Source organism: Pseudonocardia sulfidoxydans NBRC 16205 (assembly GCF_007989085.1).
Classification (GTDB): Bacteria; Actinomycetota; Actinomycetes; order Mycobacteriales; family Pseudonocardiaceae; genus Pseudonocardia; species Pseudonocardia sulfidoxydans.
On record NZ_BJVJ01000043.1, the window covers coordinates 1 to 55,040 of the forward strand.

The window sequence follows — 55,040 nt, forward strand, 5'->3', positions numbered from 1 at the left end:
TACCGCCGCCGGGTGGCGTGTTGCTGTTAGGTGCTGTGTTGCTGTTGGGTGGCGTGTTGCTGCTGGGTGGTGTGCTGTCGCTGGGTGCCGCACACTCTGCCGGGGTGCGATGTCCGTGGAGCCGGTGCGTGGCGTGCGGCGTGCAGCACCGTCGGCGCGCGGTTTCTCGGGTCGCTGCCCCTCCTCCGGGTCAAGCGCTCCCCACGGAACGCGCGCGACGGCCCACGAGCCCGCGGCACCGGCGAGACCTGCACCCACTGCGCCGGCGTCGCACCCTCTCTGCAGGAGGTGCAACGCGCGGGTTGCCGCGCGCGCTGCACCGTCGGCGCGCGGCATTATGGGTCGGCGCCCGGTCCATAGCCCCAGCGCTGTTGGCGGAAGCCGCGCGGCGACAGGGGAACCGACGCCGCGACGAGCTGCCCCCGCTCCGCCGCGCTGCACCTGTCGCAGTGGGTGTGGCAGCTGAACGCCCCGTCGGCCACGGCGTGGACCGTCGGACTGGGGCTGGTGGTGGCGGCGTCGGTGGGTGCGGTGGAGCTGGCCGGCGGCACCCGCAACACCGCGACCCGCGCCCGGTGCGGCGGCGACACGCTGCGGAACCGGTGTGGCGTCTCGGCACGCGCATACTCCGGTCGCCGCGAGGCTTGCCCGGTCGCAGGCAGCCTTGCAGCCTGCGCGTTGCTCGCGAAACCGGCGCGCTGCTCACGAACCCACGCGGTGACTGACGAATCCGTGCGGCAGGGAGTCGCGCGCGGCGGCGGTGCCGGGGGCGGCAGCGGCTGGCTGAGGGGGTGCGGCGCCGCGGCTGTCCTGACGCCCCGTCGACGCGCGGCTTCGACCGTGCTGCGGGCGGGTCCTGTCACGAAACCCGCCCGCCCGCTCGACGCACGCGGAGCGAGGGCCACCCCTGAACGATCGTTAATCCGTGTTGCCCACGATCCGGAGGGCGTAGTCGGCGTACTGGTCGGCGACCTGGCGGGCGGTGTAGGTGCCGGCGGGGCGGAACCAGGCCTTGGCGCTGTTGCCCATCTCGAGGATGAGGTAGCTGGCGGTGCGGGGGTCGGCGACGTGGAAGCGGCCCTCGGCGCAGCCGCGTTCGACGATTCCGCGGATGCGGGCGCCGTAGGCGTCGCGTTTGCCGATGATCGTGGTGCGGTAGGGCTCGACGAGGCTGCGGATCTCGGTGTTGCAGACGGTGACCTCGGCGGGGTTCTCCAGGAAGTCCAGCACGGTGGCGGCGGCTGCGGCGTGGAGCTGCGCGGCGACGTCGGTGACGCCGGTGAGGGCGGCGGCGAGTGCGTCGAGGGCGCGGTCCATGGCGACGTCCATGATCGAGAACAGCAGGTCCTGCTTGGACGGGACGTGGTTGTAGAGGTTGGGCGCGGACACGCCGAGGACGTGCGCGATGTCCTTCATGGACGTGCCGCGGTAGCCCTGGGCGGCGAACAGGTCGCGCGCCGCGTGTTGGACCGTCTGCGACGAGACGGGCGTTGACCGCGTCACGCGGCTCACATTATCGTGGATCCGGTCCTGAATGAACGTTAATTAAGGACGAGCAGCACGAGGCCCTGCGGCGAGGCCAGTCGCCGGGCCCGCGAGGGGCCGCTCCTGCCATGCGACCCCCGCGCCGGTCCCGAACCGAGGACGACGACGACGAAGTCCGCGGCCCGCCCCGACCCGGCGGACCGCGAGGTCCGACGAGGAGACGACATGGCGACGCCTGCAGCACCGAGACCGCCGGGGACGCCGGCGGCAGGGACGTCAGCGGGGAGGCAGCAAGGGCCACCGATGCGCCGGGTCGCGGCGTCGGTGCTCATCGGCACGACGATCGAGTGGTACGACTTCCAGCTCTACGGCGCGGCGGCGGCCCTGGTGTTCGCGCCGCTGTACTTCCCGAACGTCGACCCGCTCGCGGGCACCCTGCTCGCGTTCTCGACGTTCGCGATCGGTTTCGGTGCGCGCCCCTTGGGCGGCATCATCTTCGGGCACTTCGGCGACCGGATCGGCCGCAAGAAGGTGCTGGTCATGTCGTTGACGATGATGGGGCTCGCGACGTTCCTGATCGGCCTGCTCCCGACGTACGCGTCCATCGGCATCTGGGCGCCGATCCTGCTGGTGGTGCTGCGGCTGTTGCAGGGTTTCGGCGTCGGCGGTGAGTGGGGCGGCGCGGTGCTGACGGCGGTGGAGTACTCGTCGAAGGGTAGACGTGGGCTGTACGGGAGCCTGCCGCAGATCGGTGTCCCGGCCGGTCTGCTGTTGTCGACGCTGGTGTTCCTCGCGGTCAGCGGTCTGCCCGACGACCAGTTCATGGCGTGGGGCTGGCGGATCCCGTTCCTGATCAGCATCGTGCTCGTGGGGGTCGGGCTCTTCATCCGGCTCACGCTGACCGAGACGCCGGTGTTCGAGAAGGTCCGCGAGACCCGCACCGAGGCGCGGGTGCCGCTGTGGCTCGCGATCCGGACGTACCCGTTGCAGATCCTGCTGGCCATCGGCTCGATCGTGAGCACGGGCTCGTACTTCTACGTCGTCAACACGTATGCGCTGAGCTACGGGCCGTCGGCGAAGACGTTCTCGCGCAACGAGATGCTGGTGGCGATCCTGATCTCGGCGGCGGTCGCGGCGGCGGCGTTGCCGGTGTTCGGGGCGCTGTCGGAGCGGTTCGGGCGGAAACGGATGATCCTGGCCGGCCTGGCGGCGATGGCGATCTGGATCTATCCGACGATGCTCGCCGTCGACAGCGGGAACCTGGGGTTGCTGGTCGGCGCGTACCTGGTGGGCGCGGTCTTCTTCAGTGTCTCCTACGGCCCGCAGGCCACCTACATCGTCGAGATGTTCGACGCGCGGGTCCGCTTCAGCGCGGCGTCGACGAGTTTCCAGATCGGGGTGCTGCTGGGTGGCGCGTTGGCCCCGATCATCGCCGCGGCGCTGGTGGAGGCGACGGGCTCGGTGATCTCGGTGGCCGTCTACGTGTGCGTGATGTCGCTGATCTCGCTGGTGTGCGTGTGGGCGATCAGCGCGACGACCATCGCCCGCGGCAGCGCGGACCTCGACGACCCGTCGGTCGCCGTGACCGACCTCGAGAAACAGCAGGGATGAGCAGCACGTGATCACGACCTACCTGGACGACATCCGCGTCGGCGACACCTCGGTGTCGCGGGCCAGGACGATCACCGAGACCGATCTCGTGCAGTTCGCGATGATCACCGGTGACTGGCACCCGATCCACACCGACAAGGAGTACGCCGCCGCGGATCCGCGGTTCGGGCAGCGCATCGCGCACGGGGCGCTGGTGATCTCGTTCGGGCTGGGGCTGGTCGAGTTCTGGCCGCCGGCGATGAAGGCCTTCTACGGGCTGGACACGCTGCGGTTCGTGGCGCCGACCGTCATCGGGGACACCGTCCGAGTCGAGACCGAGGTGCTCGACGTGGCGGCGCGCCCCGATGGCGACGGCGTCGTCACGTACCGGTTCGTGGTGCTCAACCATCGCGACGAGCCGCGGTGCGTCGCCGACCTGAAGGCCCTGGTGGCCCGGAAGCCGGAGGGCTGAGCGGGATGCACGTCTACCCACGCGAGGAACGCACGATCGGGCAGGTGCTGGCGGAGAAGGCGTGGCGCGTCGGTGACCGTCCGTTCCTGCGGGTCCGCGGCGACGGCGGCGAGTGGGCCGACATCAGCTACGCCGACATGCACCGCCTCACCGACGACTACGCGCGCGGGTTCGCAGGCCTGGGCGTCGGCAAGGGGACGACGGTGGCGGTGATGCTCGGCAACTGTCCGGAGTTCCTGTACACGTGCTGGGGGCTGGGCAAGCTGGGCGCGGTCGCGGTGCCGCTGAACACCGCGGCGAAGGGTGACCAGCTGGAGTACTACCTGCGGCAGTCGGGCTCGGAGTGGGTCGTCGCCGAGGCCGCTTTCCTGCCGACCCTGGCGAACGCACTGACGGCGACGGGCGCCCGGACGATCGTGCAGGGGGACGGGGGAGACCACGCGCTCGCCGACGTCGCCACCACGAAGGGGGAGACGCCGCAGTCGGACGTCAAGCCGTCGGACCCCATGCTGATCATGTACACCTCCGGGACGACGGGCCCGTCGAAGGGCGTGGTCTCGCCGCACTCGCAGGGCCACGCCGTCGGCGAGGTGATGGCCCGGCACTGCGAGTACGGCCCCGACGACGTGCTCTACACGTGTCTGCCGCTCTTCCACGGCAACGCGATCTGGTACTCGGTGTACGCGGCGCTGTGGGGCGACTCGTGCATCGCGCTGGCGCCGCGGTTCTCGGCGCGCTCGTTCTGGCGCGACATCCGGGAGTCGGGCGCGACGGAGTTCAACGCGTTGGGCGCCATGGCCAACATCATCTGGCAGCTGCCCGAGGACCCGGCCGACCGCGACCACCGGGTCCGCAGCGCGATGGTCGTGCCGACGACGCGCCCGCTCGTCGACGGCTTCAAGGACCGCTACGGCATCACGGTCACCTCGGTGTTCGCGATGACGGAGAACTGCGCGGTGACGGTGCTGGGCCCGCACGACCCGCCGGGGAAGGCGGCGTCGGCGGGGCGGGTGCGCGACCACGTGGCGGTGCAGATCGCCGACGACGACGGGGTGCCGCTGCCCACGGGGGAGGTCGGCGAGATCTGCATCCGCCCGAACGGCCCCGGCATGATCATGCTCGGCTACCACGACATGCCGGAGGCGACGGTCGGCGCGATCCGCGACCTGTGGTTCCTCACCGGCGACCGCGGGTGGCTCGACGACGACGGCTACCTGTACTTCTCGGAGCGCAAGAAGGAGGTCATCCGCCGGCGCGGGGAGAACATCTCCGCCTACGAGCTGGAGACCATCCTGTGCAAGCACCCCGACGTGCACGAGGTCGCCGCGGTCGCGGTGCCGTCGGACCTGTCGGAGGACGACGTCATGGTCTACGTCGTGCCCGCCGACGGCGCCTCGCCCGACTTCGCCGAGCTCGTCGGCTACTGCGTCGAGAACATGGCGTACTTCATGGTGCCCCGGTACTGGCAGCTGATCGACGAGCTGCCCAAGACCCCGAGCCAGAAGGTGGAGAAGTTCAAGTTGAAGGCGGCGGCGGTGGACGGCAGGGACGAGTTGTGGGACCGCGAGAAGGCGGGCATCACGGTGCGGAGGAACGGATGACCCCGCCGGTCGAGGTGGTGATCGACGGTGGTGCGGCCGCGATCACGCTGACCCGGGAGAAGGCGCACAACGCGATGAGCCCGGACCTGCTGGAGGGCCTGCACGCCGCGGTGGAGAAGGTCACCGAGGCAGGCTGCCGGGTCGCGACGGTCCGCGGCCGCGGGAAGGCCCTCTCCGCCGGTGCCGACCTGCCCCACCTGCTCGGGCTGGGCGACGACCGCGACGCCGTCGCCGCCTACATCGCGCAGATCGGCGCCGCGCTCGACGCGATCGAGGCCGCGCCGTTCGTCTCGATCTGTGTCGTCGACGGCTACGGCGTCGCGGGCGGGTGCGAGCTGATGCTGGCGTGCGACCTCGTCGTCGCCTCCACCGAGGCGAAGATCGGCGACCGGCACATGGAGTACGGGATGATCCCGGGCGCGGGCGGCTCGGTGCGGCTGCCGCGGGTGCTCCCGGCGGCGCTGGCGCGGCGGCTGCTGTACACGGGCGAGATCGTCGACGGCGCGACCGCGGCCGCGATGGGGCTCGTCGGCTGGTGTGTCTCCCCGGAGGAGCTGGAGTCGACGGTTCACGCGATCACACGAAGGCTGTTGCGGCACAGCCCCTCCGCGCTCGCGGGCGTCAAGCGCATGTACTTCGACGGCCTGGCGATGCCCTACCGCGACGCGCTCGTGGCCGAGCAGCGCACCGTCGTCGAGCACCTGACCGGCAACCCCGACGCCCGTGAGGGTCTCGCGGCGTTCGCCGGGAAGCGTGCACCGAACTTCCAGGGAGTCTGAGAAGTGGTTTTCCAGCAGAAGCGCGACGCCGAGGGCCGCGTCGTGTCCGGCCTGTGGTTCGAGGAGCTCACCGAGGGCCTCGTCGTCGAGCACGCGATCCGGCGCACCGTCACCGAGACCGACAACGTCATGTTCACGACGATGACGATGAACCCGGCCGCCGCCCACCTCGACGCCGACTACGCCAAGGGCACCGAGTTCGGCCAGGTGCTGGTCAACAGCATGTTCACCGTCGCGCTGGTCGTCGGGCTGTCGGTGCCCGAGCTGACGCACGGCACGATCCTCGCCCAGCTCGGCATGGACGACGTCACGTTCCCGAAGCCGGTGTTCGTCGGCGACACGATCCGCGTCGAGTCGGAGGTGGTCTCGGCGAGGGCGTCGAAGTCCCGGCCGACGCAGGGGATCGTGGTGTTCGAGCACCGCGCCCACAACCAGCGCGACGAGCTGGTGTGCCAGGCCCGTCGAACGGGCCTGATCCGCCGAGCCCCTTCGCAGGGGGCCTCGTGACCGCCGTGAAAGACGACGTCACCGTCGCCAAGGAGACCGCGCTCGCCGGGCTCGACACCTCCCGCTGGCCCGCGAAGCTGCCCGTCCGCGACCGGCTGACGCTACTGTTTGACCCCGGCACGTTCGTCGAGGACGGGCTGCTCGCCAACGCGCGCAGCGAGGGCCTGCCCGCCGACGGCGTCGTCACGGGGGTGGGCCGGATCGAGGGGCGGCTCGTCGCCGTCATCGCGCACGACTTCACCGTGAAGGCCGGGTCGTGGGGCGAGCTGGGCTGCGAGAAGCAGATCCGCATCCTCGAACGCGCCGACCGCGACCTGCTGCCCGTCGTCTATCTCGTCGACTCTGCGGGCGGGCGGCTCAACGACCAGATGGGCTTCTTCCCCAACCGCCGCGGTGCGTCGCGCATCTTCCACCTGCAGGTCAGGCTTTCCGGCCGGGTGCCGCAGGTCTGCTGCCTGCTCGGGCCGTCGGCGGCGGGCGGGGCGTACATGCCGGCGTTCACCGACTGGGTCGGGATGGTCGAGGGCAACGCGTCGATGTACCTGGCGTCACCGCGGGTGGCGGAGAAGGTCACGGGCGAGATCACGACGTTGGAGGAGATGGGTGGCGCGCGCATGCACGCCACCGTGTCCGGCTGCGGCGACGAGGTGTTCGGCAGCGACGGCGAGGCGATCGCGGCGGCCCGGCTGTTGCTGACCTACCTGCCGTCGTCGTTCGCGCAGCGGCCCCCGGTCACCGAGGCGCGCCCGCCCGCGACCGGTCACTGGCCCGACGACCTCGTCCCCACCGACCCCAACCGCCCCTACGACGTCAACGACGTCATCGACCGCATCGTCGACGCCGGTTCGTTCTTCGAGATCAAGTCGGGCTGGGCGACGGAGATGGTGTGCGGGCTGGGGCGCCTCGACGGGAAGGTCGTCGGGATCGTCGCCAACCAGCCGTCGGTGCGCAGCGGCGCGATCTTCGTCGACTCCGCCGACAAGGCCGCCCGGTTCATCTCGCTGTGCGACGCGTTCAACGTGCCGATCGTGTTCCTGCAGGACGTTCCGGGCTTCATGGTCGGGGTGGCCGTCGAGCGGCAGGGCATCATCCGGCACGGCGCGAAGATGCTGGTGGCCATGGCGTCGGCGGAGGTGCCGCGGTTCACCGTGGTGCTGCGCAAGGCCTACGCGGCGGGCTACTACGCGATGTGCGCGCCCGGCTTCGAGCCCCGCGCCACGCTCGCGCTGCCGACGGCGACGATCGGCACGATGGCCCCCGAGGCGTCGGCGAACGCCATGTACGCCAACAGGATCGCCCAGATTGAGGACGAGGGGGAACGGGCCGCGTTCGTCGCGCGGCGCGTCGCGGAGCAGGAGGCGGAGGTGAACCTGCTGCGGATGGGCAGCGACCTGGTCGTCGACGCCGTCGTCGAACCGGGCGACCTGCGGGCCGAGCTGATCGCGCGGGTCGCGGCGGCCGACGGCTGGGAACGGTCTTGTGGGAAGCGTCATCACGTGGTGAGCCCGGTATGAGGAGCCTGCTGTTCGTCCCGGCCGACAAGCTGGAGCTGCTGGCCAAGGTCCCGCGCTGGCAGCCCGACGCCGTCGCGGTCGACCTGGAGGACGCGGTCGCCGTGGCGGGAAAGTCCACCGCCCGCGCTGGTCTGGTGAACCAGCCGCTCGATGCCGGCGGAGCCACCGTCCTCGTCCGCGTCAACGCCCCCGGAACCCCGTGGTTCGACGACGACCTCGACGCCGCCCTGAGCAGCGGCGCGGCCGGCGTCATCGTCCCCAAGGCGGAGGACCCGGTGGTGCTCGCGCAGGTCCGGGAACGCACCGCGGGCCGGATCCTGATGGCGGGCATCGAGTCCGCGCTCGGCGTCGTCAACGCCCGCGAGCTGTTCGCCCACGCCGACACCGGGTTCTTCGGCGCCGAGGACTACATCGCCGACATCGGCGGCCGCCGCAGCCCCGGCAGCCTCGAGGTCCTCTACGCGCGCAGCCAGACCGTGCTCGCGGGGCGGCTGGCGGGGATCCCGCTGCTCGACCAGGTCGTCACCGCGATCGGCGACGCCGAGGCGTTCCGCGCCGACGCCTCCGACGGCCGCGACCTCGGCTACGCCGGGAAGATCTGCATCCATCCGTCGCAGGTGGCGTTGGCGCACGAGGTGTTCACACCGTCGGTCCCGGAGATCGAACGCGCGCGGCGGGTGCTGGAGGCCGAGTCGGCCGGGGTCGCGGTCGTCGACGGGGAGATGGTCGACGCCGTGCACCTGAAGCTGGCGCGTCAGGTACTGGCGCGAGCGGGGGAGAACGCATGAGGACCGTGCTCGTCGCCAACCGCGGGGAGATCGCCGTCCGCATCGTGCGGGCGTGCCACGACGCCGGGCTGCGCGCCGTCGCCGTGCACTCGTCGCAGGACGCGGGCGCGCCACACACCTTGCTGGCCGACGAGGCGTTCCCGCTGCCCGACGGCGGGTATCTGGCCGCTGACGCGTTGCTGGACGCGGCGCGGGTGACGGGTGCCGACGCCGTGCACCCCGGCTACGGGTTCCTCTCCGAGGACGCGGGCTTCGCCCAGGCGGTGATCGACGCCGGGCTGACGTGGGTCGGACCGTCGCCCGCGGCGATGCGGGCGTTGGGGGACAAGGTGTCCGCCCGCGCGATCGCCCGGCGCGTCGGCGCCCCGATGGCGCCCGGCACGACCTCGCCGGTGTCCGGGGTCGCCGAGGTCGAGGCTTTCGCCGCGGCGCACGGCTTCCCGATCGCGATCAAGGCGGCGTTCGGGGGTGGGGGCCGGGGCCTGAAGGTGGTGCACACCGAACGCGAGATCGCGGGCGCCTTCGAGTCCGCCGTCCGCGAGGCCACCGCGGCGTTCGGGCGCGGCGAGTGCTTCGTCGAACGCTTCCTGCCGCAGGCCCGCCACGTCGAGGTCCAGGTCCTCGCCGACACCCACGGTGCGGTCTCGGTGCTCGGCACCCGCGACTGCACCGTCCAGCGGCGCAACCAGAAGCTCGTCGAGGAGGCACCCGCACCGTTCCTGTCCGACGCGCTGCGCGCCACCCTCCACGAGGCCGCCACCGCGATCTGCCGCGAGGCCGGCTACACCAGCGCCGGGACCGTCGAGTTCCTCGTCGGCGCCGACGGTACGACCACGTTCCTGGAGGTCAACACCCGGTTGCAGGTCGAGCATCCCGTCACCGAGGAGGTCACGGGTGTCGACGTCGTCGGCGCCCAGTTCCGCGTCGCCGCCGGGGGATCGCTCGACCTGCCCGCCGACGTGCCCGTCCGCGGTCACGCGATCGAGTTCCGGATCAACGCCGAGGACGCCTCCCGCGGCTTCGCCCCCGCGCCCGGCACCGTCACCCGGTTCGAGGTGCCCTCCGGGCCGGGCGTGCGCGTCGACGCCGGCATCGCCGCCGGTGGGCGGGTCGGCGCCGAGTACGACTCGTTGCTGGCCAAGGTGATCGTCAGCGGGGCGACCCGGTCCGAGGCCCTCGCCCGGGCCCGCCGGGTGCTCGCCGAGACCCGGGTCGACGGCGTCCCGACGGTCCTCGACGTGCACCGCGACCTGCTCGCCGACCCCGCCTTCACCTCATCCGAGAACTTCTCCGTCCACACCCGCTGGATCGAGGAGGAGTACCTGCCGCGACGCGGACCGGCCGAGGCCGACCCGACCGTCGGTGTGCTGCGGCTGGGTCGTCGCACGCTGCGGGTGTCGTTGCCCGGCATGGCCGAGCTGACCGGCGCCGCCGCCGACGCGGTCCGGGCCGGACTGCTCGCCGGGGCCGACCGGGGCGCCGGGGCCGCGGCCTCGCCCGACGCGTTGGTCTCGCCGATGCAGGGCACCGTCGTCCAGCTCGCCGTGGAGAAGGGGGCGCAGGTCGCGGCGGGTGACGTGGTCGCCGTCGTCGAGGCCATGAAGATGGAGAACGCCGTGCGCGCCACCGCGTCGGGCATCGTCGTCGAGCTGCCGGTCGCGATCGGCGACAGCGTCGCCCAGGACGCCCTGCTGTGCCGCCTGGAACCGGCCGACTGACAATCCGCGCGCAACCTCAGCGCTGCAGCTCGGCCTGCAGACAGCAGTGAGGTTGCGCGCGGGTCGGGGCCTGGACGCCGCAGACGATCGTCGGGTTGCGCCGTACACTGCGGCTCCGCCGACGCGAGGAGTCCTGTGCAGACGAGTGGCCCGCCACAACGGCATCTCGGGAGCTCGAGTGTCGTCGCGCGGGTCGAGAACGCACTGCGTGACGACCTGGCATACGGCCGGTGGGCCCCCGGCGAGAAGCTACCCGCGGAGCCGGCCCTGGCCCGTGAGCTGGGGGTCGGGCGTTCCTCGCTGCGCGAGGCGATCAAGCTGCTCACCCGCGAGGGACTGCTCGTCGTGCAGCACGGTAACGGCACGTTCGTCGCCGACGCGCTACCGCTCCCGGCCGCCACCGGGCTGACCGCCGACGCCGGGGCCGGTACGTCGCAGCTGCTGCGCCGGGCCCGGATCCTCGAGGTCTACCAGGTGCGACGGGCCCTGGAGGTCGAGGCGGCGCGGATCGCGGCGGAGGTCGCCTCGCCCGACGACATCGACGCCCTCGAAGAGGTCCTGGCCCACCGCCAGTCGCTGGTCGGGGCCGACACCGCTGCGTTCGTGCAGGCCGACACCGCGTTCCATCGCGGGGTGGTGGCGATGGCCGGCAACGGGCTGCTGCTCGACCTGTTCGACCGGTTCCGGGAGTCGCTCGCGCACGCGCTGGCCGCCCTCGTCGACCAGGAGCCGCTGCCCGACACCACGGACGAGCACGCGGCGCTGCTCGACGCGATCCGGGCAGGGGACCCCGCGGCGGCGATCGCGGCGACCGTCGCCAACTTCGACGTGATCTTCGAGATGTTCCGGACGACCTGAGGAACGGCGGCCCGGGGGCGATCAGGCCGGTGGGCCGAGGGGGCCTGCGGCGACGCGTTCGGTCCGGGCCGCGTCGAGGGCGGCACGTACCGCGGCATCGGAGATGATCTCCACCAGCGCCGGGCCGTGCGCGGAACCGACCAGCCGGGCGAGCGGGTCCGCTGCCTCGTCGGTGACCTCGTGACGCAGGACCTGGCCCACCCAGTCGTGGTGCAGCACCTCGTCGGCGGCGCGGGAGTAGACGACCTCGGGGAAGCTGCCCGGCGGGAACACGGAACGGACCAGTCGTTCGAGCAGCGGGCGGTCGCTGGGGGTGCCCATCCCCGGAGCGTAGGCGAGCGGTCAGATGTCTGACAACTGTCGCCGCGGTCACGTCGAACGGAGAACGCGACCCGTCAGAGCGACTTGCGCGACGGCCGGCTGCGCAGCGCGGCGACGTAGTCGTCCGGGGCGCCGGCCAGCTCCGCCGCGTCGGCGATCACACCGAGGTAGCGCGCCGAAGGCATGCCGCCCTCGTAGGCGTCGAGCACGTAGATCCAGGCCAGGACGTCGCCGTCGAGGGTGTGCACCCGCAGCCGCAGCTTCTTGTGCAGCCCGAGCTCCCCGCCCTCCCACCGGTCGAGGGTGGCGGCGTCCTGGTCGGGCACGTCGTAGAGCACGACGAAGACCTGCGACGTCGGATGCTCGACGACCGTTGCGAGCGCACCCTCCCAGGCGAAGTCCTCGCCACCGAAGGTGAGGCGCCAACCCTGCAGCCACCCCGTGCCCGCCATGGGGGAGTACGGGGCGCGCTCCTTCATCTGGGCGGGGTCCATGTTCGACCCGTACGCGGCGTAGAGCGGCACTCGGACAGACTAGTCATGTCCCGTGCGGCACCTCGCCCGTGGGCCACACCCCGTTCACAGGACGGGCGTACTGTCTGCGTCGTCCCGATCGACGCGGAGGAGGGCGAACCGGCGTGACCCGGATCGTGATCATGGGCGGCGGACCCGCCGGCTACGAGGCGGCGCTCGTCGCCGCACAGCACGGGAGCGAGGTCACCGTCGTCGAACGCGACGGCATGGGTGGCGCATGCGTCCTCGACGACTGCGTGCCGTCCAAGACCTTCATCTCCAGCGCCGCCGTGCGCGTCGACCTGCACCGCGCCGAGGACCTCGGCGTCCTCCTCGACCGCAACACCGCCGGCATCGACCTCCCCAAGGTCCACGGCCGCGTGCTCAGCCTGGCCCGGGCGCAGTCCGCCGACATCCGCGACCGCGTCGCGGGCGAAGGCGTCCGGATCGTCGACGGCACCGCCTGCTTCGGCGAACCCGCCCCCGGCCGCGCACCCCAGGTCGTCGACGTCACCACCGCCGACGGCGCCGAGGAAGAACTCCCCGCCGACATCGTGCTCGTCGCCACCGGAGCCACCCCGCGCATCCTCGACTCCGCACGCCCCGACGGCGAACGCATCCTCACCTGGCGCCAGCTCTACGACCTTCCCGCGCTGCCCGAGCACCTCGTCGTCGTCGGCTCCGGGGTGACGGGCGCGGAGTTCGTCTCCGCCTACGTCGAGCTCGGCTGCCGCGTCACCCTCGTGTCCAGCCGCGACCGGGTGCTCCCCGGCGAGGACGCCGACGCCGCCGCCGTGCTGCAGGAGGTGTTCGCCGAGCGCGGCGTCGAGATCCTGGCCAACGCCCGCGCCGAGTCGGTCACCCGCGAGGGCGACGGCGTCGTCGTGACCCTGACCGACGGCAGCCAGGTCCGCGGCTCCCACGCCCTGATGACGGTCGGGTCCGTCCCCAACACCGCGGGAATCGGGCTGGAGAAGATCGGCGTCCACACCGACGGCGGCGGGTTCGTCACCGTCGACCGCGTCTCCCGCACCTCCGTCCCCGGCGTCTACGCCGCGGGCGACTGCACCGGCGTCCTCATGCTGGCCTCGGTCGCCGCGATGCAGGGCCGGATCGCGATGTGGCACGCGCTCGGCGAGGGCGTCGCCCCGATCAAGCTGCGCACCGTCGCCGCCAACGTGTTCACCAGGCCCGAGATCGCGACGGTCGGCATCAGCCAGCGCGTCATCGACGCCGGCGAGGTCCCCGCCCGCACGGTCATGCTGCCGCTGGCCACCAACCCGCGCGCCAAGATGCGCGGCCTGCGGCGCGGCTTCGTGAAGGTGTTCTGCCGGCCCGCGACGGGCGCCGTCATCGGCGGTGTGGTCGTGGCGCCGGTGGCGAGCGAGCTGATCCTGCCCATCGCGCTGGCCGTGCAGAACGGCCTCACCGTCGACGACCTCGCCCACACCTTCTCCGTCTACCCCTCGCTCTCGGGGTCGATCACCGAGGCCGGCCGCCAGCTCATGCAGCACGACGACCTGGACTGACGGCCTCGACCAACCGGGCGCAACCTGACTGCTGCGAATCGGCCCGCGGGGAGCAGTGAGGTTGCGCGCGGGTGGCAGCTCTCCGCGCAGGGCCGCGCCGGACGAGACGGCCGCGCAGGGCCACGCAGGGCGTGCCGAGCAGGACAGGCCGCGCGCAACCTGAGTGCTGCGAATCGGCCCGCGGGGAGCAGTGAGGTTGCGCGCGGGTGGCAGCTCTCCGCGCAGGGCCGCGCCGGGCGGGACGGCCGTGCCGGGCCGCGCCGGGCGGGACGGCCGCGCAGGGCTGCGCCGAGCGTGCCGAGCAGGACAGGCCGCGCGCAACCTGACTGCTGCGGATCGGCCCGTCGACAGCAGTCAGGTTGCGCCCGGTATTCGGCGCCGGGTCGTCGGCGGATCCCGGGGTCGGGTCCGGGGGAACCCCGATTCCCGGGGGCGTGCGCGGGACGATGCTCGAGGACATGACCACACTGCAGAACGCCACGACCCGGGTGCCGGTCGTCCCCGTCGTGGCCGCGGCCGTCGCGTCGCAGTTCGTCGACGACCTCGCCTACCTCGTGCTGCCGCCCGTCGCGATCATCGCGCCGATCTCGGCCTTCCTCGCGGTCCTGCTGACGGGCGTCGGCGCGCGGCTGGTGACACGGAAGCTGTCGGGGCCGTCGGTGGCCCGCACCGGGCTGGCGGTGGGAGCGGTGTCGGCGGGCATCGGGCTGCTGGTCGGCGGCTTCGGCTGGCTGGGCATGATCCTGGCGACGTTGACACTGGTCGCGGGCGTGGCGGGCGCGGTCGTCGGCCGCAGGAACGAGGCACTCGGCGACTGAGGAACGACGAGACCCCCGCACCGGCGAACCGGGCGGGGGTCTCGGGTTCAGGCGGTGCGGGCGACGCCGTCGCGGCAGCCCGGCAACGGGCAGCCGGTGACGGCGGGCAACGCGTCCCTGACCTGCGGGTCGGTGCTGGTGGCGACGAACGGCCAGTGGCCGGCGAAGCGCTGCACGTACCAGTAGAGGAACACGTGGTCCTGCGCCTCCGGGTCGGCGACGAAGATCGCCGGGCCCGGGAGCGCGTCGACCCAGCGCACGTAGGCGCTGGTCGCCGCGGCCGGCGGGCGGGGTGCCCGCCGGGTGGTGAGCCAGTCGTCGGCCCGGCCGCGCCAGGACCTCAGCGCGATCGGGTGGATCGTGGCCCCGGGCAGCTCTCGCACGTTGACGGTGAACGTCGAGACCAGGGTGCCGTCCGCGCGGTGCGCGGCCGACGCCACGGTGAGCAGCGAGTACGGCCCGGGGATGGGACCTTCGACGTGGATGTGGTTGCTGACGTACACGTTCTCGTGGGGCATGACGGATCCTGGAAGTCCGGAGTGGTGATGGACGCGTTCGTGGCGTGGCTCGGCCGACGCGGTGAACGGGATCCGCGGCGCGGTCACTCCGCGTGGCGGAAGTACCGGGCCCGTGGATGGTCACACGGGTGTGAAGTTGTCAGGCGCGCTGCCGTCCGGCGGGACGCCCGGCCGCCGTCGCCTGGGGCGGCGGTCGGCCTGCGGGTCACCGTAGCCAGCAGTTGATCACCGGGTCAAGGGACGGAGACCAGTGCGTCCGGGGTCGTGACCAGCGCGAAGTCGGTCGGGGGAGAGGTGTTGTCGGCCGACCACCGGACCCGCGTGACGCCGAGGGCGCCCGCGGCGAAGCGCAGCACCGGGGGCAGCGAGTCGGCGACGGCGCCCGGCCAGCCGGCCCGGCTGCGGACCCGCAGCTCGGCGGACGGGCCGGCGAGCGCCCCGACGAGGGCGATCTCGCCGACCATCTCGCCGGTGGTCGGCTCGCAGACGGCCCACGTGCAGGTGGTGTCGCCGATCCAGCCCGCATCGGCGGCGGCGACGCCCCCGTCGATGCCCAGGTCGGCGTAGGCGGGTCCGTCGTCGACGCGGTCGTCGGACCGCGGCGCCCGCAGGTACCAGGCGCCGGCGTTGATCTCGACGGCCTCCAGGGTCAGTCCTTGATCTCGCAGATGACCGAGCCCTGGGTGATCGACGAGCCGGGCTCGGCGGACAGGCCGGTGACGGTGCCGTCCTTGTGGGCGGTGACGGGGTTCTCCATCTTCATCGCCTCGAGGACGACGACGAGGTCGCCCGCGGAGACGGTGTCGCCGTCGGACACCGCGACCTTGATGATTGTGCCCTGCATAGGGGCGGTTACCGAGTCGCCGGAGGCCTTGACGCCGCCGCCACCGGACTTGCCGCGCTTGCGCGGGGCCGCCTTCGCCGCGCCACCACCGCCGGTGCCGATGGCGAGGTCACCGGGCAGCGACACCTCCAGGCGCCGGCCGCCGACCTCGACGACCACCGACTGGCGCGGCGCCTCGTCGGACTCCTCGTCGCCGGCACCGGCGAAGGGCTCGACGGTGTTGTCCCACTCGGTCTCGATCCACCGGGTGTGCACGGTGAACTCGTCCTCGGCGTCGGCGGTGAACGCCGGGTCGGAGACGACGAGCCGGTGGAACGGCAGCACCGTCGCCATGCCCTCGACCTGGAACTCGGCCAGGGCGCGCCGGGACCGCTCGAGGGCCTGGGCGCGGTCGGAGCCGGTGACGATGATCTTGGCCAGCAGCGAGTCGAAGTTGCCGCCGACGACCGAGCCGGCTTCGACGCCCGCGTCGACGCGCACGCCCGGCCCGGCCGGGTAGCTGATCGACGACACGGTGCCGGGTGCGGGGAGGAACCCGCGGCCGGCGTCCTCGCCGTTGATGCGGAACTCGATGGAGTGCCCGCGCGGCGCCGGGTCCTCGTGGAGGTTGAGCTCCTTGCCCTCGGCGATGCGGAACATCTCGCGGACGAGGTCGAGCCCCGAGGTCTCCTCGGAGACGGGGTGCTCGACCTGCAGCCGGGTGTTGACCTCGAGGAACGTGATGAGGCCGTCCTGGCCGATGAGGAACTCGACGGTGCCGGCGCCGTAGTAGCCGGCCTCCTTGCAGATCGCCTTGGAGGCGTCGTAGAGGGTCTTGCGCTGCTCGTCGGTGAGGAACGGCGCGGGGGCCTCCTCGACGAGCTTCTGGAAGCGACGCTGCAGCGAGCAGTCGCGGGTGCCGACGACGACGACGTTGCCGTGCTGGTCGGCGACGACCTGCGTCTCGACGTGGCGCGGCTTGTCGAGGTAGCGCTCGACGAAGCACTCGCCGCGGCCGAACGCCGCGGTGGCCTCGCGGACCGCCGACTCGTAGAGCTCGGCGATCTCCTTCTCCTCGCGGGCGACCTTCATGCCGCGCCCGCCGCCGCCGAACGCCGCCTTGATGGCGACGGGCAGCCCGTGTTCCTTCACGAACTCGAGGACCTCGTCGGCGCCGGACACGGGGTCGGCGGTGCCGGGGACGAGCGGGGCGCCGGCGCGCATGGCGATGTGGCGGGCGGTGACCTTGTCGCCGAGGTCGCGGATCGACTGGGGTGACGGCCCGATCCAGGTGATCCCGGCGTCGATGACGGCCTGGGCGAAGTCGGCGTTCTCCGACAGGAAGCCGTAGCCGGGGTGGATGCCGTCGGCGCCCGCCTGCTTCGCGGCGGCGATGACCTTCTCGATGTCGAGGTAGGTCTCGCCGGCGGTGCTGCCGCCGAGCGCGAAGGCCTCGTCGGCGAGCCGGACGAACGGGGCGTCGCGGTCGGGGTCGGCGTATACGGCCACGGAGGCCAGACCCGCGTCCTTCGCGGCGCGGATCACGCGGACCGCGATCTCCCCCCGGTTGGCGACGAGGACCTTGGTCAGCTCGGGCACGTCCGCTCCTCCGTGGTCGGCCGGCCCGTTGCGCCGGCGCAGTGGTCTCGCGAGTGTATGAGGATCGGCGGCCTCGTCCGGGTGCGGAGTTCTGTGGCGTTTCCGACTTTGCGGAGCGCGTCACGGCCGCTCCCGCCACCTTGATCGTGTCAGCGATGTGGTGCAGGTCGCAATTCGTGGCGGGTCAGCCGAGACGGAGGGTGCGTCCGCCCACCTGGACGAACAGCGCGCCGCCCCCGCGGCGGACCGTCGGCACCCGGCGGCGGGTCGGCGCGGACGTGCCGTCGTAGCGCCACCCGGCCTCTCGCGACGCGAGCTCCTCGGCCGCCGACGGCGGCAGTTGCCCCGCGGCGCGCAGGGCGCGGGCGACGTCGAAACCGTCGCGCAGCGACCCTCCGGGCGCGACCCCGTCGAGGTGCGTGGCGACGACACCCGCCCAGTGCTGCCCGTGCGCGGCGGCGAGCAGCGGCCAGGTCCGCGCGATCTCACCGGACCGCTTGCGCAGCAGCGCCCGCCGGACCGTCGCGAGCCGGACGTCGTCGAACCCCGCGGGCACCGCGGCGCCCGCGACGAGCGAGTCGACGAGCGCGGCCTGCGCGGCGGCGAGCGAGCCGGTCACTGCAGTGCTCCCGTGAGCCGGGCGGTGCGCGCGATCGTCGTGAACTCGGCCGTGAGCTCGGCGGCGGGCGGGTAGTGGCCGTCGCGTTCCAGCATCACCGCGGGCGGGCGCGCCCGGTCGCACAGCTCCCCGAGCAGGGCGAGGACCTCGGCGGGCACCGCATCGGTGTGGGTGTCGTGGTAGACGCCGGGGTCGCCGTGCGCGGCGTCGCCCGCGTGCTCCGACCCGCCCGCGACGTGCACGTACGCGACCCGGTCGAGCGGCAGCGCGTCGAGCACCGCACGCGGGTCGGTGCCGCGGTTGCGGGCGTTGGCGTGGACGTTCGCGACGTCGAGCAGCAGCAGCGCCCCCGTCCGGTCGAGCAGCCGCGTGAGGAACTCGGCCTCGGTGAACTCCGCGCCCGGCCAGTCGAACAGCGCGGCGATCGGCTCCAGCGCCAGCGGCACGTCGAGGACGGCCTGCGTCGCGGTGACGTTGGCGACGAGGACGTCGAGCGCCTCCCGGGTGCGTGGCAACGGGAGCAGGTGCCCGGCGTCGCGGCCCGCGACCCGGGTGAACGAGACGTGCTCGCTGACCAGTGGCGCGCCCAGCGCGACGGCGCACGCCGCGAGGTGCTCGGCGCGGTGCCGGTCGAGGCCGTCGGCGCTGCCGAGTGACAGCCGCACACCGTGCGGGATCACCGCAACCCCGCGATCCCGCAGCTCCACCACCCCTCGAGGTGGAGCTGCGGGATCGACCGACTCTGCGATGACCTCGCAGAAGCCCAGGTCCGGCAGGTCGTCGACCACGCCGGCGATCTCGGGGCGCCAGCCGACGCCCGTTCCGTGCAGTGCGAGGTCAGCCACCGCAGCCGCCTCCACCACCACCCCCACCGCAGCCGCCACAGCCGCCGCCGGCACCCCCGCCGCCGTCGCCGCCGCCGGAGTCGCCCCCACCTGAGGCCGCGGCACGCTGGGCCTCTAGCTCGCTGGCGAACGCCGGGTCGGACGCCCACAGGGCGCTCATCCCGAAGACGCCGACCCCCAGCGCGGCCCCCGCCGCGCCGTAGGTCACCCAGTCCGGGTTGTTGGCCGGGGAGAGCCGGTCGTGCAGGTCCCGCAGCATCGAGACGGTCGAGTTGCCCAGTGGGGTGCGCCCCGGCACGCGCGCGGTGAGCACGATGCCGATCACGCTCACCACCAGGAACGCGGCGACCATGAAACCGACGGGCTTGCCGTTGGCGATGCCCGCGACGATCCGGAGCAGACCGAGCGCGGCCACGGCCAGCATCCAGGCACCCGCGGTACGGACGGCGCGCTGCTCCCCGGCGTCCAGGAGCAGTCCGTCGGCGACGAGGCGCTTCTCGATCCGGCCGAGCGCCGCGACCACCGGCTTGTGGCGCTTCAGCCGCGCACGTGCGACCGGTGACGACGCCGTCCGGTGGATCGCCTTCTCGAGAGGGTCGGCGTCGGCACGCAGGGTGCCGGCGGCGACGACGTTGCCGCGACCGGCCGTCGCCACCGTCTTGTCGACGCGCATCGACGACAGTGCGGCGAACACGGCCAGGTCGGCGCCCCCGTTGAGGAACGCGACGTCGTAGGGCGCGCTGGTCAGGTCGACGGACAGCCGGTCCCCCCGGCGGCGCCCGACGACGGCCCGGCGCGTGCGGACCGCGGCGATCCACACGACGACGGCGAGGAGCAGGTAGAACAAGATGAACGTCTGGCTGCTGATGCCCCAGGTGTCTCCTGCGGCGGCGAGTGGCCTCATGTGAACACCCCCTGTGGTCGTCCTCGTGGGACGACCACAGTGTGTCGGGCGTCATGGACCGGATGGAATGTTCCTCACCAAGACTTGAGGTTCGCGGTCCGTCCGCTCAGGCCGCGGTGAGCGCCCGCACCTGCCGCTTGATCCGCGACAGCATCGCCGCCATCCCGCGCAGCCGCAGGGGGCTCACCGCCTCACCGAGTCCGAGTGCGACGTAGAAGTCGTCGGGCACACCGAGCACGTCGGCCGCGGACTCCCCGTCGAGCCCCGTGTGCATGATCGACGCGAAGCCCCGCGTCGTCGGGGCCTCGGGCGGGGCGGAGAAGAACAGGTGCACCGTCTGTGCGTCGTCGACCTCGACGGCCAGGAACAGTGGCGACTGGCACTCGTGCACCTGCTCCATCGAGTCCGCGGCGTCGCCGTAGCGGGCCGGCAGCTCCGGCAGCTCCTGCGACAGCTCGAGCAGCAGCTGCAGCCGGTCCTTCGGACCGACGGCGGAGAAGTCGTCGACGAGCTCTGCCAGCTGCGGCGGCAGGTCAGCCACGCTCGGGCCCCTGCGCGACCGGCACGCGAACCGCGTTGCCCCACTCGGTCCAGCTGCCGTCGTAGTTGCGGACCGCGCCGAAGCCGAGCAGGTGGGTGAGCACGAACCAGGTGTGGCTGGAGCGCTCCCCGATGCGGCAGTAGGCCACGACCTCGTCGTCGGCCGACAGGCCCTGCTCGGTCAGGTAGATGGCCTCCAGGTCGGCGCGGGACTTGAACGTCGCGTCCTCGGCCGCCGCGCGCGCCCACGGCACGCTCGCCGCGCCGGGGATGTGGCCGCCGCGGACCGCGCCCTCCTGCGGGTAGTCGGGCATGTGCAGCAGCTCGCCGGAGTACTCGCCGGGGGAACGCACGTCGACCAGGGCGCCGCTGCCGGCCTTCACCTTGTCGAGGTGGGCGAGGACGTCGTCCTTGAACGCGCGCAACGTCACGTCGTCACGCTCGACGACCGGGTACTCGACGGCCGTGGGCTTGGGCTGCTCGGTGGTCATCTCGCGGCCCTCGGCCACCCACTTGGCGCGGCCGCCGTCGAGGATGCGCACGTCGGCGTGGCCGAACAGCGCGAACACCCACAGCGCGTAGGTGGCCCACCAGTTGTTGCGGTCGCCGTAGAACACGACGGTGGTGTCGCGGCCGATGCCGCGCTCGCCGCAGATCTCGGCGAACCGGGCGCCGTCGACGTAGTCGCGGGTCACCGGGTCGTTCAGCTCGGTGTGCCAGTCGACCTTCACCGCGCCCGGGATGTGCCCGGTGTCGTAGAGCAGCACGTCCTCGTCGGACTCGACGACGACGAGTCCGTCCGCGCCGAGGTTCGCGGCGAGCCACTCGGTGGTGACGAGGCGCTCCGGGTGGGCGTAGTCGGCGAGCTTCGGGTCGGTGTCAGCGGGCAGAGCCATGCGCCCGACGATAGTCCCCGGCACCGACACCGGCGCCGCGTCACCCGCTGCGATCGGCCCACAGCTGCACCGGCGAGAGACCGACCCCGCCGAGCAGTCGCCGCACCAGGGGCAGGCTGATCCCGATGACGTTGGACGGGTCGCCGTCGATGCCGTCGACGAACCAGGCGCCGAGCCCGTCGAGGGTGAACGCCCCCGCCACGGCGAGCGGCTCGCCCGTCGCCAGGTAGGCGTCGAGCTCGGCGTCGGTGGGCCGGCCGAAGCGCACGGTCGTCGTCGCGCAGCCCTCCGCGACGCGGTCGATGTCGCCGTCGTCGAGGCGCAGCACGGCGTGACCCGTGACGAGCTCGCCGGTGCGCCCGGCCATCGCCTTCCAGCGCGCGCGGGCGGTCTCGACGTCACGCGGCTTGCCGACGAGCTCGTCGTCGAGGAACAGCATCGAGTCGCAGCCGACGACGACCGCGTCCGGGTGGGCGGCCGCGACGCGGCGGGCGACGGTGGTGGCCTTGGCGCCGGCCAGCGCGGTGACCTTCCGGCCGGGGGAGGCGTGCGGGGTCGTGGCGAGCAGGGCGTCCTCGTCGACGTCGGAGACCTCGACGAGCGGGTCGAGCCCGGCGGCGCGCAGGACGGAGAGCCGGGCGGGGGAGGCGGAGGCGAGGACGAGACGCACCCCGCGAGCCTACGGACGCCGAGCGGGGTACATGATCGGTCACTCACAGTTACTAATGATGAATGATTATTCGGTGCGGAATGGCACATTTCACCAGGTCTGGTGCAACCGCGTCACCCGCTGCTAGCGTCGGGCGTACACGGACGTTTGACCCTGCGTGACAGTGGGCTCCCCTCAACCGCACTCCCGCAGCGTCGACTCCCTCACGCTCACCCACGGATCGGGACGACGATGTGGACATCGCTGGCCTCCTGGCTGCCGCGCGGTCGTGACCTACCTGCCCACGAATGGGCCCGACGTCACCGCTTCCTCGTCGCGGTGCTGCTCCTGCACGTCCCCGCGCTCGTGATCGTGGGCCTGGTCGTGCGCGCAGAACCCGGCCCCCTGGCCCTCGGCCTCGCCCCGGTCGTCGCGCTCGCCGGCCTCGGCCGGCTGCTGCACGCCCACCGCCGCCCCGCCGCGATCGCGGTCACCGCGGGCCTCGTCTACTGCTCCGCGGTGCTCGTCGTTCTCACCCACGGGACGATCGAGTCGCACTTCCACTTCTTCATCGTCATCGGGTTCACCGCGCTCTACCAGGACTGGGCGCCGTTCCTGTTCAACATCCTCTTCACGTTCCTGAGCCACGGGATCGGCTCCGCATTCGCCTCGAACCTGATCTTCGACCACGGCTCGGGCGTCCGGAACCCGTGGCTGTGGTCGGCCATCCACGCCGGCGCCGTGCTGCTCGCCTGCGTCGGGGTCCTCGTGTTCTGGCGGCTCACCGAGGACCAGCAGCAGGAGAAGGAAGAGGTCGCCCGCAAGCTCACCGACCTCGAGATCGGGCGCAGCCGGTTCACCTCCGACCTGCTGGTCAACCTCGCGCGCCGCAACCAGAGCATGCTCTACCGGCAGCTGGAGATCATCAACCAGCTCGAGGAGCACGAACACGACCCCGACACCCTCGCCGAGCTGTTCCGGCTCGACCACCTCGCCACCCGCGTCCGGCGCAACGCCGAGAACCTGTTCGTGCTCTCCGGCGAGAAGCCCGCCCGCGTGTGGTCGCAACCGGTCCCGCTGCGCGACGTCGTCCGGGCCGCCATCGCCGAGACCGAGGACCTCGACCGCGTCGTCTTCACCGTCGACGAACGGCCCGCCGTCCTCGGCCACATCGTCACCGACCTGACCCACCTGCTCGCCGAGCTCACCGAGAACGCCGTCCGCTACTCCCCGCCCGACACCGCCGTGACCATCCGCCAGCGGCTCGACCGCAGGCCCGGCGGCGGCCACCTGCTGACCGTCGAGGACTGGGGCGTCGGCATGCCCGCCGCCGAGCTCGAGGCCGCCAACACGATCCTCGCGCTGCCGCCCGAGGTCGACCTGTCGGTCGCCCAACGGCTCGGCCTGCACGTCGTGTCCCGGCTCGCCGCGCGCCACGGCATCTCGGTGTCGCTCGACACGACCCCCGGATCGGGACTCACCGCGGTCGTCTCGCTGCCCGCGGAGCTGTTCGTCGCGCCGACCGGTGCACTGCCGCGCGACACCGTCACCGCCGACGTGGGCGCCGAGGCCGTCGGACGGCTTCCCGGTGGCCGGCCCCACCACGCCGACCAGGCCGGCCCGACGGGCCGGTCACCACTGCCCACACCGCGGTCGCGGATCGAACCCGTCGCCGTCCTCGTGGGGCCGACCGCCAACGGCTCGGCGGCACCCGTCCCGGCACCCGTCCCGGCACGCGCGCCCGGCGCCGGTGGCGACTGGCGGGGCTGGTGGGAGCCCGCGTCCGGGGCGTCGTCGATCGCCGAGCCGACCCCGCTGCTCGGCCTGCCCGCCGTCACCCCGGCCGAGGACACCGATCCCGATACCCCGGCCGTCCCGGCCCAGCGCGGTGGCCTCCCCACCCAGCGCGCCACGTCCGACGGCCGGCCGGCGCTGCGCCGCCGCGTCCCCCAGGCCAGCCTCGCGCCCGAACTGCGGCAGAGCGCCGGACCCACCGCGGGCGCCACCGCCACCCCCGCCGTGCCAGCCGCGTCCGCCGCCCGAGCGCTGTCCCGCTACCAGGCCAGCAGGCGCGCCGCGCAGGCCGAGGCCGCCGCAGAAGCCCCCGACACCGGCAACGACCCCACCGACGCCCACGACGAGGAGACAGGATGAACGGTCTGGACTGGCTGCTCGTCGAGTTCCGGTGAACCGTGCCCGGCGTGCGGCACGCCCTCGTCGTGTCCGGCGACGGCCTGCGCGTCGCCGCCTCCGAAGGCATGTCCGACGCGCTCGGCGACCAGCTCTCCGCCGCCGCGTCCGGGCTGCTCAGCCTCGCCAACGGCGCCGCCCGGCTGCTCGACGACGGCGCCGTCACCCAGACGATCGTCGAGACCGCCGGCGGCTACCTGTTCGTGACGCCCATCAGCGCCGGCGCCACCCTCGCCGTCCACGCCGACCGCAGCTGCGACATCGGCATGGTCGGCTACGAGATGACGATGCTCGCCGCCCGCGCCGGGCACGCCCTCACCCCGCAGGCCCGGGTCGGCGAGGGAACGCGCTGATGACCGCGCCGCCGCCCGGCGGTCCCGGCAGGGTCGTGCCCGTCTACGCCGTCACCGGCGGCCGCACCCGCTCCACCGGCCGGCCCCTGCCGCCGGAGTCGCTCGTCAGCGTCACCGGCCGCGCCGCACACGTCACCGGCCTGCAGGCCGAGTACCGCGCCGTCGTCGCGCTCGCCCACGACCCGGTGTCGATCGTCGAGATCGGGGCCCACCTGGGGGTACCCGTCGGCGTCGCCCGGGTGCTGGTCAGCGACCTCGCCGACGCCGGCTACCTCGTCGTCCACGCGGCCGGCCCGCAGGACGCCGCCGGCCGCCCCACCCCCGAGGTGCTCGAACGACTCCTGGCAGGGCTGCGTGCCCGCTGACACCACCCTCGTCCGCTCAAGGTCCTCGTCGCCGGGGGCTTCGGCGTCGGGAAGACGACGATGGTCACCGCGCTGTCGGAGATCCCGCCGCTGCTCACCGAGCAGGAGATGACCGTCGCGTCGGTCGGGATCGACGACGTCGCCGCCGTCCCCGGCAAACGCACCACCACCGTCGCGCTCGACTTCGGCCGCATCACCGTCGACGACGCGATGGTGCTCTACGTCTTCGGCACGCCCGGACAGTCGCGGTTCTGGTTCATGTGGGACGAGCCGGCCCGCGGCAGCGTCGGCGGGGTGGTGGTGGTCGACCTGCGCCGCGTCGAGGACTGCTTCGCCGCCGTCGACTACTTCGAGGACCGCGCGCTGCCCTTCGTGGTGGCGGTAAACGGGTTCCCGGGTGCCGACGAGTTCCCGGTCGACGACGTCCGCGAGGCCCTGGACCTGCATCCCGGCGTGCCCGTCGTGCGGATGGACGCCCGGGTCGAGCACGCCCTGCTCCGCGCCGGCACCTGATACCGCACGAACGGCACAGTGCTGCAACTGAATTGCGCGACTGTGCCGTTCGTGCAGTACGCGCGCAGCGTCGAGCCCCGTCGGGGCTGCGAACGAGCGGCACAGTGCTGCAACTGAATTGCGCGACTGTGCCGTTCGTGCAATACGCGCGCAGCGTCGGGCGGACGGGGCCTCAGCGGGGCAGGGCGGACGCGCGCCAGGCGCCGGGGCCCGGGCGCAGGGGGCCGCGCATCCGGCGGACCGGGTCGGACCAGCGGTCGCGCCGCGCCGGGGCGGTGCCCGTCCCGGCCGACGAGGCCGCCGCGAGCAGGACCGCCGTCAGCGCGGCGACCTCCTCGTCGGACGGCTCGCCGCGCACCACGCGGAACAGGGCCCGCCGCTCTTCCGGCGTCTGCTCTTCCGAAGGGGAGCTCACAGGGGGATGTTCCCGTGCTTGCGCGTCGGCACCTCTTCGCGCTTGGTCGCGAGCATCCGCAGCGCCCGGCCCACGTAGCCGCGGGTGTGCGAGGGCGGGACGACGGCGTCGATGTACCCGCGGTCGGCGGCGATGTAGGGGTTGGCGAGGGTGTCCTCGTACTCGGTCTGCAGCTCGGCGCGCTTGGCGGCGAGCTCGTCGCCCTCCAGGCCCTTGAGCTGCTTGCGGTACAGGATGCCCACCGCGCCCGACGCCCCGGTGACGGCGATCTGGGCCGTCGGCCAGGCGATGTTGACGTCGGCACCGAGGTGCTTGGAGCCCATGACGTCGTAGGCGCCGCCGTAGGCCTTGCGCGTGATGACCGTGACCTTGGGGACGGTGGCCTCGGCGTAGGCGTAGATCAGCTTGGCGCCGCGGCGGATGATGCCGTTCCACTCCTGCTCGGTGCCGGGCAGGAAGCCGGGGACGTCGACGAACGTCACGACGGGCACGTTGAACGCGTCGCAGGTGCGGACGAAGCGGGCGGCCTTCTCGGAGGCGTGGATGTCGAGGCAGCCCGCGAACTGGGTGGGCTGGTTCGCGACGATGCCGACGCTGTTGCCCTCGATGCGGGCGAAGCCGCACACGATGTTGGGCGCGAACAGCTCCTGGACCTCGAGGAACTCGCCGTCGTCGACGACCCGGGACACGACCTCGCGGATGTCGTAGGGCGTGTTGGGGGAGTCGGGGACGAGGGTGTCGAGCTCGCGGTCGGTGTCGGTGACCGAGTCCTCGACGGACCCGGCGACGGGCTCGGGTGCCGGGAAGCTCGGCGGCTCCGACAGGTTGTTCGACGGCAGGTAGCTGAGCAGGTCCCGCACGTAGGACAGGGCGTCGGCCTCGTCGGAGGCGAGGTAGTGGGCGACGCCGGAGCGGGTGTTGTGGGCCCGGCCGCCGCCGAGCTCCTCCATGTCGACGTTCTCGCCGGTGACGGTCTTGATGACGTCGGGGCCGGTGATGAACATGTGGCTGGTCTCGTCGGCCATGACGACGAAGTCGGTGAGCGCGGGGGAGTACACGGCGCCGCCGGCCGAGGGGCCGAGGATCAGGGAGATCTGCGGGATGACGCCGGAGCTGCGGACGTTGCGCAGGAAGATCTCGCCGTACAGGCCGAGGGCGACGACGCCCTCCTGGATGCGTGCGCCGCCACCGTCGTTGATGCCGATGACGGGGCAGCCGACCTTCGCGGCGACGTCCATGACCTTGACGATCTTCTCGCCGTAGACCTCGCCGAGGGAGCCGCCGAACACGGTGGCGTCCTGGCTGAACACGGCCACGGGCCGGCCGTCGATGGTGCCGGTGCCGGTGACGACGCCGTCGCCGAACGGTCGCTTGTCCTGCAGCCCGAAGTTCGTGGAGCGGTGCCGGACCAGGGCGTCGAGCTCGACGAACGAGCCCGGGTCGAGCAACTGCTCGACGCGTTCCCGGGCCGTCTGGCGGCCCTTCGCGTGCTGGCGCTCGGCGGCCGCCTCGGCACCCGCGTGCACCGCCTCGTCGTAACGTCGGTGCAGGTCGGCAAGCTTGCCGGCCGTGGTGTGGATGTCGATGTGGTGTCCGGGGGCCTCGTCGCCGACCTCGGCGTGCGGCGCAACCCCCGTCGGTTCGCTCGCGGCGCTCATGGGCTCGGACTCTAACCCGGCGATTCCCCCGTCAGGGCGGTGTCGGGGAGCGGTATCCGTCACGCCCGCCGGATGCCGGGCCGGGCGGTGCGTGCGCCGGGCGACGCATCCGCACCGTCCGTCGCGTGCCCGCCCGCAACGGGGTGGCAGGCCGGACAGGAGCGGTTAGCGTCCGGCCATGACAAGGCAGGCCGGGCCGCTGGACATCGACATGCTGCGCCCCGCGCTCGTGGCGCCTGTCGGGCCGTGGACCAGGGTCGACCTGGTGGCCGAGACCGGGTCGACGAACGCCGACCTGCTGGCCGCGGCGGCTGCGGGCGCGCCCGACCGGTCGGTCCTCGTCGCGGAGCGGCAGACGTCGGGGCGCGGCCGGCTGGCCCGCAGCTGGGAGTCCCCACCCGGCGCGGGGCTGACGGTGAGCGTGCTGTGGCGACCCGAAGGCGTCCCGGCCGACAGGTTCGGCTGGCTGCCGATGCTCGCCGGGCTGGCCCTGCTCGACACGGTGAAGGAGGTGTGCGCCGCGCCGGCCGGCCTGAAGTGGCCCAACGATCTGCTCCTCGGCTCCGAGGGGCGCAAGGCCGCGGGCATCCTCGCGGAGATGACGGCGGTCACCGGTGGCGGCCCGGGGGTCGTGCTGGGCATCGGCCTGAACGTCGACGCGACGATCCCGCAGCTGCCCGCGGGGGCGACGTCGCTGGCCGAGGAGGGCGCCGTCGGGGTCGACCGGGCGGAGCTGCTCGTCGCGCTGCTGCGCCGGCTCGCCGAGCGGGAGGCGCGCTGGCGCGACGCGCGCGGCGACGCCGAGGCGGTCGGTCTGCGGTCGGACTACCGGGCGGGCTGCCTGAGCCTGGGCGCGCAGGTGCGCGTCGAGCTGCCGGGCGGCGACGCGATCGTCGGGATGGCCGAGGACGTCGATCCGCACGGTCGGCTGCTGGTCCTGGGTGCCGACGGGGCCCGCCGTCCGGTGGCGGCGGGTGATGTGGTGCACCTGCGCCCCGTCACCTGACCGGTACTCGACGGCGGCACCGTTAGATTGGCCCGATGGCCTACCCCGACGAGCTCCTCGTCGAGGACGAGCAGGTCCTCGTCCACAAGCATCCGCACCCGAAGATGCTGGCGCTGCCGGTGCTCGTCTTCCTGGTGACGGTCGGTCTCGCGGCCTACCTGGCGGCGCTGGCGCGCGACCTGAGCTGGGCGACGGTGGCGTGGATCGTGATCGCCGTCGTCGCGGTCGTGGTCGTCGGGTGGTTCACGCTGGTCCCGTTGATCCGCTGGCGCACGACGCACTTCGTCGTCACCAACCGCCGGGTGCTGGTGCGGGAGGGTGTCCTGTCGCGGCAGGGCATCGACATCCCGATGGGGCGCATCAACAGCGTGCAGTTCCGGCACACGCTGGTGGAGCGGATGCTGGGCTGCGGCACTCTCGTCATCGAGTCGGCGTCCGACGAGCCGCTGGAGTTCGACGACGTGCCGGGCGTCGAGGAGGTCCACACGCTGCTCTACACGCAGATGGCCGACGTCGACGAGCGCCGGGAACGCCGCTCCTACGACCGGCACGACGACGGGGGATGGCGTTGACGACAGAGCTTCCGCAGCGGGTCCCGGCCGACGGGCTCCCGCACCGGGTGACGATCTACGAGGTCGGGCCGCGCGACGGGCTGCAGAACGAGTCGGGGATCGTGCCCGTCGAGGTGAAGGCGGAGTTCGTCGAACGCCTCGCCGACGCCGGCCTGACGACCCTGGAGACGACGAGCTTCGTGCACCCCAAGTGGGTGCCCCAGCTGGCCGACGCCGCCGACCTGCTGGAGCGCGTCGAGCGCCGCGCGGGCGTCGACTACCCGGTCCTGGTCCCCAACGAGCGTGGCCTCGACCGGGCGCTGCAGGCAGGGGTGGAGCACGTCGCGATCTTCGCCTCCGCCACGGAGACCTTCGCGGGCAAGAACCTCAACCGCACCCTCGACGAGCAGTTCGGCATGTTCGAACCCGTCGTCACCCGGGCGCGGGCGGAGGGGCTGCGGGTGCGCGGCTACGTCAGCATGGCGTTCGGCGACCCGTGGGAGGGCGCGGTCGACCCGGCGCAGGTGGCCGGGGTCGGGCGGCGCCTCGTCGAGATGGGCTGCGGGCAGCTGTCGCTCGGCGACACCATCGGTACCGGCACCGCCGGCCACGTCGACGCGGTGATCGACGCCTGCGTGGCGGCGGGCGTCGGCGTCGACACCCTGGCGGTGCACTTCCACGACACCTACGGCCAGGCGCTCGCCAACACGTTGGCGGCGCTGCGGCGCGGGGTGACGACGGTCGACGCCAGCGCGGGCGGCCTCGGCGGCTGTCCGTACGCGGAGTCGGCGACGGGCAACCTGGCCACCGAGGACCTCGTCTGGATGCTCGACGGCCTGGGCATCGCCCACGGCGCCGACCTGGCGAAACTCGTCGACACCAGTGCGTGGATGGCGGCTGCCCTGGGCCGGCCGTCGCCCTCGCGGGTCGTGCGCGCCCTCAGCGGCTGACCGATGCCTCCGACCCGTACCGGCCGCAGGGCCCAGGCCCTGAACCTGCGGTGATCGTCGTGGGTGGCGGATGGACGACGGATCCGTCGCTCAGCCGCCACGACCGGTGATCAGCTCGGGGTGGCGGGCTCGCGGAGGCCGAACATACCGGTGAAGCGGGCGCTGTAGACCAGGGTGTCGTCGCGGTGCAGCCGCGCGCCGAGGGTCACCAGCCCCAGTTCGGGGCGGCTGCGGGAGCGGCGGGCATCCAGGATCTCCAGCGTCGCGGTGAGCGTGTCTCCACCGAACACCGGCGCGGGCCACCGGATCTCCTCGCCGCCGGGCGAGGCGATGCTGGTCGCGCGCAGCAGCACCCCGTCGGCGTAGGCGCGCATCCACAGCGACGCGGTGAACCAGCCCGACGCCGCCAGGTCACCGAAGATCGAGTTCTTGCCTGCCTCGTCGTCGAGGTGGAAGGGCTGTGGGTCGAACCGGCGGGCGAAGGCGATCATCTCGTCGCGGTCGACGGTGATGGTGCCCAGGTCGAACACGCGGCCCGGGGTGAGGTCTTCGAAGGCGAGCTCCGGCATGGTCGGACCCTACGACGCGGAGCGGGTTCCGGCGGCCGCACCGACGAGCGTCACCCGAAGCAGGCCAGGGCGGCTTCGTGCAGGGCGCCGTTGGAGGTCACGGAGTTGCCGCCGGCGAAGGTGGCGACACCGGCGAGGTCGGTCAGTTTTCCCCCGGCCTCCTCGACGAGGATCTGGACGGCGGCAAGGTCCCAGGCGTTGGCCTCGGGTTCGACGGCGAGGTCGATGGTGCCCTCGGCGACGAGGCAGTGCTGCCAGAAGTCGCCGAAGGCGCGGGTCTCCCAGCAGCGGTCGGTGAGCGTGAGCCAGCCGTCGAGGATGTCGTGCTCGCGGAAGGTGTTGAGGTTGGTGGTCGAGACGTAGCAGTCGCCCAGGTCGGCGACGCCGGACACGGAGATGCGCCGCGGCGTCGCGCCGGGGGCGTCGGTGGTCCAGGCGCCGGCACCCGTTGCGGCCCACCAGCGCCGGCCGAGTGCCGGGGCGCTGACGACGCCGACGACGGGCACGCCGTGCACGGTGAGGGCGATGAGCGAGGCCCACACGGGCATGCCGCGGGAGAAGTTCTTGGTGCCGTCGATGGGGTCGAGCACCCAGCCGCGGCCGCCGGCGGGCACCTCGCCACCGCGCTCCTCGCCCAGCACGGCGTCGCCGGGCACCGCGGAACCCAGTTCGGCGCGCAGGGCGTCCTCGGCGGCGGTGTCGGCGTCGGTCACCGGGGTGCGGTCGGGTTTGCGCTCGACCCGCAGGTCGGCGGCGCGGAACCGGGGGAGTGTGATCGCGTCGGCGATGTCGGCCAGGCGGAGCGCGAGCGTGAGGTCGTCGTCGGCAGGCAGGGACTCGTCCACGGGGTCCGACTCTGCCAGCCACATCGGGTGCCCGGACCGGCAGGTCCGCGGACACGGGCGGCGCGCGGGCATAAGCTGCGTCGGTGACGACCGTCCTGCTGGCCGAGGACGACACGGCGATCGCCGAGCCGCTGTCCCGGGCCTTGCAACGCGAGGGGTACCACGTCGACGTGGCCGGTGACGGCACGACGGCGCTCGACCACGTCCGTGAGGGTGGGGTCGACCTGCTCGTCCTGGACCTCGGGCTGCCGGGGATGGACGGGTTGGAGGTCTGCAGGAGGTTGCGTCTCGACTTCCCCGACCTCCCGGTCCTGATGCTCACCGCCCGCACCGACGAGGTCGACTTCGTGGTGGGGCTGGACGCGGGGGCGGACGACTACGTCGGCAAGCCGTTCCGGCTGGCCGAGCTGCTGGCTCGGGTCCGCGCGCTGCTGCGCCGGCTCACCCCGGAGACCGTCGAGGTCGGGGGGGTCCGCATGGAGCTGTCCGGCCGGCGGGTGCTGGTCGACGGGGCCGAGGTGGGCCTGGCCAACAAGGAGTTCGAGCTGCTGCGGGTGCTGTTGTTGCGCGCGGGGCAGGTCGTCACCCGCGAGGAGATCCTGCGAGAGGTGTGGAACGACCCGGACCTGAAGACGTCGAAGACGCTCGACATGCACATGTCGTGGCTGCGCCGCAAGATCGGTGGGGAGCAGCGCATCGCGACGGTGCGTGGCGTCGGCTTCCGGTTCAACCACGACTGATCCGGAACGCCTGACCCGTGCGCCGCCGCATCCTCCAGTCGACGTTGCTCGTCGTGATGATCACGGCGCTGGTCCTCGGCGGCCCGCTCGCGTTCACGACGTGGCGGCTGGTGGAGGACATCACCCGCGCGGAGCTGACGTCGGCGCTGGAGCGGATCGTGGCCCGCGTCGACGACGACCAGATGCTCGACCAGGCCGACCAGGCCGCGGTGTCCCTCGCGGTGCCGGCGGGCGGTCAGCTGACGATCCGCATCCCGGGCAGGCCCGTGGGCACGGTGGGCGCGGCGATCGACGGCGAGACGGTGTCGGAGACGTTGCCGTTCGGGTCGGGTGCCTCGCTGACGCTGGCGGAGCCGTTGTCGACGATGCGCACGCAGCAGATCCAGGTGACGGTCATCGTGCTGTTGCTGGTGCTGCTGTCGGTGGGGGTGGGGGCGTTCGTCGCGACGGTCACGGCGCGACGGCTGGCCAACCCGCTCTCCGACGTCGCCGACCGGGCGGCGCGGCTCGGCGCGGGGGACTTCCGGTCCGCGCCGCACCGCCACGGCATCCCGGAGCTGGACCGGGTGTCCGACGTCCTCGACGCGTCGGCGACCGCGCTCGCGGAGCTGGTCCAACGTGAACGGTCGCTGGTCGGCGACGTGTCGCACCAGTTGCGTAGCCGGCTCACCGCGCTGCAGCTGCGTCTCGACGAGCTGTCCACCCACCCGGACCCCAGCGCCCGCCGCGAGGCCTTGGCCGCGTTGGAGCAGACGGAGAAGCTCACGGCGGTGCTCGACGAGCTGCTGGAGGCGGCCCGGCTGGCCCGTGCGGCGGGGGCGGAGCCGGTCGACCTGCGGGCGGGTCTGGGCGATGTCGCCGAGGAGTGGCGGCCGACGTTGCGGGCGGCGAACCGCCAGCTGAAGTTCCGGGTGCCCGACGGTCTGATGGCCCGGGTGACACCGGCCCGGCTGCGGGAGGCGGTGGGCGCGCTGGTGGAGAACGCGATGCGCCACGGCTCGGGCTCGGTGACGATCAGCGCCCGCGCCCGCGACGACCTGCTGATCATCGACGTCAGCGACAGCGGTCAGGGCATCCCGGAGGAGCTGGTCCCGCACGTGTTCGACCGGGGTGTCTCGGTGAACTCGTCGACCGGGATCGGGCTGGCGCTGGCCCGGGCGCTGGTGGAGGCCGACGGGGGCCGGTTGGAGCTGTCGCGGGCGCGGCCGCCGATGTTCACGATCTTCCTGCCGGTGGCGCGGGCCGAGGACGTCGTCGGGAAGGCGCGCCCGTCGGCGATCCCGCGCTGAGCTGCGGGGAGGACGTCAGTCGCGCGGCGGGACCGGCTCGACGACCTGGCGGCGGACGTCGGTGTCGGGGAAGACGAAGCGGCGGAACGCCCACCAGCGGAACGCCATGCCGGCCAGGACGCCCAGGATCTGGCCGGACACGAAGTCGGCGACCTCCTGGGTGAACATCGTGACGGCGGGGACCTGGAGGTCGAGCAGGTAGCGCGAGATCGCGAGCGGCGCGGTGTACACGGCGACGCCCAGCCCGCTGATGAGGAAGAACAGCGCGGCCTCGTGGTGGCGCTCCCGGCCGCCGCGCGTGCGGAACGACCACTCGCGGTTGAGGACGTAGGACACGATCGTCGCGATGAGGACCGCGATCACCTTGGCGGTGATGGGCTTGGACTCGAGGACGCCGGACTTGAGCACCAGGAACACGAGGGTGTCGATCACCCAGGTGGTGCCGCCGACGACCGCGAACTTGACCAGTTCGCGGTGCTTGATCGCGAGCGCGCGATACGGCTGCGGGATGCTCAGCAGGACGGATTCGACCACCGACACTCCACTGATCGTGCCAGAGCGCGTGACACGGTGAACGCCGGGCCCCGCCCCGGTCCGGAACCGTGTCGTCTGTCCGAACGAGGGGGCGTCAGACGGCCCCCTTAGGCTGGCAGCCGCGTGAGGCGGTCCGTTCGGAGGGCGCCCGGGTGAGGGAGAGGTGCCTGCGTGGGGCGCGACGGGACACCGCGGATGCCGGTCGTCGGAATGGTCGGCGGCGGGCAGCTGGCCCGCATGACCCACCAGGCGGCGATCGCGTTGGGACAGTCGTTGCGGGTGCTGGCGGTGAAGCCCGACGAGCCGGCCCCGCTGGTCGCGCCGGACGTCCAGCTCGGCACCGCCGACGACGCCGCCGCGATGAAGGCGTTCGCCGTGGGCTGTGACGTCGTCACGTTCGACCACGAACAGGTGCCGCAGGAGCGGCTGCGCGAGCTCGTCGCGGCGGGCGCGGCGGTGCGCCCCGGTCCGGACGCGCTGCTGCACGCGCAGGACAAGCTCGTCATGCGCCGCAAGCTGGAGACGATGGGCGCGCCCATCCCCGCCTACGCCGAGATCACCGACCCGGACCGGGTCGAGGCGTTCGGCGCCGAGCACGGCTGGCCCGTCGTCCTCAAGGCGGTGCGCGGCGGGTACGACGGCCGGGGTGTGTGGATCCTGCCGGAGGCCGACCCGCAGCTGGTCGCGGAGCTGTTGGCCGCGGGGACGCCGCTGATGGTCGAGCAGGCCGTCGTGATGCGTCGCGAGCTGGCCGTGCAGGTCGCCCGGTCGCCGTTCGGGCAGGCCGCGGGCTGGCCGGTCGTGGAGACGGTGCAGGAGGACGGCCAGTGCGTGCAGGTCCTCGCCCCGGCGCCCGGCCTCGCGGAGGCCGACGCGGTCGCCGCCCAGCAGCTGGCGCTGCGGCTGGCCCAGGAGCTCGACGTCGTCGGCCTGCTCGCGGTGGAGCTGTTCGACACCGCCGACGGGCTCGTCGTCAACGAGCTGGCGATGCGCCCGCACAACTCGGGGCACTGGACGATCGAGGGTGCGCGGACCTCGCAGTTCGAGCAGCACCTGCGCGCGGTGCTCGACTACCCGCTCGGCTCGGTCACGATGACGGCGCCTGCCGTGGTCATGGCCAACGTGCTCGGCGCCGCGGAGGCGCCGGAGATGACCACCGACGAGCGGCTGCACCACCTGATGGCCCGCTTCCCCGACGTGAAGGTCCACCTGTACGGCAAGGACGAGCGTCCGCTGCGCAAGGTCGGGCACGTGACGGCGCTGGGCGACGACCCGGCCGCGGTGCGCGAGCGGGCGGCGCTGGCGGCGCAGTGGCTGTCCACCGCGACCTGGGCCGACGACTGGTCGGTCCACGACGGCCCCGCGACGGGTGCCCGGACCGGATCGGAGCGTGCCTGATGGCTGCCAACCTCTCGGCGGACAACGACGACCCGCAGGTCGGCGTGATCATGGGCAGCGACTCGGACTGGCCGGTCATGGAGGCTGCCGCCGAGGCGCTCGCGGAGTTCGACATCGCGTGCGAGGTCGGCGTCTACTCCGCGCACCGCACCCCGCAGCGGATGCTCGACTACGCGGTCGAGGCGGAGGCGCGCGGGCTGCGCGTCATCATCGCCGGCGCGGGCGGCGCGGCGCACCTGCCCGGGATGGTGGCGTCGGCGACGCCGCTGCCGGTCATCGGTGTCCCGGTGCCGCTGGCCCGGCTCGACGGGCTCGACTCGCTGCTCTCGATCGTCCAGATGCCGGCGGGTGTACCGGTGGCGACGGTCGCGGTGGGCGGCGCCCGCAACGCCGGGCTGCTGGCGGTGCGCATCCTGGCGGCGTCCGACGACGCGCTGCGCACCCGCATGGTGCGCTTCCAGCGCGACCTCGCCGACTCGGTACTGGCCAAGGACGCTGCCCTCCGCTCGGTCCGGGGCGAGTAGGAAAAAAGATCTGCCGGGACGTGTCGAGAACCCGGCGGCGGCTCCGTCCCTGGTGTACGACCGGCCCGCGCGGGGCCGGACCGGAAGAGGGAGACCACCATGAAGTACCTGCTGCTCAAGCACTACCGCGGCGGCCCGACCCCCGTCACCGGCTACGCGCCTCTCGACCAGTGGGCGCCGGAGCGCGTCGACGCGCACATCCAGTACATGCGTGACTTCGCCGACCGGCTCGTCGAGACCGGCGAGTTCGTCGACGAGAGGGCACTGTCGCCGGAGGGCACCTTCGTCCGGTTCGACGGTGAGGGACGCCCGCCGGTCACCGACGGCCCGTTCGCGGAGACCAAGGATCTCGTCGCGGGCTGGATGATCATCGACGTGGAGTCGTACGAACGGGCCCTCGAGCTGGCCGGCGAGCTGTCGGCGGCGCCCGGGCCCGACGGCGACCCGATCCGCGAGTGGCTGGAGCTGCGGCCGTTCCTGACCGACGTCCCGTTCGGCGGCGAGTGACCCGGTCGTGGACGCGTCGCTGGTCAGGGAGCTGGTCCCGGCCGTCATCGGGGTCCTCGTCCGGCGCGGTGCCGACTTCGCGGCGGCCGAGGACGCCGTGCAGGAGGCGCTCATCCGGGCCTACGAGGTCTGGCCGCACGACCCGCCGCGCGATCCGAAGGCGTGGCTGATCTCGGCCGCGTGGCGGAAGTTCCTCGACGCGGTGCGGGCGGACGCGGCGCGGCGTGGCCGGGAGCTCACCGTCGACGCCGAGCCGCCCGAGGGCCCGGTGCCCGCTGCCGACGACACGCTGCGGCTGTACTTCCTGTGCGCGCACCCGACGTTGTCGCAGCCGGCGGCGGTCGCGCTGACGCTGCGCGCCGTCGGCGGCCTCACGACCCGCCAGATCGCGGCGGCACACCTCGTACCCGAGGCGACGATGGCGCAGCGGATCAGCCGGGCCAAGCGCAGGCTCTCAGGGGTGCCGCTGGATGCGCCCGGTGACCTCGCGACCGTGCTTCGCGTGCTCTACCTGGTGTTCAACGAGGGCTACGGCGGCGACGTCGACCTGGCCGCCGAGGCGATCCGGCTCGCCCGCCAGCTCGCCGCGCTCAGCGACGAGCCCGAGGCCGCGGGGCTCCTCGCGCTGATGCTGCTCCACCACGCGCGACGGTCGTCGCGAACAGGTGCGGGTGGACGGCTGGTGCCCCTCGCGGAGCAGGACCGGTCCCTGTGGGACACCGCCATGATCGCCGAGGGCGTGACGGTGCTGCAGGCCGCGCTCGGGCGCGACCGGCTCGGCGACTACCAGGCCCAGGCCGCGATCGCCGCCCTGCACGCCGACGCCCGCAGCGCCGCCGAGACGGACTGGCCGCAGATCGTCGAGTGGTACGACGAGCTCCTGGCGCTCACCGGCTCACCGATCGTTCGGCTGAACCGGGCCGTCGCGGTCGGGGAGGCCGACGGTGCGCGGGCCGGCCTGACCGCGCTCGCCGAGGTCGACCCGGGGCTGCCCCGCTACGCCGCCGCCCGCGCCTACCTGCTCGAGCGTGCCGGGGATCTCCGCGGGGCCGCCACCGGCTACGCGGAGGCCGCGGGCGCGGCGACGAGCGTCGCCGAACGCGATCACCTCACCCGCGAGGCGGCCCGGTTGCGGCACGCCGCGCAGGCCTGATCCGGGGCGGCGAAATTCCCGTTGCCGGGTCGCCGGATCCGGACGTAGCGTGAAGACACACAGGAGAGGAGGTGGTCCAACGTTGAATAGCTACTGGACTTCATGTGAGGTGGCTGTCCGCTAGTACCACGGGACGATCTCCGACGGCCGATGGAAGCCGGAATGTGGTACCGGCGAATTCCAGGCAGTCACCCGTGATCCCCGGGTTCGGGCCCGTCCAGCCCGATTTCGCACCGTCCGGTGCGGCCCGGGGATCATGTATGTCCGGACCCGGCTCGCACGCCCGCGGCGTCGCTCGGGCAATCCGCCCGGCCTGCGGCGAATCCGCGGCGTCGCTCGGGCAATCCGCCCGGCCTGCGGCGAATCCGCGTCGTCGGGCGGCGATTCCGCCTCGTCGGATGACGTGGAGCGGCCCTGAGCGGCACGCCCGAGAACGGGGCGCAACCTCACGGTCGTCCCGACCCCGGAACGCAGCAGTGAGGTTGCGCGCGGTTCGTTGCGACACCGACAGATCACCCCGGTGGCGCGGTGCGTTCGAGGCGGGCGGCCGCGCGTTCGAGGCGGGTCGCGATCACGGCGAGATCGTCGGCGGCGACGGACGGGGCGACGGGCAGCATCGTCTCGACGCGGCGGAACGTCGCGCGGCAGGTGTCGCGTGCCTCGGGGCGGGCGCCGTCGACCAGCCACGACCGCAGCGCCATGTTGTGCGCGGCCACGACCGCCGCGGCGGTGACGGCCGCGGCGAGCTCGCCGTCGGGCCGGTCGGCGAGACGTTCCCGCAGCCGCCTGCCGAACAGCCGCCGGTAGGTGTCCACGCTCGCCGCCTCCCGGTCGCGCAGCGCGGCGACGTTGCGGGTCAACGCGAACCGGGCGCTGGCCTCGGCGGGGCTGTCGAGGTAGAGGTCGAACACGGGGTCGGCGGCGCGGAGCACGAGCGGGGCGAGCGGCTCGGTCTCGTGGGCGGCCGCGAACACGGCGTCGACGCGGGCGAGGCACGTCTCGTGGTCGGGGGAGACGGCGTCCTCCTTGCCGCGGAAGTAGCGGAAGAAGGTGCGGCGCCCGACCCCGGCGGCGGCGGCGATGTCGTCGACGGTCGTCTCGTCGTAGCCGTGCTCGGTGAACAGGGCGAGCGCCGCGCGCACCAGGTCGCCGCGGACCTCGGCGCGGCCCTCGGCGGACCGTCCGCGTCGCACCGGGGCTGCCATGGGTCAGGAGCGTAACAGCACGGAGGTCCGTCGATCGATTGATTGGTGGCACTGCGTGCCGTTACGATTGGGTCAAGCACCCCCACCACACCCAGGGAACGGGACATGAACGCCGACTTCGACAGCTACCGGCTCAGCGACGAGCACGAGGCCCTCCGCGAGGCCGTCCGCGACCTCGCCGAGAACGAGATCGCCCCGCACGCCGCCGACGTCGACGAGCACGCCCGCTACCCCGTCGAGGCCCGGGACGCGCTGGTCAAGGCCGGCTTCCACGCCGTCCACATCCCCGAGCAGTACGGCGGCGAGGGCGCCGACGAGCTGGCCGCCTGCATCGTCATCGAGGAGGTCGCGCGGGTCTGCGCGTCGTCGTCGCTGATCCCCGCGGTCAACGGGCTGGGCTCCATCCCGATCCTGCTGTCGGCATCGGAGGAGCTCAAGCAGCAGGTGCTGCCCTCGATCGCCCAGGGCGCCGGCATCAGCTACGCCCTCTCCGAGCGCGAGGCCGGCTCCGACGCGGCGTCGATGCGCACCCGCGCCCGCCGCGACGGCGACGACTGGGTCCTCGACGGCACCAAGTGCTGGATCACCAACGCCGGCGAGTCCACCTGGTACACGGTCATGGCCGTCACCGACCCGGACAAGCGCGCCAACGGCATCTCGGCGTTCGTCGTGCACAAGGACGACCCGGGCTTCGAGGTCGGCCCCAAGGAGCGCAAGCTCGGCATCGCCGGCTCGCCGACCCGCGAGATCTACTTCCAGGGCTGTCGCATCCCCGGCGACCGGATCATCGGCGCCGAGGGCACCGGCTTCAAGACCGCGCTCGCCACCCTCGACCACACCCGGCCGACCATCGGCGCGCAGGCCGTCGGCATCGCGCAGGGTGCCCTCGACGCGGCGATCGCCTACGCGAAGGACCGCAAGCAGTTCGGCAAGGCCATCGCCGAGTTCCAGGGCCTGCAGTTCATGATCGCCGACATGGCGATGAAGGTGGAGGGCGCGCGCCAGCTCGTCTACGTCGCCGCCGCCCGTGCCGAGCGCGGCGAGCCGAACCTCGGTTTCATCTCCAGCGCCGCCAAGTGCATGGCGTCCGACGTCGCGATGTCGGTGACCACCGACGCCGTCCAGATCTTCGGCGGCGCCGGCTACACCAAGGACTTCCCCGTCGAGCGCATGATGCGCGACGCCAAGATCACCCAGATCTACGAGGGCACCAACCAGGTGCAGCGCATGGTGATGGCGCGCGCGCTGCTGCGCTGAGGGCCCGACCGACAGCTCAGTCGCCGTGCGGGTGCGCGACGACGTTCACGACCGTGCCGTCGGGCGTCCGCACGAAGAAGCGGCGCGGGCCCCACTCCTCGTCGCTGATGGGGTGCACGATCTCGTAGCCGTGGCGCTGGGCGAGGGCGTAGGCCTCGTCGACGTCGTCCACGCCGATCGACATGTCCGAGTCGACGGGCGCGGTCTTGTCGCCGGTGACGAGCTGCACGCCGGTCGTGTCGTCGCCCGGCGGGTGCAGGCTGACCACCCAGCCGAGGTCGAAGGCGACCTCCAGGCCGAAGAGCCCCTGCCAGAACGCGCGGGACGCCTCCGGGTCGGTGACAGGCCGGTTGACCAGCATCTTCGTGACGCGCATCCGCTCACCCTAGGACCAGGGGTGCCTTACGGGACCACCATGTCGAGCCGTGGGAAGTACGTCCGATATCGGGCCACGTCTCTCGTGAGGAGGCGGTACCCGCGCACCGCCGCGTGCGCGCCGATGTAGAAGTCCGGCAGGGGCGACCGTTTCGTCCCACCTGCGCGGCGATACCGCAGATGGACATGACCGGCGAGGAAGCCGGCCTGGTAGGGAAGTGGCTCTCGAGTGAGCCGATCCGCGGGAACGGCGGAGTCCAGCAACTCCACCGTCGTGAAACTCGGCGCGAGCTCCGCGTAGATGATGGGATTGATGACGACCGGGCCGTCGTCGAACGCCTCAGCGAGACGATCGGCAGACCAGTCGGCCCACCGAGGATCAGAGTTCAGTACGTCGGACAAGACGTTCGTGTCGACCAGCGTGGTGGCCCTACTCGCCACGCGTCAGTGCCATGAGTTCGTCGGTGGTGAGGCCGGCGTCGGCCCGGCCCCTCATGCGGTCGACCAGCTGTCGGCCCCGGGTCGGTTGGGCGGAGGACGTCACGATGATCAGGTCGCCGTCCTTGAGGACGACGTCCACCTCGTCACCTTCTCGGAGGTCGAGCTCGGCACGCAGCTGGGCCGGGATGGTGACCTGTCCCTTGCTGTTGAGCTTCATGGAACCCTCCGTATTACGTGTCACGTGTACCACGTAATACTACCCGCAGAGTGCAGCTCAGAGCAGGAAACGGAACTGGGGGCTGTCGGGCGGGATGCGCTCGATGTGCGGGGGAGCGGCCTCCATCCGGGCGAGCAGGCCGTCGAGGTCCTCGGGCCGGCCCATCTCGATGCCGACGAGCGCGGGGCCGGTCTCGCGGTTGCTGCGCTTGACGTACTCGAACAGCGTGATGTCGTCGTCGGGGCCGAGGACGTCGTCGAGGAAGGCGCGCAGCGCGCCGGGCTCCTGGGGGAAGTCGACGAGGAAGTAGTGCTTGCGGCCCTCGTGGATCAGGGCCCGTTCGACGACCTCGGCGTAGCGGCTGACGTCGTTGTTCCCGCCCGACAGCACACACACGGTGACCGTGCCGCGGGGGATCGTCAGCGAGTCGAGCGCGGCGGTGGCCAGGGCGCCCGCGGGCTCGGCGATGATCCCGTCGGTCTGGTAGAGCGCGAGCATCTCGGTGCACACCCGGCCCTCGGCGACGGGGGTGAGCGCGACGGCGGCGTCGCGGACGATCGGGAACGTCGTGTCACCGACGCGGCGGACGGCGGCGCCGTCGACGAACGGGTCGAGATCGGTGAGCGGCACCGGTGCGCCGGCGGCCAGGGCGGCGGTCATGCTGGCGGCGCCGGCGGGCTCGACGCCCTCGATGCGCACCTCGGGGTGGCGTTCCCGCAGGTAGGTGGTCACGCCGGCGAGGAGGCCGCCGCCGCCGACGGGCACGACGACGCGGTCGGGTTCGCTGCCGAGCTGGGTGACGATCTCGCGGGCGACGGTGCCCTGCCCGGCGACGGTGCGGGCGTCGTCGAAGGCGGGGACGAGGGTGGCGCCGTTGCGTTCGGCGTCGATGGCGGCGGCCGCGGCGGCGTCGTCGTAGGCGTTGCCGACGACGATCACCTCGACGACCTTCCCGCCCAGCTTGGCGACGCGGTCGCGCTTCTGCCGCGGCGTGGTGCGGGGCAGGTAGACGCGGGCCTTCACCCCGAGACGCGCGCAGGCGAACGCGACGCCCTGGGCGTGGTTGCCGGCGCTGGCGCACACGACGCCGCGCTCGCGCTCGTCGGGGGAGAGCTGGGAGACGAGGTTGTAGGCGCCGCGGATCTTGTAGGAGCGGACCGGCTGCAGGTCCTCACGCTTGAGCCACACCTCGCCGCCGACGGCGTCGGACAGGCGGGGGGAGAGCTGCAGCGGGGTCGGCCCGATGACCGCGCGCAGCCGTTCGGCCGCGAGGTCGACGTCGGCAGCGGTCACGGTGTCCACCCGACAACGGTGCCACGTGGCCCGTCCGGGACCGACGGCGGCCCAGTTCAGAGCTGCGTGGTCAGAGCCTGCGCGTGCACTTCTCCGCGGCGGCGCGGGCGATCACCTTGCCCATGTCGGGGTTGCGGCACTGCACGAGCGAGGACCCGACGGCGAGCACCGACAGCAGCCCGTCGACGACGCCGTCGAGGCTCGACCACTCGGCCATCGACAGGACGCGGTCGCCGGCGGTGATGTCGAGCTCCCCGGCGCGGCGCAGGGCGGCGGCCGCGGTGTCGGCGACCGACAGGTCACCGAGCGCGGGTGCGGTGTCGGGGACGGGTTCCCAGGGGACGAAGTCGTCGCCGTGCTGCCGGACCTCGGTGGCGTAGTCGACGACGCCGTCGGGCAGCCCGGTGAGGCCCTTGCCGAACGCGTCGAGCGACAGCGCGACCACCCCGCCGGACGGCGCTGCGGCGAGCGCCAGGTCGAGGCGGTCGGCGTCGCACAGGATCCACTCGGCGTCGGCGGGGTCGGCGACGACGTGCGCCCCGCACCACCACGCCCCCAGGAGTACGGCGGCGGTCTGCCAGTGCGCGGGCAGCAGGACGGCGACGGAGGTGCCGGTCTCGACGTCGCACTCGTCGCGCAGCATGTTCGCCGTCTTGGCGGCCCAGTTGGCCGTCGTGACGGCGGAGAGCTCGATGCGCTCGCCGGTCGCGTCGTCGTAGAAGGTGATCAGCGGGCGGGCCGGGTTCGCCTTCAGGATCGGGTCGAGCAGGGTGGCGGTCAGCGTCACGGAGCGGGCCTCACGGGTCGTTCGATCAGGTGTCGATCAGTCGATGCACGGTACGCCGCCGGCGTTGACGGCGCCGCCGCCCGCCGCCGGGGTCTGCGGCGTCGCGGTGTCGGGGGACGTCGTCGTGCCGCCCGTACCCCCGCCGCCGGCGCCGGTCGCCCTGTCGGCGCCCAGGACGACCTGGACGCGTCCCGCGGGCGCGTCGGCGGCCTTCTCCACTGGCAGGCCCAGCTTCGCGGCGACGGCCTCGGCGCCCGCCTCGGCGGCGTCCGTCGAGTAGCGGACGGCCGAGGTCGGCCGGTAGGCGACGTTGCCGACGGTGCCGCGCACGTACCCGGCGGCGTTCAGGGTGTCGGCGATCTGCCCGGCCAGACCGGTGGCCCCGCTGGCGTTGCCGACGTCGACGGTCACCGTCTTCGGGTCGACGGCGGGTGCCCCGTCCGTGGCGGGGGTGGCGGCGTCGGCGGCGTCCTCGGTGGCCTCGCTGCGGTCGGTGACGAACTTCTTCACCTGACCGGGGTCGACGAGCACGACGTCGCCGCGGTTGTTGGTGGTGCCGCCCTGGGTGGGGATCGTCATGAACTCGAGGTTGCCCGCGGCGATGTCGGAGGCCTGCCGGGCGAAGCCGAGGATGTCCCAGCCGGAGTCGATGACCAGGGACTTCTGGGCGGCGTCCATCAGTGCGTTCAGCGTCGAAGGGTTGGTGAGCGTGCCGCTGGAGAGGATCTTGTCGGCCATCGCGGCGAGGAACACCTGCTGGCGGCGGATGCGCGACAGGTCGCCCTCCGGCAGTCCGTGGCGCTGCCGCACGAACGCCAGCGCGGCCGCACCGGAGATGGTCTGCGGGCCGGCGGGGAAGTTCGCGCCGGACAGCTCGTCGCTCACCGGGTTCTTGAGGCACACGTCGACGCCGCCGACAGCCTGGGTGAGGTTGTAGAACCCGAGCAGGTTGATCTCGGCGTAATGGTCGACGTGGACGCCGGTGAGGTCCTGGACGGTCTCGATCAGCTTGCTGCGGCCCGCCGCCGACGACTCCTGGTCGATCTCCCTGGCGCTCTTGCCGCCCGCCGCGACCAGCTCCTCGGCCTTCAGCGCCTTCGTCGCCGGGTACGCCGCGTTGATCTTGTCCTTGCGGTACCCGGGGATGTCGACGTAGGAGTCGCGCGGGATCGAGAACGCCGCCGCGGCGCCGCCGTCCGGGGGCAGGTGCAGCAGGATGATCGTGTCGGAGTTGAGCACCCCGGTGTCGGCGCCGCTGTGCAGCGCGTCGGTCACCGCCTTGGGCAGCGGATTGCCCTGCGCGTCGGTTCGGCTGTCCACGCCGACCAGCAGGATGTTGAGGCCCTCGCCGTCGTCGCCGCCGAAGATGACGTCGGTCGTCGTCAGGCCCGACGTGACGTCGCGGTAGAGCCCCCACGCCGACCCCGTCACGACCAGGACCAGCACCGATGCGACGACGGTCGCGATCCGCAGCCTGCGGCCCCAGTCCGGCGGGGCCTCGGCGGGGGCGTCGTCGTCGGGTGCGGGGCGCGAGCGGGGGCGCTCGGTCAGCGCGGTCCGCTGGTTCACGTGGCCCCTTCCGGACGGTGTGCGCCGGGCGGCGGCTGCCCCCGTGAATCGGGGCCGGCCGCTCTCGGCGTCACACACTGTGCAACATCCCGTCGCGACCCGGGCGGTGATCCAGACGGCGTGTCGCGGTGCAGACCCCGGGGCGCCCCCGGAGGTGGTCACAGCGTCGCACTAGCCTCACCCACCGTGTCCGAGCCGTTCTCGTTGCTCCTGCCGGTGTGGGCGGGTGATCGGCCCGACTTCCTCGCCGCAGCGTTCCGGTCCAGCGTCGACGCGCAGCAGCGCCGCCCCGACGAGGTGGTGATCGTGCGGGACGGCCCGGTCGGCGCCGACCTCACAGCCTGCCTCGACGAGCTCGTCGCGTCGTCCCCCGTACCGGTGCGGATGCTCGCGCTGGAACGCAACGTCGGCCTCGGACCGGCCCTCGACGCGGGCCTCGACGCCTGTGCCCACGACGTCGTCGCCCGCATGGACGCCGACGACGTCTGCGAACCGCAGCGCTTCGCCGTCCAGCTGCCGATCGTCGAGGCCGGCGCCGACCTCGTCGGGTCCGGGCTGATCGAGTTCGCCGACGACGCCGCCGTCGAGGTCGGCAGGCGCACCCCGCCGACGGACCCGCGCGACATCGCCGCCCGCGCCCGCTTCGCCGACCCCTTCAACCATCCGACGGTCGTGATGCGCCGTGAGCTGGTGCGCCGCGTCGGCGGCTACGGCGAATTCGCGCTCATGGAGGACTACCACCTGTGGGCGAAGATGCTGATGGCCGGCGCGCGGGTGGCCAACGTCGCCGAACCGCTGGTGCGCTACCGCGTCGGCGCCGGGGCCTATGCCCGCCGCGGGGGGCTCGGGCAGCTGCGCGCCGAGCTGGGGCTGCAGCGCCGGTTCAAGGCGATGGGCTTCACGACGTGGCCCCAGTTCGCGCGCAACGTCGTCGTCCGCGGCGGATACCGGCTCGTGCCCGAGGCCGTGCGGCGCACGGCGTACCGCCGCGTCGTCGCGGTGCACCGCTGACGCCCCCGTTCACCCGCGCGGGCCACTGGGCCAGGACCCGCGAACCGTCGGTGTGATCTGCGACTATCCCGCCACCCGATCGGGTAGTCCTTCCGCACTCTGACGCAGCACCGTGTATCGGCTGCCCGAGCGGGAGCGTCGGTTTCACGGGAGGTGGCCCATGACAGAGGCGACGACGGAGCCGCCCGTCCGGAGCGCGCGCCCGCGCACCGACCCCGACGCCGGGTTCGACGCGCCCGCCCCGGTCGACGTCCTCGCCCCCGTGGCGCCGCTCGACACCGCACCCACCACGGGGGCGGCCGACGCCGGGACCACCCCGGTCGCACCCGGCCCGACGGCCGCCGCGCCGCGGCTGCCGCAGCGCATCGCCGAACCCCTCACCGCGCGGGGACGCGACCTGCTGCGGCGCGACCTGGCCCTCGACGCCGTCGAGGTGCTCCGCCAGGCCGTCGCCGCGGGGGAGCCGTCGTCACCCGACGCGCTCGCCGACGCCTACCTCGACAGCGGCAGCTTCCACGCCGCCGCCGAGTGGCTGGGCCTGCTCGTCGCCCGCGGACACGTGCGGTTCGCCGGCCGCCTCGGTGTCGCGCTCGCCGAGATCGGCGACCGCGACGGCGCCGAGGAGGCGCTGCGGCTCGCCATCGCCAACGGCGAGTCGGCCGCGGCCAACGACCTCGGGATCCTGTTGCGCGACATGGGTCGCGACGCCGAAGCCGTCCAGGTCCTCGTCCGCGCCGCCGACCACGGTGACGGCCAGGCCGCCGACAACCTCGTCTCCTTCCTGCTCGACGCCGACGAGCTCGCCCCCGCTGTCACCGCCGCCGAGCGCTACTACGACACCTCGCGACCCGACACCGTCGTCGCGCTCGCCGACGCCCGCTCCGCCGCCCGTCGCGACGAGGAGGCCGAGCGGCTCTACCGCCTCGCCGACGAGCTCGGCGCACTGCGCGCGCACGTGGCCTACGCGACCTTCCTGCTCGCCGCCCGCGCCGACCGGTCCCACGCCGAACAGCAGCTGCGGGAGGCGGTCCGGCACCGCGAGCCCGGTGCGGCCGCCGCGCTCGGCGTGTTCCTGATCGAGGACGGCCGCGTCGGGGAGGGGCGCGACCATCTCGTCGTCGGGGCGTCGTCGGGCGACCGTGCCGCCGTCGCCGCCCTCGCCGAGCTGGACGGCGAGGACCCCGACGACGACTGACAGCCCGCCCGCGGCCGCGTGCGTCACGGTGGGCGGATCGTCGGACCCGCCGGTTAGGGTGCGCGCGTGGAGGGTCGGGCCGAGGAGCCGGGGTGGGCCGTCGTGATCGCCGGTCACGCGCCCGTCGCGCAGGTGCAGCGCTGCCTCGACTCGGTCGGGCCGGCCAAGACGGTCGTCCACGTCGCCGGCAACCCGCCGCCCCCGGTGACGCCCGGTGTCACCCCGCTCGACCTGGGCGAGCACCTGGGCCGGCCCGCCGCGGTCAACCGTGCGCTGGCCGCGCTGGCCGCCGACGTCGAGTTCGTGCTGGTCACCGAGCCCGGGGTGACGTGGGACGAGGGCGCGGTCGAGGCGCTCCTGGCCACCGCCCGGGCCGTGCCGCGGGCCGGGGCGGTGGTCCCGCGGCTGCGCGGCGCGACCGTCGAGGTCCTCCCCGGCCACAGGCTGCTCACCCGCCTCCTGGACGCCGACGGCGACCCCGCGGTCCCCGGGCCCGCGGTGCTGCTGCGGCGGGCCGCGCTGGCGTCGACGGGCGGCTGGGACGCGCGGCTGCCGGTGCCCTACGCCGACCTCGACCTCGCCGACCGGCTCGACGCGGCCGGCTGGCTCCGGGTCGCCGTGCCGGCCGCGGAGGCGGTACGGGACGCTGTGGGTGACGTCCCGGAGTCGGCGGACGAACGCCACGCCGGGGCCCGGCGGCTGGTCCGCGGCCGCACCCGCGGCGCGAGACGGGCCGTCGCCGGCGCGGTGCTCGTCGCCGGCCGGGTGTTCGGGCCGCGCGCCCGGGGCCCGGCGGCGTGACCGGCCCGGGCGAGCTGCGATGACCAGGCGTGAGTGACGAGGGAGACGACAGACCGTGCTGCACGACGTCGAAGCCGTGGTGCTGGTCGGGGGGCGGGGCACCCGGCTGCGGCCGCTGACCCTGTCGGCGCCGAAGCCGATGCTGCCGACGGCCGGGGTGCCGTTCCTCGCCCACCTGCTGTCCCGGATCCGCGCGGCGGGGGTGCGCCGGGTCGTACTGGGCACGTCGTACCTCGCGGAGACGTTCGAGGAGCACTTCGGCGACGGCGAGGCCCTCGGGCTGGAGCTGACCTACGTCGTGGAGACCGAGCCGCTCGGCACCGGTGGCGGCATCCGCAACGTCGCCGGGCACCTCACCGCCGACGAGATCCTCGTGTTCAACGGTGACGTGCTGTGCGGGACCGACCTGCGCGCCGTCGTCGGCACCCACCGCGACACGAAGGCCGACGTGACGCTGCACCTGGTGCGGGTGCCCGATCCGCGGGCCTACGGGTGCGTGCCCACCGACGAGGACAGCCGGGTCCTGGAGTTCCTGGAGAAGACGCCCGACCCGCCGACCGACCAGATCAACGCCGGCTGCTACGTCTTCCGCCGCGAGGTGCTCGAGGCCATTCCGGCGGGCCGGCCGGTGTCGGTGGAACGTGAGACCTTCCCCGGGCTGCTCGCCGCCGGCGCGCGGGTCTCGGGCCACGTCGACGACGCCTACTGGCGCGACATGGGCACCCCCGCCGACCTGGTGCAGGGCTCGGCCGACCTGGTCCGCGGCATCGCGCCGTCCGCGGCGCTGCCCGGCCCCACGGGCGACCTGCTCGCGCTGGCGGGCGCCGAGGTGGCGGCCGACGCGCACGTCGCGGGCGGCACCGTCGTCGGGAAGGGCGCGCTCGTCGGGGCAGGGGCGCGCGTGGTCGGCAGCATGATCTACGACGGCGCGGTCGTCGCCGAGGGCGCGGTCGTCGAGAACTCGGTGCTCGGCCGCAACGCCCGGGTCGAGGCCGGCGCGGTCGTCGCCGACGGCGTCATCGGCGACGACGCGGCCGTCGGCGAGCTGTGTGAGCTGCGCGGCGGCATGCGGGTGTGGCCGGGCGTGGTCCTGCCGGCGCGCGGCGTGCGGTTCTCCCCGGACGTGGAGTGACGGGCCCCGTCGAGCGGGAGTGGCGTCCCGACTTCCGTCTGGACCTGACGGGGGTCCTGGCGCCGCTGCGGCGTGGCCGGGGCGACCCGACGTGGCGGTCGGCCGCCGACGGTGCCGCGATCTGGCGCACCGGCACGACCCCCGACGGCGCGGCGACGCTGCGGCTGGCGCGCCGCGCCGACGGCACGGTCGTCGCGGCGGCGTGGGGGCCGGGGGCGGCGTGGACCGTCGACAGGCTCCCGCAGCTGCTCGGCGCGGCCGACGACCCGGACTCGTTCGTCGCCCACCATCCGCTGGTCGCCGACGCGGCGCACCGGTTGCCAGGCCTACGCCTCGGGGCGACGGGCCGGGTGTGGGACCAGCTGTTCCCGGCGGTGCTGGAGCAGAAGGTCACCGGGACCGAGGCGCACCGGTCGTGGCGGGAGCTGTGCCGACGCTTCGGCGAGCCCGCGCCGGGCCCGGCCCCCGAGGGGATGCGGGTGCCGCCGACGCCCGCGCGCACGCGTGAGATCCCCGACTGGGAATGGCACCGCGCCGGGGTCGACTCGGCGCGGCGGCGCGCGGTCCTCGCCTCGGCGGCGGTGGCGCACCGGCTGGAGGCCGCGGCCGAGCTGGGCGGCGAGGAGGGCCGCATCCTGCTGCGCCGCGTGCCGGGCATCGGGGTGTGGACGGCCGCGGAGGTCGCGCAACGGGCCTGGGGTGACGCCGACGCGGTGAGCTTCGGCGACTTCCACATCCCGACCGTCGTGGGCTGGGCGCTCGTGGGCCGCCCGCTCGACGACGTCGGCATGCTCGAGGTGCTCGCCCCGTACGCGCCGCAGCGGCACCGGGCGGTGCGCTACGTCGAGCTGTCGGGGTTCCGGCGGCCGCGCTTCGGCCCGCGGTTCTCCCCGCGCGACCACCGCGCGATGTGAGCGCGTCGCAGGTCGGCTCGTCGCAGGTCTGCTCGTCACAGCGCCGTCCGGCCGGGTCCGCCGCGGCGTAGCGTGCCGATCATGGCTCCCGTTCTCGACGCCGACATCGCCGCCCTCGACGGCGGCACCCTCCCCGATCTGACCGGCCGGACCGTGCTGGTCGTCAACGTCGCCTCCCGCTGCGGGCTCACGCCGCAGTACACCGCGCTGGAGGAGCTGCAGGAGCGCTTCGGCGACCGCGGCCTCACCGTGCTGGGCGTGCCGTGCAACCAGTTCGGCGGCCAGGAGCCCGGCTCGCCGGAGGAGATCGCGACGTTCTGCTCCACCACCTACGGCGTGAGCTTCCCGCTGACGGAGAAGGTCGAGGTCAACGGCCCCGGCCGGCACCCGCTCTACCAGCGGCTCACCGAGCACCCCGACGCCTCCGGCGAGGCCGGCGACGTGCAGTGGAACTTCGAGAAGTTCCTCCTCGCCCCCGACGGCACGGTCGTCGCCCGGTTCCGGCCGCGCACCGAGCCGGGGTCCGACGAGGTCGTCGCGGCCGTCACGGCCGCGCTCCCGTCGTGAGTGTCGGTGCCTCGACGTAGGGTCTCGGGGTGAGCGTCGCGAGGAGAGCAGCGTGAAGGTCGTCCTGTGAAGGTCGTCGCGTGAAGGTCACCGTGCTGGTCGGCGGGGTCGGGGGCGCCCGGTTCCTGCTCGGGGTGAAGGCTGCTCTCGGCCTGCCCGCGGTCGGTCCGGGCACCGAGGACGCGCCGCACGAGGTGACGGCCGTCGTGAACGTGGGCGACGACATCTGGCTGCACGGCCTGCGCGTCTGCCCCGATCTCGACACGTGCATGTACACCCTCGGCGGCGGGATCGACACCGAACGCGGCTGGGGCCGCGCGGGCGAGTCGTGGACGGTCGGGGAGGAGCTCGCCGCCTACGGCGCCGACCCCGACTGGTTCTCCCTCGGCGACCGCGACATCGCCACGCACCTCGTCCGTTCCCGGATGCTGCGCGCCGGGTACCCGTTGTCGCAGGTCACCGAGGCGCTGTGTCACCGGTGGAAGCCCGGTGTGCGGCTGCTGCCGGTCACCGACGACCGGGTGGAGACCCACGTCGTCATCGACAACCCCGACGCCGCCGCCCCCGATGCGCCGCCGCAGGTCGCGGTGCATTTCCAGGAGTGGTGGGTGCGGCACCAGGCCAAGCCGGCGGCGCACCGGTTCGCGTCGGTGGGTGCGGAGGAGGCCCGGGTGCTGCCCGAGGTCCGCGACGCACTCGAGTCGTCCGACGTGGTGCTCGTCGCGCCGTCCAACCCCGTGGTGAGCATCGGCACCCTGATCGGCGTCCCGGGCATGGCGCAGTCCCTGGTCGCGACGCCGGCGAAGATCGTCGGCGTCTCCCCGATCGTCGGTGGCGCGCCGGTGCGCGGCATGGCCGACGCGTGCCTCGCCGCGCTCGGCGTGGAGACGTCGGCGGCGGGTGTCGGCGCGCACTACGGCGGCCGCGGCAAGGGCGGTCTGCTCGACGGGTGGCTGGTCGCCCCCGGCGACGGGCACGAGCTGCCCGGCGCGGAGGTCCGCGAGGTCCCGCTGATGATGACCGACGTGGACGCCACCGCCGCGATGGTCCGGGCGGCGTTCGAGCTCGCCGGGGTGGAGGGTGTCTGAGGGTCCTGGGGATCACGCCGCGCCCGACGGCCTCACCGTCCGTCCCGTTCGCGGCCTCCCCGAGTTCCGCCCGGGCGACGACGTGGCCGCCGCCATCGCCGACGCCGCGCCCTGGCTCGCCGACGGCGACGTCGTCGTCGTCACCAGCAAGATCGTGTCCAAGGCGGAGGGCAGGCTCGTCACCGCGCCCGAGGACCCGGAGGAACGCGACGCGCTGCGCCGGCGCCTGGTCGACGAGGAGACCGAGCGGGTCGTGGCCCGCCGGGGCCGCACCCTGATCGTGGCGAGCAAGCTGGGCCTGGTGCAGGCGGCCGCCGGGATCGACGCGTCCAACGTCCGTCGCGACGAGCTGGCCCTGCTCCCCGTCGATCCCGACGCCAGCGCCCAACGGCTGCGGGCGGGCCTCGCGGCGGCACTGGGGGTCGACGTCGCGGTGGTCGTCACCGACACGATGGGCCGCACCTGGCGGGTCGGGCAGACCGACGTGGCGATCGGCTCGGCCGGTCTCGCCGTGCTGCACAGCTACGGCGGCACGATCGACGCCGAGGGCAACGAGCTCGTCGTCACCGAGGTCGCGATCGCCGACGAGGTCGCCGCCGCCGCCGACCTGGCCAAGGGCAAGCTCGGTGGCCAGCCGGTCGCGGTGGTCCGCGGCATGCGCCCGGTCGACGACGGGTCCGGCGCCCGCGACCTCGTCCGTGGCCTCGACGACGACCTGTTCAGCCTCGGCACCGAGGAAGCACTCGCCCAGGGCCGCCGCGAGGCCGTCCTGCTGCGCCGCAGCTCCCGCAGCTTCGCACCCGACCCCGTCGACGCCGACGCGCTGCGCCGCGCGGTCGGCGTCGCGCTCACCGCGCCGGCGCCGCACCACTCCACCCCGTTCCGCTTCGGCTGGGTCCGGGACCCGTTGCGCCGCACCGCGTTGCTCGACGCGATGCGCGACCGTTGGCAGTCCGACCTGGAGGCCGACGGTCGCCCCGCCGACGAGGTGGCCCGCCGCCTCGCGCGCGGTGACCTGCTGCGCCGCGCCCCCGAGCTGGTGCTCGCCTTCCGCACCGGCGACGGCGCGCAGCCCTATCCCGACCCGGTCCGCACCGCGGCCGAGCGCGACATGTTCACCGTCGCCGGGGGAGCGGCGGTGCAGTCGCTGCTCGTCGCGCTCGCCGCCGAGGGTCTGGCGTCGTGCTGGGTGGGGTCGACGATCTTCGCCGGCGACGTCGTCCGTGAGGTGCTCGCGCTTCCCGACGACTGGCAGCCGCTCGGCGCGGTCGCCGTCGGCGTGCCCGAGTCACCATTGCTGCCGCGTGCCCCCCGTGACCCGGCCGACGGGCTGGTCGAGTGGTAGCCCCCGCCACGGCCGCCGCCGAGCTGCGGGCGTGGACGCCCGGGACGAGCGGTCAGGAGGCGCTGCGACACGCGCTGCTCGCGTTCCTCGACGCCCGCCCCGACGACGCGTGCGACCGCTCCTGCGTCCCCGGGCACCTCACCGCGTCCGCGCTGGTGCTCGACGCCCGCGGCGAGCACACCCTGCTCACGCTGCACCGCCGGTTCCACCGCTGGGTGCAGCTGGGCGGGCACTGCGAACCCGGCGACGTGTCGTTGCGCGCGGCCGCGCTGCGCGAGGCCGGTGAGGAGTCGGGCATCGACGGGCTCACGATCTCCGAGCACCCGCTGCACATCGACGTCCACCCCGTGACCTGCTCGCTCGGCGTGCCGACCCGCCACCTCGACGTCCGCTACCTCGTGCGTGCCCCCGAGGGTGCGCAGCCGCGAATCTCCGACGAGTCGCTCGACCTGCGGTGGTGGCCGGTCGACGAGGTGCCCGCCGAGAGCGACACGGTCCCCGAGATGGTCGCGGCCGCGCGGGCCACGGCTCAGCGCCAGAACAGCAGCTCGGTGTAGCCCAGGGAGGCCGCGACGTCGCTGCCCCCGATCCCGGCGAAGATCCACGACGACACGCTGAAGAACACCTGCTGGGCCGCGGTGAACGACAGCAGCACGACGAACAGCACCAGCGGCGCCCACGGCCGCACCTTCGCGGCGATCTGCCGGGCGCCCGGCGGCAGGTACGGCTCGAGGACGCCGAACCCGTCGAGGCCCGGGATCGGCAGGATGTTCAGCACGAAGGCCAGCACCTGGATCAGCGCCAGCGCCGACAGCCCGATGACCAGCCCGTACGGCATCGCGATCGTCGACACGGCCAGCGTCAGGAGCGCGCCCAGCAGCAGGTTCATCGTCGGGCCGGCGAGTGAGACGAGGCTGCGCGCGGCCCGGGAGCGAACGAGGCCGTGGTTGATCCACACCGCGCCGCCGGGCAGCGGGATACCGCCGATGAGCAGGAACAGGATCGGCAGCACGAACGACAGCCCGACGTCGGTGTAGCGACGGATGTCGAGTGTGAGATAGCCCTTGTCGCGCACGGTCACGTCGCCGGCCCGGTAGGCGACGAACGCGTGCCCGAACTCGTGCAGGCACAGCGACACCGTCCAGCCGCCGAGCACGAGCAGCACGACTCCCGTGGTCAGGGCCGCGGAGGAGTGCGGCTGCAGCGGCACGGCCGGTGCGAGGGCCGCCACGACCCCGCCCACCACCGCCACGGCGAGCAGCAGCAGGAACCATGGACTCAATCGGTTGGACACGCCTGGCACTTGACCAGTCTGCCGAACGGGCGACCGATGGGGTGGAACGCGTCACCCGGACGGCCGCCCCAACTTGCCAAGAACCGAGCCACAGCGATGTACTTACGCCGGTGTCATTCGCCGGGGCGCGGGGAGAGGTGGGCGAGTGAACGTGATCAGTGACACACTTCAGTTGGTCGGGGTCGACTTCGTGGATGCGGCGGCCCCTGGCGGGGACGTCGTCTACATCGACGTCCTCGCCGAGGCCGATGCAGAGCCGGACTGGCAGGAACGGGCGCTGTGCGCCCAGACCGATCCCGAGGCGTTCTTCCCCGAAAAGGGTGGATCGACCCGGGAGGCCAAGCGGATCTGCGCCGGGTGCGAGGTCCGGGCCGAGTGCCTGGAGTACGCGCTCGCGCAGGACGAGCGGTTCGGGATCTGGGGCGGTCTGTCGGAGCGGGAACGTCGACGACTCCGACGCGCCGCGGTCTGACCGCGGCCGAATCTGGTTGCGCCGCAAAGGACCGGGGGGTTCGAGCGGCGCACCGGAAGGATGAGGACGGCCGTCCGCACAGGACGGTCGACCTCTGCCCGAGATGTCCGAAGAGGACACAGGGCCTGACCGTGCTGCCTCCGGGTGGCTCGGCGTCGGTCGCGCCGAGCCCTGGGAGGGGCACCGTCGGCGATCGTCGCCGCGCCCGACCGAGGGCGCGGTGCCCGGGCCGAGTGCCGGTGTTCGTCGAAACTCGTCGCTCCGGGTGTCGAGGGGTCGTCCGGGTGATGTGTCGGCCGCGCAGGCCGCGCGCCGGTCGTTCCGTGCCGCGGAGTGTCGTCGCGGCCGACCGCAAGCGCCGTTCGCGTGAGTGTCGCGCGAGGGCGGAGTCCGACCGCGGAGCGTGACGGTGCGCTGCCGGACATGTCGCCCCGACGGCGGCGTGCATGCGGCCGATCGGTCGGAGATCGCCCCATTCGGGGGAGCGGACGGTGCCCCGGCCCGCGGCCCTGATCGTCGGGCCCCGGATCCACGAGCGAACGTGTCGTGAGCGCTCGTCGTCGACGCTGGTGACACGCTCGGCGGTCGGGGTGGCGGCGAGCGTGTCGTGAGCGTTCGTCGTTGGTTCTGGT

General features: G+C 73.3%; 59 protein-coding genes and 1 pseudogene. 35 read left to right on the forward strand and 25 right to left on the reverse strand.

The window, feature by feature from the left end:
* Nucleotides 1–918: 918 nt before the first annotated feature.
* A complete protein-coding gene (locus PSU4_RS19460; RefSeq protein WP_186817065.1) occupies nucleotides 919–1,503 on the reverse strand; it encodes a TetR/AcrR family transcriptional regulator in 585 nt (194 codons plus the stop codon).
* A 285-nt stretch (nucleotides 1,504–1,788) separates the two neighbouring features.
* Here PSU4_RS19460 and PSU4_RS19465 point away from each other — a divergent pair, with 285 nt between their 5' ends.
* The 9 genes from PSU4_RS19465 (at nucleotide 1,789) to PSU4_RS19505 (ending at nucleotide 11,312) form a co-directional block, all read left to right on the forward strand.
* Nucleotides 1,789–3,096 carry an MFS transporter gene (locus PSU4_RS19465; protein WP_147110324.1) on the forward strand — a complete coding sequence of 436 codons (1,308 nt, stop codon included), beginning with the start codon at nucleotides 1,789–1,791 and terminating at the stop codon, nucleotides 3,094–3,096.
* 7 nt (nucleotides 3,097–3,103) lie between these two features.
* Nucleotides 3,104–3,547: a MaoC/PaaZ C-terminal domain-containing protein gene (locus tag PSU4_RS19470; protein ID WP_147110326.1), complete on the forward strand. Its 444-nt coding sequence runs from the start codon at nucleotides 3,104–3,106 to the stop codon at nucleotides 3,545–3,547.
* Between the two features lie 5 nt (nucleotides 3,548–3,552).
* Nucleotides 3,553–5,148 carry an AMP-binding protein gene (locus PSU4_RS19475; RefSeq protein ID WP_147110327.1) on the forward strand — a complete coding sequence of 532 codons (1,596 nt, stop codon included), beginning with the start codon at nucleotides 3,553–3,555 and terminating at the stop codon, nucleotides 5,146–5,148.
* A complete protein-coding gene (locus tag PSU4_RS19480) occupies nucleotides 5,145–5,927 on the forward strand; it encodes an enoyl-CoA hydratase/isomerase family protein (RefSeq protein ID WP_147110329.1) in 783 nt (260 codons plus the stop codon). The genes PSU4_RS19475 and PSU4_RS19480 overlap by 4 nt, the downstream gene beginning before the upstream one ends.
* A 3-nt stretch (nucleotides 5,928–5,930) precedes the next feature.
* Nucleotides 5,931–6,434 (forward strand): MaoC family dehydratase, encoded by a 504-nt coding sequence (locus PSU4_RS19485; protein WP_246115223.1) that lies wholly within the window; start codon nucleotides 5,931–5,933, stop codon nucleotides 6,432–6,434.
* Complete coding sequence (locus PSU4_RS19490) at nucleotides 6,431–7,948, forward strand: acyl-CoA carboxylase subunit beta (RefSeq protein WP_147110331.1); 1,518 nt, start codon at nucleotides 6,431–6,433, stop codon at nucleotides 7,946–7,948. The genes PSU4_RS19485 and PSU4_RS19490 overlap by 4 nt, the downstream gene beginning before the upstream one ends.
* Nucleotides 7,945–8,736 (forward strand): HpcH/HpaI aldolase/citrate lyase family protein, encoded by a 792-nt coding sequence (locus PSU4_RS19495; RefSeq protein ID WP_147110333.1) that lies wholly within the window; start codon nucleotides 7,945–7,947, stop codon nucleotides 8,734–8,736. The genes PSU4_RS19490 and PSU4_RS19495 overlap by 4 nt, the downstream gene beginning before the upstream one ends.
* Entirely contained in the window at nucleotides 8,733–10,454 is a 1,722-nt protein-coding gene (locus tag PSU4_RS19500) for an acetyl/propionyl/methylcrotonyl-CoA carboxylase subunit alpha (protein ID WP_147110335.1), read from the forward strand. The genes PSU4_RS19495 and PSU4_RS19500 overlap by 4 nt, the downstream gene beginning before the upstream one ends.
* Nucleotides 10,455–10,589: 135 nt before the next feature.
* Nucleotides 10,590–11,312 carry a FadR/GntR family transcriptional regulator gene (locus PSU4_RS19505; RefSeq protein WP_147110337.1) on the forward strand — a complete coding sequence of 241 codons (723 nt, stop codon included), beginning with the start codon at nucleotides 10,590–10,592 and terminating at the stop codon, nucleotides 11,310–11,312.
* 21 nt (nucleotides 11,313–11,333) lie between these two features.
* On the opposite strand, the gene PSU4_RS19510 is transcribed toward PSU4_RS19505, so the two are convergent.
* Both PSU4_RS19510 and PSU4_RS19515 read right to left on the reverse strand, forming a co-directional pair.
* On the reverse strand, nucleotides 11,334–11,633 hold the full coding sequence (locus PSU4_RS19510) for a hypothetical protein (protein ID WP_147110339.1): 300 nt from the start codon (nucleotides 11,631–11,633) through the stop codon (nucleotides 11,334–11,336).
* A gap of 74 nt (nucleotides 11,634–11,707) precedes the next feature.
* On the reverse strand, nucleotides 11,708–12,157 hold the full coding sequence (locus PSU4_RS19515; protein WP_147110341.1) for a gamma-glutamylcyclotransferase family protein: 450 nt from the start codon (nucleotides 12,155–12,157) through the stop codon (nucleotides 11,708–11,710).
* Between the two features lie 113 nt (nucleotides 12,158–12,270).
* On the opposite strand from PSU4_RS19515, the gene PSU4_RS19520 reads away from it, so the two are divergent.
* Together PSU4_RS19520 and PSU4_RS19525 are read left to right on the forward strand one after the other, a co-directional pair.
* On the forward strand, nucleotides 12,271–13,674 hold the full coding sequence (locus PSU4_RS19520) for an NAD(P)H-quinone dehydrogenase (RefSeq protein ID WP_147110343.1): 1,404 nt from the start codon (nucleotides 12,271–12,273) through the stop codon (nucleotides 13,672–13,674).
* A gap of 458 nt (nucleotides 13,675–14,132) precedes the next feature.
* Complete coding sequence (locus PSU4_RS19525; RefSeq protein ID WP_147110345.1) at nucleotides 14,133–14,492, forward strand: hypothetical protein; 360 nt, start codon at nucleotides 14,133–14,135, stop codon at nucleotides 14,490–14,492.
* A 47-nt stretch (nucleotides 14,493–14,539) separates the two neighbouring features.
* On the opposite strand, the gene PSU4_RS19530 is transcribed toward PSU4_RS19525, so the two are convergent.
* The 9 genes from PSU4_RS19530 to PSU4_RS19570 all read right to left on the reverse strand — a co-directional run bounded on the left by PSU4_RS19530 (nucleotide 14,540) and on the right by PSU4_RS19570 (nucleotide 21,906).
* Complete coding sequence (locus tag PSU4_RS19530) at nucleotides 14,540–15,010, reverse strand: hypothetical protein (RefSeq protein WP_147110347.1); 471 nt, start codon at nucleotides 15,008–15,010, stop codon at nucleotides 14,540–14,542.
* Between the two features lie 233 nt (nucleotides 15,011–15,243).
* Complete coding sequence (locus PSU4_RS31905; protein ID WP_222596329.1) at nucleotides 15,244–15,474, reverse strand: hypothetical protein; 231 nt, start codon at nucleotides 15,472–15,474, stop codon at nucleotides 15,244–15,246.
* Between the two features lie 185 nt (nucleotides 15,475–15,659).
* Nucleotides 15,660–17,432: an acetyl/propionyl/methylcrotonyl-CoA carboxylase subunit alpha gene (locus PSU4_RS19540; protein ID WP_147110349.1), complete on the reverse strand. Its 1,773-nt coding sequence runs from the start codon at nucleotides 17,430–17,432 to the stop codon at nucleotides 15,660–15,662.
* Nucleotides 17,433–17,616: 184 nt separating this feature from the next.
* Nucleotides 17,617–18,051, reverse strand: a complete 435-nt coding sequence (locus PSU4_RS19545) for an SCO6045 C-terminal-like domain-containing protein (RefSeq protein ID WP_147110351.1) — start codon at nucleotides 18,049–18,051, stop codon at nucleotides 17,617–17,619.
* Nucleotides 18,048–18,896, reverse strand: a complete 849-nt coding sequence (locus tag PSU4_RS19550; RefSeq protein WP_147110353.1) for an MbnB/TglH/ChrH family RiPP precursor modification enzyme — start codon at nucleotides 18,894–18,896, stop codon at nucleotides 18,048–18,050. The genes PSU4_RS19545 and PSU4_RS19550 overlap by 4 nt, the downstream gene beginning before the upstream one ends.
* Nucleotides 18,889–19,800 carry a TIGR04222 domain-containing membrane protein gene (locus PSU4_RS19555; RefSeq protein ID WP_147110355.1) on the reverse strand — a complete coding sequence of 304 codons (912 nt, stop codon included), beginning with the start codon at nucleotides 19,798–19,800 and terminating at the stop codon, nucleotides 18,889–18,891. The genes PSU4_RS19550 and PSU4_RS19555 overlap by 8 nt, the downstream gene beginning before the upstream one ends.
* Nucleotides 19,801–19,906: 106 nt before the next feature.
* Complete coding sequence (locus tag PSU4_RS19560; RefSeq protein WP_147110357.1) at nucleotides 19,907–20,341, reverse strand: SufE family protein; 435 nt, start codon at nucleotides 20,339–20,341, stop codon at nucleotides 19,907–19,909.
* Complete coding sequence (locus PSU4_RS19565; RefSeq protein WP_147110359.1) at nucleotides 20,334–21,236, reverse strand: sulfurtransferase; 903 nt, start codon at nucleotides 21,234–21,236, stop codon at nucleotides 20,334–20,336. Before PSU4_RS19565 ends, PSU4_RS19560 begins: the two co-directional genes overlap by 8 nt.
* Nucleotides 21,237–21,276: 40 nt before the next feature.
* The gene (locus PSU4_RS19570) at nucleotides 21,277–21,906 is read right to left on the reverse strand and encodes a Maf family protein (RefSeq protein ID WP_147110361.1); all 630 of its coding nucleotides are present in this window, start codon (nucleotides 21,904–21,906) and stop codon (nucleotides 21,277–21,279) included.
* A gap of 231 nt (nucleotides 21,907–22,137) precedes the next feature.
* Here PSU4_RS19570 and PSU4_RS19575 point away from each other — a divergent pair, with 231 nt between their 5' ends.
* The 4 genes and pseudogenes from PSU4_RS19575 to PSU4_RS19590 form a co-directional block, all read left to right on the forward strand.
* Nucleotides 22,138–24,039: a sensor histidine kinase gene (locus PSU4_RS19575; protein WP_147110363.1), complete on the forward strand. Its 1,902-nt coding sequence runs from the start codon at nucleotides 22,138–22,140 to the stop codon at nucleotides 24,037–24,039.
* Nucleotides 24,040–24,086: 47 nt separating this feature from the next.
* A complete protein-coding gene (locus PSU4_RS19580; RefSeq protein WP_373866078.1) occupies nucleotides 24,087–24,428 on the forward strand; it encodes a roadblock/LC7 domain-containing protein in 342 nt (113 codons plus the stop codon).
* A complete protein-coding gene (locus tag PSU4_RS19585) occupies nucleotides 24,428–24,793 on the forward strand; it encodes a DUF742 domain-containing protein (protein ID WP_147110367.1) in 366 nt (121 codons plus the stop codon). Before PSU4_RS19580 ends, PSU4_RS19585 begins: the two co-directional genes overlap by 1 nt.
* 39 nt (nucleotides 24,794–24,832) lie before the next feature.
* Nucleotides 24,833–25,306: pseudogene (locus PSU4_RS19590) on the forward strand (GTP-binding protein); the annotation flags it as partial.
* Between the two features lie 172 nt (nucleotides 25,307–25,478).
* On the opposite strand, the gene PSU4_RS19595 reads toward PSU4_RS19590, so the two are convergent.
* Both PSU4_RS19595 and PSU4_RS19600 read right to left on the reverse strand, forming a co-directional pair.
* Nucleotides 25,479–25,721, reverse strand: a complete 243-nt coding sequence (locus PSU4_RS19595; RefSeq protein WP_147110371.1) for an acyl-CoA carboxylase subunit epsilon — start codon at nucleotides 25,719–25,721, stop codon at nucleotides 25,479–25,481.
* Complete coding sequence (locus PSU4_RS19600; protein WP_186817066.1) at nucleotides 25,718–27,379, reverse strand: acyl-CoA carboxylase subunit beta; 1,662 nt, start codon at nucleotides 27,377–27,379, stop codon at nucleotides 25,718–25,720. The genes PSU4_RS19595 and PSU4_RS19600 overlap by 4 nt, the downstream gene beginning before the upstream one ends.
* Nucleotides 27,380–27,557: 178 nt before the next feature.
* Between PSU4_RS19600 and PSU4_RS19605 the strand changes: the two genes are divergently transcribed.
* The 3 genes from PSU4_RS19605 to PSU4_RS19615 are packed head-to-tail and all read left to right on the forward strand — an operon-like array spanning nucleotide 27,558 to nucleotide 29,886.
* Nucleotides 27,558–28,385, forward strand: a complete 828-nt coding sequence (locus tag PSU4_RS19605; RefSeq protein ID WP_147110372.1) for a biotin--[acetyl-CoA-carboxylase] ligase — start codon at nucleotides 27,558–27,560, stop codon at nucleotides 28,383–28,385.
* A gap of 35 nt (nucleotides 28,386–28,420) precedes the next feature.
* Entirely contained in the window at nucleotides 28,421–28,957 is a 537-nt protein-coding gene (locus PSU4_RS19610; protein ID WP_147110374.1) for a PH domain-containing protein, read from the forward strand.
* Nucleotides 28,948–29,886 carry a hydroxymethylglutaryl-CoA lyase gene (locus PSU4_RS19615; RefSeq protein ID WP_147110376.1) on the forward strand — a complete coding sequence of 313 codons (939 nt, stop codon included), beginning with the start codon at nucleotides 28,948–28,950 and terminating at the stop codon, nucleotides 29,884–29,886. Before PSU4_RS19610 ends, PSU4_RS19615 begins: the two co-directional genes overlap by 10 nt.
* A 110-nt stretch (nucleotides 29,887–29,996) precedes the next feature.
* On the opposite strand, the gene PSU4_RS19620 is transcribed toward PSU4_RS19615, so the two are convergent.
* Together PSU4_RS19620 and hisN are read right to left on the reverse strand one after the other, a co-directional pair.
* Nucleotides 29,997–30,455, reverse strand: coding sequence for a MaoC family dehydratase (locus PSU4_RS19620; RefSeq protein ID WP_147110378.1), 459 nt, complete (start codon nucleotides 30,453–30,455; stop codon nucleotides 29,997–29,999).
* Nucleotides 30,456–30,505: 50 nt separating this feature from the next.
* The gene (gene hisN, locus PSU4_RS19625) at nucleotides 30,506–31,324 is read right to left on the reverse strand and encodes a histidinol-phosphatase (protein WP_147110380.1); all 819 of its coding nucleotides are present in this window, start codon (nucleotides 31,322–31,324) and stop codon (nucleotides 30,506–30,508) included.
* Nucleotides 31,325–31,383: 59 nt separating this feature from the next.
* On the opposite strand from hisN, the gene PSU4_RS19630 reads away from it, so the two are divergent.
* Complete coding sequence (locus PSU4_RS19630; RefSeq protein ID WP_147110381.1) at nucleotides 31,384–32,040, forward strand: response regulator transcription factor; 657 nt, start codon at nucleotides 31,384–31,386, stop codon at nucleotides 32,038–32,040.
* Nucleotides 32,041–32,057: 17 nt separating this feature from the next.
* Entirely contained in the window at nucleotides 32,058–33,329 is a 1,272-nt protein-coding gene (locus PSU4_RS19635; protein WP_147110383.1) for an ATP-binding protein, read from the forward strand.
* Nucleotides 33,330–33,344: 15 nt separating this feature from the next.
* Here PSU4_RS19635 and PSU4_RS19640 read toward each other — a convergent pair whose 3' ends face one another.
* Nucleotides 33,345–33,869, reverse strand: a complete 525-nt coding sequence (locus PSU4_RS19640; RefSeq protein WP_147110385.1) for a GtrA family protein — start codon at nucleotides 33,867–33,869, stop codon at nucleotides 33,345–33,347.
* 189 nt (nucleotides 33,870–34,058) lie between these two features.
* Here PSU4_RS19640 and PSU4_RS19645 point away from each other — a divergent pair, with 189 nt between their 5' ends.
* The 4 genes from PSU4_RS19645 to PSU4_RS19660 all read left to right on the forward strand — a co-directional run bounded on the left by PSU4_RS19645 (nucleotide 34,059) and on the right by PSU4_RS19660 (nucleotide 37,445).
* A complete protein-coding gene (locus tag PSU4_RS19645; protein WP_147110427.1) occupies nucleotides 34,059–35,261 on the forward strand; it encodes a 5-(carboxyamino)imidazole ribonucleotide synthase in 1,203 nt (400 codons plus the stop codon).
* On the forward strand, nucleotides 35,261–35,785 hold the full coding sequence (gene purE, locus PSU4_RS19650; protein ID WP_147110387.1) for a 5-(carboxyamino)imidazole ribonucleotide mutase: 525 nt from the start codon (nucleotides 35,261–35,263) through the stop codon (nucleotides 35,783–35,785). The genes PSU4_RS19645 and purE overlap by 1 nt, the downstream gene beginning before the upstream one ends.
* A 99-nt stretch (nucleotides 35,786–35,884) precedes the next feature.
* Nucleotides 35,885–36,292 carry a YciI family protein gene (locus PSU4_RS19655; RefSeq protein ID WP_147110389.1) on the forward strand — a complete coding sequence of 136 codons (408 nt, stop codon included), beginning with the start codon at nucleotides 35,885–35,887 and terminating at the stop codon, nucleotides 36,290–36,292.
* Nucleotides 36,293–36,299: 7 nt separating this feature from the next.
* A complete protein-coding gene (locus PSU4_RS19660; RefSeq protein WP_147110391.1) occupies nucleotides 36,300–37,445 on the forward strand; it encodes an RNA polymerase sigma factor in 1,146 nt (381 codons plus the stop codon).
* Nucleotides 37,446–37,957: 512 nt separating this feature from the next.
* Here PSU4_RS19660 and PSU4_RS19665 read toward each other — a convergent pair.
* The gene (locus PSU4_RS19665) at nucleotides 37,958–38,650 is read right to left on the reverse strand and encodes a TetR family transcriptional regulator (protein ID WP_147110393.1); all 693 of its coding nucleotides are present in this window, start codon (nucleotides 38,648–38,650) and stop codon (nucleotides 37,958–37,960) included.
* Nucleotides 38,651–38,755: 105 nt separating this feature from the next.
* Here PSU4_RS19665 and PSU4_RS19670 point away from each other — a divergent pair, with 105 nt between their 5' ends.
* A complete protein-coding gene (locus tag PSU4_RS19670; RefSeq protein WP_147110395.1) occupies nucleotides 38,756–39,907 on the forward strand; it encodes an acyl-CoA dehydrogenase in 1,152 nt (383 codons plus the stop codon).
* Between the two features lie 16 nt (nucleotides 39,908–39,923).
* Here PSU4_RS19670 and PSU4_RS19675 read toward each other — a convergent pair whose 3' ends face one another.
* The 6 genes from PSU4_RS19675 to PSU4_RS19700 all read right to left on the reverse strand — a co-directional run bounded on the left by PSU4_RS19675 (nucleotide 39,924) and on the right by PSU4_RS19700 (nucleotide 44,589).
* Nucleotides 39,924–40,283, reverse strand: a complete 360-nt coding sequence (locus PSU4_RS19675; protein WP_147110397.1) for a VOC family protein — start codon at nucleotides 40,281–40,283, stop codon at nucleotides 39,924–39,926.
* Nucleotides 40,284–40,309: 26 nt separating this feature from the next.
* Nucleotides 40,310–40,723 (reverse strand): type II toxin-antitoxin system VapC family toxin, encoded by a 414-nt coding sequence (locus PSU4_RS19680; protein WP_147110399.1) that lies wholly within the window; start codon nucleotides 40,721–40,723, stop codon nucleotides 40,310–40,312.
* A complete protein-coding gene (locus tag PSU4_RS19685) occupies nucleotides 40,713–40,940 on the reverse strand; it encodes an AbrB/MazE/SpoVT family DNA-binding domain-containing protein (RefSeq protein ID WP_147110401.1) in 228 nt (75 codons plus the stop codon). The genes PSU4_RS19680 and PSU4_RS19685 overlap by 11 nt, the downstream gene beginning before the upstream one ends.
* A gap of 57 nt (nucleotides 40,941–40,997) precedes the next feature.
* Nucleotides 40,998–42,233, reverse strand: a complete 1,236-nt coding sequence (gene ilvA, locus PSU4_RS19690) for a threonine ammonia-lyase IlvA (protein ID WP_147110429.1) — start codon at nucleotides 42,231–42,233, stop codon at nucleotides 40,998–41,000.
* 70 nt (nucleotides 42,234–42,303) lie between these two features.
* Nucleotides 42,304–43,020 carry a TIGR03089 family protein gene (locus PSU4_RS19695; protein ID WP_147110403.1) on the reverse strand — a complete coding sequence of 239 codons (717 nt, stop codon included), beginning with the start codon at nucleotides 43,018–43,020 and terminating at the stop codon, nucleotides 42,304–42,306.
* A gap of 36 nt (nucleotides 43,021–43,056) precedes the next feature.
* Nucleotides 43,057–44,589, reverse strand: a complete 1,533-nt coding sequence (locus tag PSU4_RS19700; RefSeq protein ID WP_186817067.1) for an LCP family protein — start codon at nucleotides 44,587–44,589, stop codon at nucleotides 43,057–43,059.
* A 186-nt stretch (nucleotides 44,590–44,775) separates the two neighbouring features.
* Here PSU4_RS19700 and PSU4_RS19705 point away from each other — a divergent pair, with 186 nt between their 5' ends.
* The 9 genes from PSU4_RS19705 (at nucleotide 44,776) to PSU4_RS19745 (ending at nucleotide 53,199) form a co-directional block, all read left to right on the forward strand.
* Nucleotides 44,776–45,600, forward strand: coding sequence for a glycosyltransferase (locus tag PSU4_RS19705; protein WP_246115225.1), 825 nt, complete (start codon nucleotides 44,776–44,778; stop codon nucleotides 45,598–45,600).
* Between the two features lie 160 nt (nucleotides 45,601–45,760).
* The gene (locus PSU4_RS19710) at nucleotides 45,761–46,795 is read left to right on the forward strand and encodes a tetratricopeptide repeat protein (RefSeq protein WP_147110409.1); all 1,035 of its coding nucleotides are present in this window, start codon (nucleotides 45,761–45,763) and stop codon (nucleotides 46,793–46,795) included.
* A 66-nt stretch (nucleotides 46,796–46,861) separates the two neighbouring features.
* Complete coding sequence (locus tag PSU4_RS19715; protein WP_147110410.1) at nucleotides 46,862–47,596, forward strand: glycosyltransferase family protein; 735 nt, start codon at nucleotides 46,862–46,864, stop codon at nucleotides 47,594–47,596.
* A 58-nt stretch (nucleotides 47,597–47,654) separates the two neighbouring features.
* Entirely contained in the window at nucleotides 47,655–48,728 is a 1,074-nt protein-coding gene (gene manB, locus PSU4_RS19720; protein ID WP_147110430.1) for a mannose-1-phosphate guanylyltransferase, read from the forward strand.
* Nucleotides 48,725–49,642, forward strand: a complete 918-nt coding sequence (locus PSU4_RS19725) for a DNA-3-methyladenine glycosylase family protein (RefSeq protein WP_147110412.1) — start codon at nucleotides 48,725–48,727, stop codon at nucleotides 49,640–49,642. Before manB ends, PSU4_RS19725 begins: the two co-directional genes overlap by 4 nt.
* A gap of 81 nt (nucleotides 49,643–49,723) precedes the next feature.
* On the forward strand, nucleotides 49,724–50,209 hold the full coding sequence (locus PSU4_RS19730) for a glutathione peroxidase (protein WP_147110414.1): 486 nt from the start codon (nucleotides 49,724–49,726) through the stop codon (nucleotides 50,207–50,209).
* Nucleotides 50,210–50,289: 80 nt separating this feature from the next.
* The gene (gene cofD, locus PSU4_RS19735) at nucleotides 50,290–51,297 is read left to right on the forward strand and encodes a 2-phospho-L-lactate transferase (protein ID WP_147110416.1); all 1,008 of its coding nucleotides are present in this window, start codon (nucleotides 50,290–50,292) and stop codon (nucleotides 51,295–51,297) included.
* The gene (locus PSU4_RS19740; protein ID WP_147110417.1) at nucleotides 51,290–52,642 is read left to right on the forward strand and encodes a coenzyme F420-0:L-glutamate ligase; all 1,353 of its coding nucleotides are present in this window, start codon (nucleotides 51,290–51,292) and stop codon (nucleotides 52,640–52,642) included. Before cofD ends, PSU4_RS19740 begins: the two co-directional genes overlap by 8 nt.
* A complete protein-coding gene (locus tag PSU4_RS19745) occupies nucleotides 52,636–53,199 on the forward strand; it encodes an NUDIX hydrolase (protein WP_147110419.1) in 564 nt (187 codons plus the stop codon). Before PSU4_RS19740 ends, PSU4_RS19745 begins: the two co-directional genes overlap by 7 nt.
* Here the strand turns inward: PSU4_RS19745 and PSU4_RS19750 are convergent.
* A complete protein-coding gene (locus PSU4_RS19750) occupies nucleotides 53,172–53,936 on the reverse strand; it encodes a site-2 protease family protein (RefSeq protein ID WP_373866079.1) in 765 nt (254 codons plus the stop codon). The genes PSU4_RS19745 and PSU4_RS19750 overlap by 28 nt on opposite strands.
* A 226-nt stretch (nucleotides 53,937–54,162) precedes the next feature.
* On the opposite strand from PSU4_RS19750, the gene PSU4_RS19755 reads away from it, so the two are divergent.
* Complete coding sequence (locus PSU4_RS19755) at nucleotides 54,163–54,408, forward strand: WhiB family transcriptional regulator (protein WP_186817068.1); 246 nt, start codon at nucleotides 54,163–54,165, stop codon at nucleotides 54,406–54,408.
* The last annotated feature ends 632 nt before the right edge of the window (nucleotides 54,409–55,040 follow it).

Excerpts from the sequence above, each read along its gene's own strand:
- PSU4_RS19670 (WP_147110395.1), top strand. The coding sequence starts at position 38,756 with ATGAACGCCGACTTCGACAGCTACCGGCTCAGCGACGAGCACGAGGCC.
- PSU4_RS19730 (WP_147110414.1), top strand. The coding sequence starts at position 49,724 with ATGGCTCCCGTTCTCGACGCCGACATCGCCGCCCTCGACGGCGGCACC.
- PSU4_RS31905 (WP_222596329.1), bottom strand. The coding sequence starts at position 15,474 with ATGGTCGGCGAGATCGCCCTCGTCGGGGCGCTCGCCGGCCCGTCCGCC.
- PSU4_RS19610 (WP_147110374.1), top strand. The coding sequence starts at position 28,421 with ATGGCCTACCCCGACGAGCTCCTCGTCGAGGACGAGCAGGTCCTCGTC.
- PSU4_RS19480 (WP_147110329.1), top strand. The coding sequence starts at position 5,145 with ATGACCCCGCCGGTCGAGGTGGTGATCGACGGTGGTGCGGCCGCGATC.
- PSU4_RS19465 (WP_147110324.1), top strand. The coding sequence starts at position 1,789 with ATGCGCCGGGTCGCGGCGTCGGTGCTCATCGGCACGACGATCGAGTGG.
- PSU4_RS19510 (WP_147110339.1), bottom strand. The coding sequence starts at position 11,633 with ATGGGCACCCCCAGCGACCGCCCGCTGCTCGAACGACTGGTCCGTTCC.
- PSU4_RS19475 (WP_147110327.1), top strand. The coding sequence starts at position 3,553 with ATGCACGTCTACCCACGCGAGGAACGCACGATCGGGCAGGTGCTGGCG.
- PSU4_RS19530 (WP_147110347.1), bottom strand. The coding sequence starts at position 15,010 with ATGCCCCACGAGAACGTGTACGTCAGCAACCACATCCACGTCGAAGGT.
- purE (WP_147110387.1), top strand. The coding sequence starts at position 35,261 with ATGGCTGCCAACCTCTCGGCGGACAACGACGACCCGCAGGTCGGCGTG.
- PSU4_RS19575 (WP_147110363.1), top strand. The coding sequence starts at position 22,138 with ATGTGGACATCGCTGGCCTCCTGGCTGCCGCGCGGTCGTGACCTACCT.
- PSU4_RS19495 (WP_147110333.1), top strand. The coding sequence starts at position 7,945 with ATGAGGAGCCTGCTGTTCGTCCCGGCCGACAAGCTGGAGCTGCTGGCC.
- PSU4_RS19665 (WP_147110393.1), bottom strand. The coding sequence starts at position 38,650 with ATGGCAGCCCCGGTGCGACGCGGACGGTCCGCCGAGGGCCGCGCCGAG.
- PSU4_RS19500 (WP_147110335.1), top strand. The coding sequence starts at position 8,733 with ATGAGGACCGTGCTCGTCGCCAACCGCGGGGAGATCGCCGTCCGCATC.
- PSU4_RS19605 (WP_147110372.1), top strand. The coding sequence starts at position 27,558 with ATGACAAGGCAGGCCGGGCCGCTGGACATCGACATGCTGCGCCCCGCG.
- PSU4_RS19555 (WP_147110355.1), bottom strand. The coding sequence starts at position 19,800 with ATGAGGCCACTCGCCGCCGCAGGAGACACCTGGGGCATCAGCAGCCAG.
- PSU4_RS19675 (WP_147110397.1), bottom strand. The coding sequence starts at position 40,283 with ATGCGCGTCACGAAGATGCTGGTCAACCGGCCTGTCACCGACCCGGAG.
- PSU4_RS19620 (WP_147110378.1), bottom strand. The coding sequence starts at position 30,455 with ATGCCGGAGCTCGCCTTCGAAGACCTCACCCCGGGCCGCGTGTTCGAC.
- PSU4_RS19710 (WP_147110409.1), top strand. The coding sequence starts at position 45,761 with ATGACAGAGGCGACGACGGAGCCGCCCGTCCGGAGCGCGCGCCCGCGC.
- hisN (WP_147110380.1), bottom strand. The coding sequence starts at position 31,324 with ATGTGGCTGGCAGAGTCGGACCCCGTGGACGAGTCCCTGCCTGCCGAC.
- PSU4_RS19565 (WP_147110359.1), bottom strand. The coding sequence starts at position 21,236 with ATGGCTCTGCCCGCTGACACCGACCCGAAGCTCGCCGACTACGCCCAC.
- PSU4_RS19645 (WP_147110427.1), top strand. The coding sequence starts at position 34,059 with ATGCCGGTCGTCGGAATGGTCGGCGGCGGGCAGCTGGCCCGCATGACC.
- PSU4_RS19685 (WP_147110401.1), bottom strand. The coding sequence starts at position 40,940 with ATGAAGCTCAACAGCAAGGGACAGGTCACCATCCCGGCCCAGCTGCGT.
- PSU4_RS19615 (WP_147110376.1), top strand. The coding sequence starts at position 28,948 with ATGGCGTTGACGACAGAGCTTCCGCAGCGGGTCCCGGCCGACGGGCTC.
- PSU4_RS19600 (WP_186817066.1), bottom strand. The coding sequence starts at position 27,379 with ATGAGCGCCGCGAGCGAACCGACGGGGGTTGCGCCGCACGCCGAGGTC.
- PSU4_RS19585 (WP_147110367.1), top strand. The coding sequence starts at position 24,428 with ATGACCGCGCCGCCGCCCGGCGGTCCCGGCAGGGTCGTGCCCGTCTAC.
- PSU4_RS19655 (WP_147110389.1), top strand. The coding sequence starts at position 35,885 with ATGAAGTACCTGCTGCTCAAGCACTACCGCGGCGGCCCGACCCCCGTC.
- PSU4_RS19525 (WP_147110345.1), top strand. The coding sequence starts at position 14,133 with ATGACCACACTGCAGAACGCCACGACCCGGGTGCCGGTCGTCCCCGTC.